Genomic DNA, 52049 nt, shown 5'->3' on the forward strand with positions numbered 1-52049 from the left:
GGGTAGCTATGTGCGGAAGGGATAAGCGCTGAAAGCATCTAAGCGTGAAGCCCCCTCCAAGATGAGACTTCCCACAGCGTTAAGCTGGTAAGACCCCTCATAGACGATGAGGTTGATAGGTTCGGTGTGGAAGCGCGGCAACGCGTGGAGCTGACGAATACTAATCGGTCGAGGACTTATCCACACAAATCCTTTAGCACAATATGCATATCCAGTTTTGAAGGCGCGAAACCTTTTAAAGTTTGTGACGTCTTTCGGTCAAGAGTGAAGATAGTAGCTGGAGACCTTTTTTCATGGAGCTGTGGTGAAGTTGGAGTTCACGCCGGTCTGTCACACCGGAGGTCGCGGGTTCGAGTCCCGTCAGCTCCGCCATTTCAATGAAGCAGCGGGTCTCTCACCCGTAAACGGGTTCACCCTTGCAGCGTGTACAGGAAGCATTGCTCGGGTACTTCAGATCTGGCTCACAGGAAGCCTTTCGAGGTCGAGTCGCCAGTGGAAGCGAGTCCCGTCAGCTCCGCCATTTCAAGAAACGGATTCATCCGCCATGTAATATTTTCATGTTCTCTGTGATGTTGATACGGCTCGGTAGCTCAGTCGGTAGAGCAGAGGACTGAAAATCCTCGTGTCGGCGGTTCGATTCCGTCCCGAGCCACCATTTTTGCGAGCCATTAGCTCAGTTGGTAGAGCATCTGACTTTTAATCAGAGGGTCGAAGGTTCGAGTCCTTCATGGCTCACCAGTATATATGCGGACGTAGCTCAATTGGTAGAGCGTCGCCTTGCCAAGGCGAAGGTCGCGGGTTCGAGCCCCGTCGTCCGCTCCATTCATGAATATAGAAGTTCGATAAATGACACCACTCGCTGTACAGCCAGTGGTGTTTCCTGCTTTTATCCCGAAATGAAACCGCTTATTTGAAAAAATGAGAGCGGATCTGCTCTAGCAAAACGAAGCAGATCCGGTGAAAGAAAACTTTAAAAGGGTGCATCAGCTTGTGGCGTAAGGGCGCTTCTGGTACGATACATGGAGGTACTGCCCTGTGATGCTGGAGGTTCTATGAAACAAAACAAGAGAATCGAGAAGTCGACAGTCGTTCATTTTCATCAAGACGCCCGCTTTTTTGTCGAGCGCGGCTTGCGTTTTTTAAATCGCTATGACTACGATAAAGCTATTCGCAGCTTCCGCCGTGCCATCGAGCTGGAGCCGAAAAATGCCGAATACCAATGCCATTTGGCGAGTGTTCTGGCCGAAGTCGGCAATTTTGAAGCGTCCAACGACATCTTGTATGATGTGCTGGAAAAGTGCGAACCGAAAATAGTAGAAGTCTATTTTTATATGGCGAACAATTACGCCAACCTGGAAGATTACGAGATGGCAGAAGAGATGGCGATCCGCTACTTGCAACAACAAAGCGATGGGGCGTACCGAGAGGATGCCGAAGAGCTGCTGGACTATATCTACTTTGAGCTGGACATGCCTCCTCGCCATTTTCTCACAGGTGAACGCGAGGACGTGTACAGCAAGCATGAACGGGCACGGCGCAGTTTAGAAGAAGGCCGTTTTTTAGAAGCATTGGACATTTTAAAAGAAATCGTCGAAGCGGACCCTTCCTTTATGCCGGCTTGGAACAACCTGTCGCTGGCCTACTACTATGTAGGGGATTTTCAACAGGCAATGGCAACGATTGAGGAGACGCTGGAGAGAGAGCATGGAAATTTGCATGCTCTCTGCAACCTGGCAGTGCTGTTGTCACACCACAATCGGGCCAAGGAGCTGGTGGCACTCATCGACATGCTGAAAAAAGTCGTCCCCTACCATCCGGAGCATGCGTATAAGCTGGCGACGACAATGGGCGTCCTTGGCCAACACGAGGAGGCCTATCGCCTCTACGCCAAGATGCTTAAATCGGGTCGAACTCATGAAGCATGCACGTACCACTACGCAGCGATATCCGCCTATATGAGTGGTCATAAGGAACAAGCCATCCGCTGGTGGCAAAAGGTAAAGCAGCTGGACCCGGAATCGGGGGTAGCCGAGCACTACATGGAGATGGTAAAAGAGGCGAAGGACGGGCAAACTAAGCAGGTCATCCCTTACCATTACTATCAGCCGCAGCAGGAAGTGTCCTGGGAGAAGGCACCGGCATCCGGTGTTGAAGAGCTGAAAAACGATCCGATGATTCGCGCTTCCTTGTTGTGGGCCCTGCAGCACGGGCGCGATGAAGTTAAGTTTGCGGTTCTGCAAACCCTTGCTTTGATCGGCGATGACGAAGCGGAAGCAGCGGTTCGCCAGTGTTACCACCAAACGGACGATCCGCAGCTGCAAAAGCTCGCCCTGCTTGCACTGGCAGACATGGGAGCAGAGATGCCGGAAGCAAGGCCCAAGCGAAAAGCAAAGACGAAAGCGGCAACTGAGCATAAATTAGAGTTTCCGGGGAGCGAAACGGACAGTCAAAAAACGGAAGGCGTAGAAGACTGCATCAACCGGTTTTTTTCCGGTAGCGGACAGGAGGACATGAAGAACTGGTGTCTATCTGTTTGGAAACGGTTCTCGCAGCTAGAGAAGCCGCCTGTACAAGTGCGCAAGATTGTAGCGTGGGTGGCTGCACTCGAATATCTATACGGTGCGATAAAAAACCAGAAACATGCGCAATCACAGGCAAAGGTAGCAGAAAAATACGAGCTTTCCCCCTCAACTGTGGCAAAGTGCGTAAAAGCACTGCAAACCCTTGATTTGAAATAGATTCTCATTTTATAATAAGTATAAATAAGAAGTGATTGCAGATTGAGGAGGCAGTGGATATGAGCGACCAAAAAATATACGATGTGATCATCGCCGGTGCAGGCCCCGCGGGGATGACTGCCGCTGTATATACCTCCCGCGCAAACATGAGCACGCTCATGCTGGAACGCGGAATTCCAGGCGGCCAAATGGCCAATACGGAGGAGATTGAAAACTATCCGGGCTTCGGCTCCATTTTGGGACCGGACTTGTCCACAAAAATGTTCGAGCATGCTCAAAAGTTCGGCGCTGAGTATGCATATGGCGAAATCAAGGAAGTAAAAGACGAGGAGCCGTATAAACGAGTCATTACTTCCGACAAGGAGTACCTGGCCAAATCGGTGATCATTGCCACCGGTGCGGAGCATCGCCTGCTGGGCGTTCCGGGAGAAAAAGAACTCTCCGGCCGCGGCGTTTCCTATTGCGCAGTATGTGACGGAGCATTTTTCCGCGGCAAAGAGCTGGTCGTAGTCGGCGGCGGAGACTCTGCTGTCGAGGAAGCCGTATTCTTGACCCGCTTTGCATCCAAGGTGACGATCATTCACCGTCGCGATCAGTTCCGCGCCCAAAAAATCCTGCAAAAACGGGCATTTGACAATGAAAAGATCGAGGTCATCTGGGATACGGTGGTCAAGGAAATTCGCGGCGACGGAAAAGTCCAAAGCGTACTCCTGGAGAACCTGAAAACCGGCGAAGAGCGCGAGTTCCCGACAGATGGCGCATTCATCTACGTAGGGATGGACCCGCTGACGGAGAGCGTTCGCAATCTGGGAATTACCAATGAAGCCGGGTATGTGCTGACAGATGAACGCATGCACACCAAAGTGAAAGGTGTCTTTGCCGCCGGGGATGTGCGCGAGAAGATGCTGCGTCAAGTAGTGACAGCTACTGGTGACGGCTCGATCGCCGCCCAATCGGCCCAGCACTACGTCGAAGAGCTGAACGAACGTCTGGCTGAGCAAAATGTCACAATCTCTTAACCTGCTTGTAACATGAGTGAAATAATTGGGCGGTAAGATGAAGACAATGAATTGACCCCCTTATCTATACGAACCATTTTGCGTGGCTGCCATAGCCACGCCATTTTTTTTCTGCAAGGCATGCACGAACGGCCGGATATCAGCTTCCTGTCTCCACGGGAGCGTTACGAGTCCTAAAGGGTGCGAAAATGCCAACCGTTATGGTATGCTAAAGTCAGAATCGTAGGAGGCGAGTGGAGTGACAGAAGTGGAAAATGAGAGAGCCGTTAATCTGTTGATCATTACAGGGATGTCTGGCGCGGGGAAAACCGTTGCCGTACAGAGCTTGGAAGATCTGGGGTTCTTTTGTGTCGATAACCTGCCGCCGGTTTTGATCCCCAAGTTTGCGGAGCTGATCAAGCAGTCGGGAGGCAATATTGAGCGTGTCGCCTTGGTAGTTGACCTGCGCGGCCGCGAATTTTTTGTAAACTTGTCGGGAGCCATCGACAGTCTAAATCAAATGGAGGGAATCTCTTTCCATATTCTCTATCTGGATGCAAATGATCAAACATTGGTTTCCAGGTACAAAGAGACGCGTCGACGCCATCCGCTTTCACCCAACGGTTCACCATTGGAAGGAATCCATGCCGAGCGTCGGCTGCTTCAGGAAATGAAGGGGCGAGCCCATCAGATTATTGATACCAGCCAAATGAAGCCGGCACAGTTGCGAGAAAAAATAATTAGCCAGTATACACAGCAAGGTTCTTCCTTGACGATTAACGTCCTGTCTTTCGGATTCAAATACGGCACTCCGATTGATGCCGATCTTATGTTTGACGTACGTTTCCTGCCCAATCCGCATTACGTGGAAGAATTGCGGCCCAAAACCGGGTGTGACCCGGAGGTGGCCGAGTACGTCATGAATCATAAGGAAACGAAAGAGTTTGTCGATAAACTGATTGACTTTTTGGCCTATACGATGCCCCATTACCAACGGGAAGGGAAAAGCCAGCTGGTGATCGGGATCGGCTGCACGGGAGGCAAGCATCGTTCGGTGGCGATCGCGGAGCATTTGGGCGAGGTTTTTGGAAAGGACTACGCGATTCGGGTCAGTCATCGTGACATGGAAAAAAGCAAGTAAGCATAGGATGGCAGGAAAGAAAGAAACGCCATCCGTACTTGAACAGGGCCTTTGTATGTGTATCAGCATATAATGAGGTGACATATGCCGACGAGGAGAATGGGATCGCAGCAGGGCAACCGGCTGCGGGTTGTCGTGATCGGCGGAGGAACGGGACTGTCCGTGTTATTAAGGGGGTTAAAGCACGCACCGGTTCACATTACCGCGATCGTAACCGTCGCTGACGACGGCGGAAGCTCCGGGAGGCTGCGGGAGGAGTTGGATATGCCCCCTCCCGGAGATATCCGTAACGTTTTGACGGCCCTGGCCGATACCGAACCGCTGATGGAAAAGGTCATGCAGTATCGTTTTTCCACAGGTACCGGATTAGCCGGGCATAATTTGGGAAATCTACTTCTGGCAGCGATGAACGAAATTACCGGAGATTTTGTCACAGCGGTTAAGAAGCTGAGCGATGTATTGGCTGTCCGGGGAGAGGTGCTTCCGGCATCGACACAGTCGCTTCGGCTCATGGCGGAAATGGAAGACGGTTCAATCATTGCGGGAGAATCGCAAATTCCATTGACCGGCAAGCAGATCAAGCGGGTCTTTCTGGACCCCGAGGATGCTGTGCCATTGAGTGAAGCGCTGCTGGCCATCGAAGAGGCAGATGCGATCTTGATCGGCCCTGGAAGCCTGTATACGAGCATTTTGCCGAATCTATTGGTGAGAGGCTTGTTCGCCGCTGTAAAGAATTCGACAGCTCCGAAAATGTATATTTGCAATGTCATGACTCAGCCGGGCGAAACAGACGGGTTTTCCGCATCCAAACATGTCGAAGTGCTGTACGATCATGTAGGCGGACCGTTTTTGGATACAGTGATAGTGAACTCTGCTGCCATTCCCGATAAAACCTTGGAAAAATATGCGGAGAAGGGAGCAGCCCCTGTTGCTTGTGATGTAAAGCGCTTACGCCAGTTGGGACTGCATATCGTAGCCAAACCGCTGGTGGCGTTTGAAGAGGGGTATCTGCGTCATGATGCGACCGCCGTCAGCAAGCAGGTCGTCTCGCTGATCAAGCGGAGGCGCCGGACGCAGAAGATTGAGAAGGAGTGAAGGACGATGTCATCATTCGCCGCACAGACGAAAAAGGAACTGACGATGCTGGAGGGACCTGATTGTTGCAGCCGAGCAGAGCTGGCGGCGCTGATTCGGATGAACGGCAGCCTGCAATTCGGTGCAGGGCGTCTGGTACTGGATGTGACCACGGAAAATGCGGCGATTGCCAGACGGATATACACGTTGACGAAAAAAATCTTCAATATTCATGCCGAACTGCTTGTGCGCAAGAAAATGCGGCTGAAAAAGAACAACGTATACATCGTAAGAATCCCCAACAGAGCCAATGATATACTGCAAGAGCTGAGAATTATGGACGAGAGCCTTTCCTTCGTGCGCGGGATATCGCAGGACATTGTGAAGAAGTCTTGCTGCCGCGCTGCGTATTTGCGAGGGGCGTTTTTGGCGGGCGGGTCGGTAAACCACCCGGAGGCATCCAGCTACCATCTGGAGATCTTTACTTCGTACCAGGATTTTTGCGAGGCTTTGACCAAAATGGCCAATCGCTACAAGCTGAACGCGAAGTGCATTGAACGAAAAAAAGGCTACGTCCTCTACATCAAAGAAGGGGAGAAGATCACGGAGTTTCTCAGCCTGATCGGTGCGCATCAGGCACTGTTCTACTTCGAGGACGTGCGGATCGTCAAAGATATGCGCAACTCTGTAAACCGTCTGCACAATTGTGAAATCGCCAACATCAACAAGACGGTAAATGCAGCGGCCAGGCAGATGGAGAACATCCAGCTGATCCAGGAGGAAATGGGGCTGGAAAATCTGCCGAAGCGTTTGCGCGAGGTGGCAGAGCTTCGGTTGATTCATCCGGACATCAACCTGAAAGAGCTGGGAGAAATGATTCCCAGCGGAGTAGTCAGCAAGTCGGGGATCAATCACCGGCTACGAAAAATTAACGAAATCGCTGACAAATTACGAGAAAAACGAAATATTTCCGTGTAGAGACATGGTATACTAGACGGTAATAAGAGATACTGAGCGAGGAGGTTCCACCCATGGTTCAACAGCAGGTTGTGGTCAAGCTGAAAACCGGTTTGCAGGCCCGCCCTGCGGCATTTTTCGTGCAGGAGGCCAACCGGTTTGCATCAGAAGTATTTGTGGAAAAAGAAAACAAGAAGGTAAACGCGAAGAGCATCATGGGGATAATGAGCCTCGCTATCAGTTCGGGTACGGAGATCACGATATCAGCGGAGGGCCCTGATGCGTCTCAAGCGGTTACCAGCCTGACCAATCTGGTAAGCAAGGAAGAATAGCAAAAGAACAAGAGGGAAAGACACTTTCTACGGGAAGGTGTCTTTTTTTGTCCGGATCAGCTGCATGTTTCGACAACGAACAGGGCATTGCTAACTTATATAAAAATGGCTGACAAGGGGGGAGTTTAAGTGAGCACCGAACGCGATACATATACCGAGGGTCGAGACGATTACGACATGGATATTGACCGGATGGTAAACGAGGGGCTTGGCGGAGGACAGGTCACCGATCAGAATGGCCTGATCGAAGAGACCACGACCGAAACCATGACAGGAGCCAGCACAGCTCGCGATGATCGATAAACGGTAAAGGAGCGAAGAGCATGGATGTAAATCGCGCACAGGAAATTATCCGTTCCGAGAGCAAGATCGAGGTACAGTATCAAGGACAATCGGTATGGATCGACGGAGTTGACGAGAAAACGGCGCAGGCCCGCGTCCATACAGAGGGCAACCCGGCGGACAGCAAAACGGTGGACGTCGGTCAATTGGTAGAGAAATAGGCGGACAAGGCAAAAAACCGAGCAGCGCCGGAGAATCTCCTGGCAATTGCTCGGTTTCTTTTTCAAATCCGCTGTTCGAGGTTCAACCGTTTGTTCAGAACATACATGATCGGAGCTCCGACCAGCATGACGACAAATTCGCCAAGCGCAGTGGTGAGCCATGTAAAGTAGAAGGGCAGACCGAACGCCAGGTTCAGTTCAATCGCGATCAGAAACATCGTAATCGTAAAAACAATGGTATTGAATATCATGCGAGCCCAGACGCCTTTGATGAAGCGCATGGAAACAATCGTGACAAGCAGCGCCAGCACAGACTGACCCACTCCAAATACCAGGTCATAGGCGACCATGGGCGAGAAAAACAGATTCGTAAAAAAGACGCCGAGGACAATTCCGTACATGTACTTTTTGTTGAAAACGACGAGATGATTAAACATTTCTGAAACGCGGAATTGTACATTGGTAAAACCAAATGGCTGAATAAGCATCGAGACGGCAATGTACAAAGCCGCCAGGATACCGTTTGCGACAAGCGTTTTTACTTTCATATTCAATTAGCTCCTTAGTTTTTTATCGTGGGATGGTTTCGAACCACGTGGGTATAAAGACACCCAAGTTACTATACTAGCGCTTTACCCCGAGCCCAGTCAACCGTGAAATCTGCCCAGGGTGCAGCGGGTAAATCGCAGCCATAAAAAAAGCCGGAGACAAAAAAAGAAACCGAGGCCAAAAGAGAACCCCGGTAAAAAGACCCCTGGCATAGAGAACTCTGGTATAGAGAACCCCCGGTTAAAAAAGAACCCCGCCATCTCTGGCAGGGTCCTACGTAAATCAGCCGAAGCCGGTTATTTTTTTGCGGATGCCTCTGTCGAAATGACCTTGTCAATCAGGCCGTATTCCATCGCATCCTGGGCAGAAAGGAAATTATCGCGATCCGTATCCTTCTGGATGCGCTCCAGAGGTTGGCCAGTGCGCTCGGACAGGATTTGGTTCAGGTGCTCGCGCATTCTGATAATCCGTTTTGCCGCGATCTCGATGTCGCTGGCTTGACCTTGAGCCCCGCCGAGCGGTTGGTGAATCATGACCTCGCTGTTCGGCAAGGCGTAGCGCTTGCCTTTTGTACCAGCGGCCAGCAAGAAGGCGCCCATGGATGCGGCCATCCCGATGCAAATCGTCGATACATCCGGCTTGATAAATTGCATGGTATCGTAAATTGCCATACCGGCGGTGATGGAACCGCCCGGGCTGTTGATGTACAGGGAAATGTCTTTATCCGGGTCTTCCGCTTGCAGGAACAGCATTTGCGCTACGACAATATTAGCTACCGTATCGTTGATAGGAGTACCGAGAAAGATAATGCGATCCTTCAGAAGACGGGAATAAATATCGTAAGCACGCTCTCCGCGGTTGGTCTGTTCAATGACTGTTGGAATCAAATTCATGTGCATTCAGTCTTCCTCCTCTCTTTGTAAGAATATCATACACAAAAGGTCAATAAAGGTCAAACAGATAACTGCACGCCTCTTTCACCATAATTTCCAAAAAACGTGCGGCTAAACATGTCAGGCGAGGAAAGTTTTATTGGCCTGGGCGACAGAGCCGACCAATGCCCCGAAAAACGCGATCCAGACAGGCAGTGCAAACAGCCAGCCTACCAGCGGAATGATCAGCAGGCACTGCAGAGCGACGACACCAAGCAGCTCGGCCAAGAGCGGAGAAACCTTCCACGAAAAGCGCTCGGCTACTCGGATGCCGATCCATGAGCCGACGAATACTTTTGCCGACCAGGACAGGATCAGGAACGTCAGCAGCAGCGCAAGCGAGACAGGGATTCCTATGACCGTGATCAAAAGCAATAGCGACAAAAACGGCATACCCAGGACGAGGCACGCTCCCCAAACAAAGGTGGAGCCTTTTCGTTGATCCAATTGCCGGTAAACACGTGTCAATCCGGCCGGGAACAGGAAGCGGATGGCAAGCCAGAGCAACAGCGTACTCAAAAGGGAGGAAAGCCCGAGCAGAATCGGGAAATAGGAGAATCCTTCATCCGGTTCCTCTACCGGAGCAGGGGAGAAGCGTTCCTCTCCTTTGAGCGCCGCACCTTGGCTGATGACAGCCCGTTGGGGACTGGTATAGACCAAGTCACCGCCGATCACGGCCGGCCCGTCGATATGAATCGTACGACTGTACAGCATGGAGATGCCCTCTCCGATGCTCCCCGTAATCCTGACGTTTTCCATGCGGCCGTTTGCTTCCCGCGCGATTTTGCCGTTCAAATCAACACTTGTCGCAAGCGTAAGCAGGTTTTTGCCGATACTGCCGTTCCGGTCAAGAACCAGGGTATGCGACAGATTGGTAACGCTTCCAGCCACCTTCCCGTTTAGGAGCAGCGTGTCTGTCATTGAACGGATGTCGCCGTCGATTTCGCCGGTGACAAGTGTTACGGCTGCAAACGTAAGGAGATCCCCTGTAATTCGTCCATTGACTTGGACATTTTCGCCAAATGCGTACACATCGCCGTCGACAACGCCATCGATGATGATTTTGGTGGCACTGACAGCCAGATCGCCGCGGTGAGCGGTATCAGGGGGCAGGTAGTACCGATCAGAGATGACCCCGCTAAACGCATAAGCGGTAGAGGCCACAATCAGCAAACTTACAAAAAGAATCAGACTAAGCAGCTTTTTCAATTCAATCCACCTCCCGCTTGGACAGTCGCGAATGGGGGAGAGGCGAAAAACGGATATTCAGGATAAGCAGCAGCCCGACCAGTACGAAAAACGGCAAGGGAAGCGCCATGACATACGATGCGGGAGCATGAAAAAATTCGCGGGCGTTGTCGTTGAGCCATAGGGCCGAACTCCAGAAAAGATGGCTTTTCCATGAGGTCCATGCCGGCGCAACCCACTCAAGCCAGATTCGCTGCCAAAACACGAGGTAACAAACAGCGACGGCCAGAATGCTGCCGCCAAGCAGGAGCATGCGCCACAGAAAGCGGCGGCGAGTTCGCTTGTGCAGCATGGCGATTCCATGAATCTGTGCAGAGGTCATGTCGTAGAGCTGGAAAGACATAGGGGGGAGGTCGTCGGAGAAAAAGCGGTCGGCCACGAATTGCCTCTCCGCGACCAGCTGCTCAAGCGAGCTGCCGCAGTGGTGACAACTGTCAACGTGTTTTTGGACGGCTTCTGCTTCTTCGCTAGAGAGTTCACCGTCACTGTACATCATCAAGGTAAGCTCATCAATATGCGGCATCGGACATTCTCCTTTCCTCCCTGTATTTATCCAACTGCTCTTTCAATTGTTTGCGGGCCCGGAACAAGCGGGTCCCGACCGTATTTTTACTCATGCCGACGATGCTTCCTATCTCATCGTAACTCATTTCCTGCACAAATCGGAGAGTCAAAATCAGACGATCCGTTTCGGGCAAGCAATCCAGCAAGGCTGTCAATTCAGAATAGCTTTCTTTTTCCAGCAGAAACAGTTCCGGACTTTTTACGGGACCGGAGGGACGCTTGTGAACATGCTGATGCAGCTGCTCATCCTCAAGCGCAATTTCCCGTCTCTTTCGCAAAAAATCGATGCAGGCATTGGAGGCGATGCGATACAGCCAGGAATGAAAGGGCAGGGTGGGGTCGTATTTGTGTAAATTTTGCGCTACTTTTAACCAAATTTCGTTGTGCAGGTCCTCGGCATCATGATAACTGGAGACCAGTCTTCTGATGATGCTCATGACACGGGGGGTAAATAAATTGACGAGTGCGGGAAAGGCCCGTGACTGTCCTTTGAGAAACTGCTGCACGAGCCGGACCGCTTCTGCATTGGCCCGAGCCAACTCTTGTTCCATGGTTGTATCCCCTCCTCCCCATACTAAATACGAAGACCGGCAGGAAAAATTTCACTGCCGCCCCCCTATTTATTTGCGGTTTAATTATCCACAAGTTGTGGAAAAGCGGGGGAGGTGAGCGAAGCGGATCACCCGTTTTCTTTCGCTGCGGCTTTATCCCCATCTGCTTCCGCCTGTGTATCTTCGTCCTCCTGCAGCTCCACAGCCAGCCGCAACGCTGCTCTCATCTTTCTTCCTTTGATGATCGTGTACTCGTCCACTTGCAGGGATTGCAGGCGGTTGATCGCTTCCGCCAGGGCCTGTTGGTCGTCGTAAGGCTGGATGGTCAGCAGGCATTCTTCATCGCTCGCTTCCTGATATATGAGGTAAAACCGGTCGGCTGACATGCAAAATCCTCCTCATCCACATTATCCACAGATTTATCAACAGGTTGTGCACAAAAACATTTGTTCGCGGTATAGATCAAAGGTTATCCACTGTGAGCGGATGCTCCTGATAGTTTTGGCATGTTTTTGCTGATGTCCGTTAGGTAAATCATGCCAAGGGTTGACGTTTGGCAGGTAAGCAAAATTTCCCGTCCGGGCCCGGGTAGCCTTTTTTGATTATGAAGGCAGCCGCAAAACTGTACTGGGACTTGAGTCTTGTATCGAATATCAATATTTTCGATGAAGTGAACAATATCAATCGATTTTGCCAATCTCTTTATATGTTGCAAATTTTCATATTTATTTTACAATGAGAGAAGGTGACTCATTGTTTGTCCGTAAAGTAAAAGGGGGATTTTCGAATGAAAAAACAGAAAACTATGGCTTTTCTTGCAACTGTAGTAGCGCTTGGTACAGCTCTTGCGGGCTGCGGCGGAGGCAACGCTGGCGGGGGCGGCGGAAATGCCAGCGGAGGCGAGCAGCCGGCTCCGCAATCCGGCGGCAATACCGGCTCTTCCAGCGGCGGCGCTCTGCAAAAAATCGTTATCGCGGCAGTAGGACCAATGTCCGGGCAGTACTCCGACTACGGAAGCACGGCAAAGGCCGGTGCCGAGTACGCACTGAAGCAAAATCAGGAGAAGTTTAAAGCGCTGGGCTTCGACGTCCAGATGCTGACACAGGATGACCAGGCCGATCCGAAGCAAGGCGTGGCCGTAGCCCAAATGTTGATCTCCAATCCGGATGTCCTCGGTGTTGTCGGTCACGTGACGACTGGTGCATCGATTACGGCATCGGCGCAATACGAGCAAGAGAAGCTGGTCATGGTGTCTCCGTCCTCCACAGGTTCCAACCTGACTGACGAGGGCAAGAAGGTCGTTCACCGCATCTGTGCACGCGACGACCAGCAAGGCTCCAAGGCTGCAATTTACGCGAAAAACCAGTTGGGTGTGAAATCCGCTTATATCGTTCACGATAAACAAGCCTACGGCCAAGGCCTGGCTGATGAAGTGAAAAAGCAATTTGAGAAAGACGGCGTAACCATTGCGGGCTACGAGGGCATCACTGCCGGCGAGAAAGACTACAGCGCCGTGATCAACCAAATCCTCGCCGCGAACCCTGAAATGATCTACTTCGGCGGTTATTACTCCGATGCCGGCATCCTGATCAAGCAAGCTCGTGAAAAAGGCTACAAAGGCGTATTCATGGGCGGCGATGGCTACGACTCTGCTGACCTGGTGAAAATTGCGGGCGCAGACAACGCGAACAACGTAATCTTTACCTCCACTGTAGGCGATCTTTCCGCAACAGAAGAGGGCAAGAAGTGGATCAGCGAATTTGAATCGAGCACAGGCAATAAAGTAGGGATCTTCACTTCCTTTGGCTATGACTCCATGAACGTCATGCTGCATGGACTGGAAGAAGCGATTAAAGCGAACAACGGACAAAAGCCGACTCGCGAGCAAGTCCTGGATGCTGTCCATAAAACAAAAGACTTCCAAGGCCAGTTCGTAAAAGTAACATTCAACGAAAAAGGCGACAACGAATTCGCGTCTGTCTACGTGTACAAATACGAGAACGGTCAAAAGGTATTCGTAGGGGAAGCGAAGTAACGACTGATGGGGAAGGGCCGTACAGGACATACTACGGTTGATTGCGACTACCTTTGAAAGGGGTATCCACATGTCCAACAACCGCAGCACCCAATACGGCAACAATCAGGGACACAGCAGCAAATCGCAAACGTCCCAAAAGCAAAAGTCCGAAAAGGACAAAAACCTGAACAGGCAAGACCCGCAGTAGCAGGTCAGGCCTTGAGAGGGAGCATAAGGAAACGCCCTGGAGAGGAGCAATCTCCAGGGCGTTTTTTAGCGGATGCGCTGTTTGCTGGGGAGACGTTTTTCCGGGTGGCCGTAGCCATTGTGCTCCTTGTTCTCCTGAGCATGGGCCTGCGCTTCGTGAACTTTTCCGACGAACTCCTTTGTGCTCATCTTGGTAAAATCCATGCGGCACCTCCCAAAATTGGCATCACGCTTTCTTACTATGGCCCAATTGGTCAGGAAACATTTACGGCTCTCCAGTTAACGCCTATTATGAAAAGCCGACATCCTTGCAGAAAAAGGATGATCGGCTTTGTTTTGTTAGTCCCAAGCGAATGTTTACATAGGACCTACATTGAAGTTGAATGTATAAACAAGCATACCGCTATAGTAAACATCTACCTTGTAGTAGCCTGTAGAAGAGGCAATCACTCGACCCCGGGAGTCGATGCTGATCCCGCCCGGTTTTGACTCGTAGGAGATGTAGTGTGTGTAATTGGGGCCGCTGGGAAGACTATCGTAAATAGGATTTTGATAGAGATCCAGGTTCACATTGACTTCAGTAACGCTTGCCACGCCGACTGCAGCTTGCGATGGGGCGATCAAGGCTTCGGCATTAGCCGCAGCTTGTCCTGCCAAAAGCAAGGGAATGGCCAGCAAACCTGACCTGATAAGGTTCATTTTCTTCATCAAGACCCGCTCCTTTATTTCAAATGAACGAACAATACTGTAAATTCCATATACAAAACGCTTTCCGCTGCAAACGACGCCTATCGAAGTTATTCAGTATTAGTAAGATGACGATGCCCGTTGGAATGCTCAACAGGCGCCAAAATAGATTACGGAGTTTGGATGTACATGTAGTGTACGTCAGCTCCCCAATTCCAGTTTCCAGATTCGTCTTGGACACCTACTGATACACCAAGCGTTTCATTTCTAGGCAGTGAAACGGGAATTTCGAAGGACTGCGTATTGCTGCTTGTGTTTTGGGGCAGTACACCAGAGCTATAAATACTGCCGTTTTTATCATAGACAAGAACCCAGAATGTACTAAATACGGTGTTGTCATCTGGATCAGATTGGACCCACGTTATTTTTGGCTGCTCATTATAGTAAATGGTCGGGCTGTACTCTTTGTTTGAAGCAGGGGTGGTGATGCTCACGTAAGGCCGGTTATTGCCCTGGGCAGATGCGGTTGCCTCGGTTTTGGCAAAGGAAATGGAAGGTACAAGCGAAGTAATTGCCATTAAAGAGGCTAGCAGCAGAGTGGTTTTCTTCAATTTTTTAAGAACCATAATAAAACATACCTTCTAAATAATGTAAATTCAAAATGAATTGTAAACCTTTGTTTCTCAAAAGTAAATAGGTTTATGGTAAAAAATGTAAAGAAAAAGCCGCACACCCGCCTTCCTAGAGCGGCAATCTCTATGACGGCGCATTCGAGCGCAATAAAATTCGGAGGTCGATCGGTATATGGCGACTTTATTGAAGGATGAAACGGTGTGCAGCGCGGAGTATAACGAAGTCGAACGTGAGGTTAACAAAGTCGAACAAAGTCGAACGTGAGGCTAACGTTGGGGGAGCCCGTAAAAACGCAGCATCAATCGTAACTCTTTTAGGTGCTTCCGTAGCGGCACTATGTATTAGCGCTGTCCACGGTCGTTTTTGCATAATAAAAGCCTCCGTTTCTCGTAACGGAGGCTTGCACATATCAGGAACGAGTACATAACGGGTATGGGGTACACGGTGCAGCGGAACGGTTTTGCCGATTTGCTCGCCAGTCCGTCCGGTAAATCACCGCCAGAATCCCGTCATATCGTCGTTTAAAGTCAGTATGGTACGCCCGAGAGGAGTCGAACCTCCGCACGCGGTTCCGGAGACCGCTGCTCTATCCACTGAGCTACGGGCGCATAATAGGATAACTTAAATTATAAAAGATAAGGCGGACAGATGCAAATGAAAAAATTGCAACCCGGATATTGGGATGCACGAAGGGGAAATGGTTCCATGTACAAGCTTACAGAGCAGCAGGGGTGGGCCCATACTGCTCTGTCGAGTGTGTGTTATTTTACATCAAAGCGCTTCAAAATATCGTCCAGCAACAGTTCGGCTGACAAAATGCTGCCCCCGATGTTCCACACGACGTCGTTGACTTCAAACACTTTGTTGTTTTTCACGACATTGAGGTTTTTCCAGAGCGGGTCGTTCATCACTTCTTCTCTATATTTGGAGCCTTCTTTCTTTTCTCCATGATCCGATACCCAGTAAAACAGCACATCGCCGTCGGCATCAGCCAGTTGTTCCTTTGCGATCACTTGCATGAATTCATCCTTATCCTGAGAGGCCGGACGGGCAAAGCCCAGCTGGCTCAGCATGACGCCTGCAAAGGTATCCTTCATGTAAAGCCGGATTTTCCCTGGCTGAAAGCGGATCAATGATACTTTGGCTTTTGTTTTGTCGCCCAGCTTTGCTTTCGCCTCTTCTACCTTTTTGTCAAAGTCGGCCAGGAGCTTTTCACCGTCGGCTTTTTTGCCAAGGGCTTCGGCATACAGCATGAAGTTGGGCTTCCATTTGCCCGCCAGATCCTCGGAGAATACCGTCGGGGCAATGCCGGACAACTGCGAATATACTTTTTCATGGCGGACCTTGTTGCCCAGGATCAGATCTGGTTTGAGGCTCGCGATCAGTTCGATGTTTGGCTGCGCCTCATCGCCCAGTACGGTTACATCCTGCATTTTGTCTTTAATATGGTCATGCCACGGATTTCCGCGCGGGGACTGCACAGCGCCTACAGGTTTGACACCCAGACCGAGCAGGGCTTCTGTCCCTTCGCTGGTCAGGACAACGACGCGCTCCGGGGTACCTTTGATCTCGGCTTCTCCCATCGCGTGTTTTACTTTCCGGATGTCGCTCTTGGTGTCAGTGGCTGCAGCCTGGTCCTGGCCCTGAGATTGCGCCGGTTGGCTGCCCGTGTTGTTTTGGCCGCCGCTGCAGCCCGTGACCAAAAGCATGAGAGACAATGCTGCTGCGATCAAAAGCTGCCACGATGGCTTGTGAATTGCCGACATGATGAAAACCTCCTGATTGATAGTGATTATCATTGTAGACAACATACTGTATTTGGAAAATAGGTGTCAACAGTTTTTTGATAATAATTATCATTTTCATTGACTAGAAGGTGAAAGGGATACTAAAATGTTACCAATGCAATTGGGGAAAGTAGGGAATACGTGTGCCATTTCTCTTGTCCAGCCGAATCCAAAAATCTGTCGTACTGGTCGCAGCCGTTGCGGTGCTGATCGTGGCCGTCGTTGCGAGTATCTTGCTCGGCCTGCAAAATTTCCGTTTTTCGACGGCGGTGGAGGCCTATGTCAGTTTCAATGGAAGCAATGAGCATTTGATCATCAAAAATGCGCGAGTGCCCCGGGCGATCGTCGCCGCATTTGTCGGGGGGAGTCTGGCGGTAGCGGGGGCTCTTTTGCAGGCACTCACCCGCAATCCGCTTGCCTCCCCCTCTATATTTGGAATCAACTCCGGTGCAGCTTTCATGATCGTGTTGTCCCTGTTTCTCTTCGGTCCCGTGTTTTCGTTTACCGAGCTGATGTGGGTTGGCTTTATCGGAGCAAGCTTGACGGCTGTCATGGTCTACATGCTTGGATCAGCCGGACGGGGAGGGATGTCGCCGGTAAAAGTGACCCTTTCCGGCGCGGCAGTCGCTGCGTTTGCCTCGTCGCTGACATCGCTGCTCATGCTCATAGACAACATGGCGCTTGAAGAAGCCCTTAACTGGTTGATTGGATCTGTGTCGGGACGCGATTTGCGCCACGCCCTGCTGATCGTTCCCTATCTGGTATGCGGGTGGATCATTGCCTGGATGCTGGCAGGGTCCTTAAACCTGATGTCTTTGGGGGATGATGTGGCCAAAAGCCTGGGGCAAAAAATTGTCTGGGTCAAGGCAGGTATCGTGCTGGTAGTGGTTCTTCTCGCAGGAGGCGCAGTGGCTCTTGCCGGTCCGATCGGCTTTGTCGGTATCATCATCCCGCACATTTGCCGGTATCTGATCGGCTATGATTATCGTTGGATCATTCCGTACAGTATCGTATTTGGGGCCATCTTTCTGGTGGCAGCCGATCTTATATCCCGCTTTTTGCTAATGCCCAAGGAAGTGCCTGTCGGGGTGGCAACGGCTGTGATCGGAGTTCCGTTCATCATTGCCATCGTAAGGAGGAAGGCCCATGAATAGATATACCGTTGTTCGCAGCCACAAGCCTTCGTATTCGTTCCAGATAGACAAGCGAAACATCGGTATCGTGCTGCTGCTGAGCATCCTGCTGGCAGCGGTCGCCATCATCAGCATCGGCTTGGGCAGCATTCGCATCCCGGTCTCGGAAGTGTTGAGATCATTAGTAGGAGTGGCAGACAGTACGCATCAAATGATCGTCATAAACTTGCGAATGCCGAGAATTGTCGTTTCTCTCCTGGTCGGGGCGGCTTTGGCCGTATCGGGTGCCATCTTGCAAGCGCTGATCCGCAATCCGCTGGCCTCGCCGGATTTGACCGGGACAACTACTGGCGCAACAGCCGCGGCCGTGGCCTTTATCGCCTTTTCTGACGGAAAGTTCAGTATCCAGTGGCTGCCTTTGGTAGCCTTGGCAGGAGGTTTTTTCGCTTCCACTCTTACATACCTGGCCGCATGGAAACGGGGGGTATCTCCTTATCGGTTTGCTTTGATCGGGGTGTCCGTATCCACTGCGATGTCTGCATTGACTGTCTTTTTCATGGTCGCGGGTCCGCTGTACCTGGCATCCCAGGCGCTTGGGTGGCTGTCCGGCACGGTGTACGGCACTTCATGGGACCATGTCCTTGCTGTTTTTCCGTGGATCGCCGGATTTTTGCTGATCGCTGTCGTGCAGGCCCGCAATCTGAATGCCCAAGAGCTGGGGGAGGATGTGGCGAGAGGAGTGGGCGTACCGGTCGAGCGTAAGCGTCTGCTGCTGGTTGCCGTCAGCGTGGCATTGGCGGGCTCGGCTGTAGGGATCGCGGGAGGAATCGGGTTTGTCGGCCTGATGGCTCCTCATATGGCCCGCAAGCTGGTGGGCTCGTCTTATGGCACGCTGCTTCCCGTCTCGGCCTTGCTGGGCGCGTTGTTGGTGCTGCTCGCGGATCTTGGAGCCCGCACACTGTTTGTTCCGCTCGATATTCCAGCCGGAGTGTTTACAGCAGCGGTGGGAGCGCCTTTTTTCATGTACCTGCTTTACAAAAGCCGGCAAGGGTAGATTTTCATGAAGCGATTCCGATGGTTGGAGTCGCCTTTTTTCATGGTTCCTTTCTTTATTCAGATATTGGCAGGAAAATTGCATGAAAAAGCGAATATAATGAAAAAAAGTGAAACTGCACATGTCGAAAAAAACTGGATACTGAGAGGGGGCGGACGCAGATGAACATGGGGCTGGGGCTTTATCAAGAACAGACACTAAAGCTTGTGATGACACCGGAGCTCAGACAGGCCATTACGATTTTACAATATTCGGCCGTCGATCTCGTCTCGTATTTGCAGGAGCAAGCCAATGAAAATCCCGTGTTCGAGCTGCAGGAAGCGGTGGTGGAGCTGGCACCGGCAAAAATGGAGAAGCCGCTGCCGGAAATTGACTGGAAGGAAATTGTAGGCAATCGGGCGACGGGCGAATATACGGCGGGCAAAAATGAAAGCACTTACAATCCGCTGGACTTCGTCACGCAACGGTCGGTTACGCTGTATGAGCATTTGGAGCGCCAGCTCGGCTATTTCAAAAGCTTTACGCAGCCGCAGCGGAGAATCGCTCTGTTTTTGATCGGAAACCTGGACGAAAAAGGCTACCTGGAAATCACTCTGGAGGAGGCGTCCCAGCGATTGGGCGCCGATCTTGAAGAGCTGGAGGACGTCCTGACTGTTCTGCAGCATTTCGATCCTGCCGGCGTAGCCGCGAGAAGCCTGGAAGAATGTCTGCTATTGCAGCTCAGACACATGGGGAAGGACGATGATCATGTCGTTGAGATCGTCACCTCGCACCTCCAGGACCTGGCTGACTGCCGCTACCAGCGCATCGCCGACAAGGTGGGCTGTACGGTGCAGGAGGTTCAGGCGATAGCCGATCTCCTGCGGACGCTGAATCCCCGTCCAGGCGCAGCCTTTTCCCAAGTGGAGACGCGGTATGTGATTCCGGATGTAGCCGTTGAAAAGGTGGGCGACGAATACATCGTCCTGGTCAACGATGTGGCAACTCCCAGACTTAAAATCAACAGCTTTTACGAAAAAATGCTGAGCCAGCAAAAGAGCCAGGAAGAGGCGAAGCAGTTTATCCACGAAAAGCTGAACGCCGCCATGTGGCTGGCAAAAAGTCTGGAGCAGCGCCGTCTCACCCTGATGCGGGTGACGCAGGCCATCGTCGACATGCAGCGGGATTTCTTTGACCGCGGCATTCATTATTTGAAGCCGATGACGCAAAAGGAAATCGCCGAGCGGGTAGGGCTGCACGAATCGACGATCAGCCGGGCGACGAGCAACAAGTACGTACAGACGCCGCGAGGCATTTTCGAGCTGAAATACTTTTTTACCTCGGCGCTTTCTACAGCGAACGGAGAAGCGACTTCTTCGGAAAGCGTAAAACGCAGGATCAAGGCGCTGATCGAGCAGGAAGACCGGAAGCAGCCGCTGTCCGATCAGAAGCTGGCCGAAATGCTGCTGCAGGAGGGAATTGAAATTTCCCGCCGCACAGTAGCGAAGTATCGCGAGGAGATGCTGATCCCATCCTCAGCCAAACGAAAGAGGTTCTAAGAGGTCCGATGAGTTCAAAGCCATTTCAAATCGTCCTGTACGGCCGCCCCGGATGCCATCTTTGCGACCAGGTGGAGCAACTGATCCTTCTGTTGCGGGAGGAATTTCCGCTGGAGCTGCGGCTTGTCAATATTGAGAAAGACCCCGCGCTGCATGAGCGGTACATGTTTGTCATTCCCGTAGTAGAGATTGACGGCGAGGAAGTATTTCCGTCGGTAACGCATGTGGTCACTTGGGAGGAGCTGCATGCCGAGCTGGCGAAGCGCGCGGCCAGAAAAACCGGGGAGGAAAAGTAGGTAGACCGAGGCAGAAAGCCCGGAAACCTCTGATCCTTTGTCCGCTACCTGCAAGCGGTCTGCGTGCAGTCGAGAGCCGGGCATATTATCATGTAATGTCATGTCAGATCCCTCTGCAAATCAGCGGAGGGATCTTGCATGTTATTTACATTTGTGCTACATTCGAAATGAAGCTGAAGTTTTATTTTTTTTGCCTAAGCGGGACGTAAAATGTATGTACAGGGACAAAAAATGTCCCGATTAGAAAAACCTTGGCAAAAAGGACGTACAGACAATGCGGCGATTTATCGAAATGCAACAAAAACTGCTTCCTGACCTGATCGAGGTTATGCGGGGCCGCTACATGCTGCTGCGGTCTGTTTACCACCTGCAGCCCATCGGGAGAAGGGCTCTGGCCCAAGCGATGCAAAGCACGGAGCGGATCCTCCGGGCCGAGGTTGAGCTGTTGAAGGAAACCGGACTTTTACATGTGACAGCGGCAGGCATGAGCCTCAGCGAAGAGGGCCAGCGCATATTGGAGGAGATGGAGCCTCTGATGGGCGACCTGTTCGGGCTGACCGAGCTGGCTGAGCGTCTGCAGCATTTGCTCGGCATCCCGCACGTGATCGTAGTGCAGGGAAACGCGGACCACTCTCCCTGGGTAAAGGAAGAGCTGGGACGGGTCGGCGCCCGGATGCTGAAGCAGTACATCCGCGAAGGAGACATCGTGGCGGTGACGGGGGGAACCTCGATCGCGAGCGTTGCCCATCATCTGTCGCCGGCGCCATCCTTTCGGGGTGTGCAGTTTGTCCCGGCCCGCGGCGGTCTGGGCGAGCGCGTAGAGCTGCAGGCAAACACCCTCGCTTCCGCCATGGCAGCCAAGACAGGCAGTTCGTACCGGCTCCTCCACGTTCCTGACCGGCTTCACCCGGAAGCCCTGCAAACGCTGATGAAGGAGCCGCAGGTGCAGGATGTGCTCTCGCTTTTGCAGCATTCGCGGATTGTGATTCACGGCATCGGCGATGCGCTCGCGATGGCGAAGCGGCGGAACTACTCGGAAGCAGAGCTGGCAGAGCTGCAGGAGGCTGGCGCGGTATCGGAGGCGTTCGGCTACTACTTCAATGCCGCAGGAGAAACCGTACACCGGATGCCCACGATCGGGCTGCAGCTGGAGGATGTACAGCGGGCCGAGACGGTGCTGTCCATCGCCGGAGGAGAAAGCAAGGCAAAAGCGATTCTTTCCTTTGCCAGACAGTCGTGCCAAAATGTACTTATTACGGACGAAGGAGCAGCACTGGCGATTTTGTCCGAGCGACTGTAACGCAAAGGAAGTGCGCACGATGAAATTCCTGACGGTCCTTCCCATTGTCTCGCTGATTGTCGGCATAGCGCTCAGTTTGACATTCGGTTTTCCGCTGTTTTTGGGGATTGTTTTGGCAATCTTGGTCACACTGGTTAGTGTAAAAAGACTTGGGTATTCCTGGCGCAAGCAGTGGGAATTTGGCCGGGAAGGAATTAAACAGACGAAGCCGGTCCTGATCATCCTGTTTTTGGTCGGGCTGCTCATCCCGTTCCTGATGATGGGCGGCACCATCCCGGCGATCATTTACTACGGACTGTCTGTAGTCGACGTGCAGTACATGCTGAGTCTCTCCTTTTTACTGTCGGCCGGAACCAGCTATCTGCTGGGCACCTCGGTCGGCACCTTGAGCACGGTCGGGCTGGCGCTGATGGGCATCTCCCATACGGCCGGCATTTCTCCGGCTATGGTGGCTGGCGCTCTGATCAGCGGAGCGATGGTCGGAGAGCGGTTTTCTCCGATTTCCAGCAGCCGCCTGCTGATTCTCAGCACCATTGGCGTGCAAGAGGGAGAGGGGCGCAAAAGCAGTTGGCCTGCCTTGCTGGGGGTCGCGATCACGGCACTGATGTTTCTGGGGCTTGACCTCTTCCGGCAAGGGGCGAGCGAGACCGGGATGATCGGGCAATACCAAGGACTTCTGCGGCAATTCTTTTCCATCGGCTTGCTGCCGCTCGTGCCGCTGCTGGTGCTGGTCGGATCATTTGCCTGCCGGGTAAAGGCGATTCCGGCCCTCCTGTACGGCCTTGTCACGGCAGCGGTACTAGTCATCGCCACTGTACCGATGCAGTTCGCAGAGATGGGGCGCTCTATCCTCTATGGCTATGAGCTGCACACTGGCACAACGCTGGATCAGCTCGTGCACGGCGGAGGAATGCTCTCCATCCTGAGTGTCCTCGTGGTGATCACGCTGGCGGGCTTTCTGAACGGAATCCTGAACAAAGCAAACCTGCTGGCGCCACTCGTCGAGAAAATGATGGGGGATACGCAAAACACCGTCATCCTGGCCGGGAAGGCCGTGCTTTTGTCCCTGTTGGTCATCATGATCAGCTGCAACCAGACGATTCCGATCCTGGTGATGGGCCCGACATTGCTGCCGCGGTTTAGCCGCATGGAAAAAGGAAGCGTGTTTTTAGGGAGGACGATGCTTGATGCGACGCTGGTCATGCCTGTGCTGATTCCTTGGAACGGCCTCGCGATGGTCATGTCGGTGACGCTCGGCATTCCCACTTTAGATATATTGCCTTACTTATTCTTCTCATTTGTTTTGCCTGTACTGACGATAGCAACCGCCCGAACCTTTCAGGCCCCGGGCAGTCTTCTACCACACAAAAAAGCGATGTAGAGAGCAGGAGGTATTTTTTATGGTAAAAGTAGGGATTAACGGATTTGGACGTATCGGCCGCAATGTATTCCGTGCAGCACTGAACAACCCGAACGTGGAAATCGTGGCGGTCAACGACCTGACAGACGCCGCTACGCTGGCTCACCTGTTGAAATACGATTCGGTACATGGCGTGCTTCCGGTTGAAGTCGAAGCGCATGAAAATACACTGGTCGTAGACGGCAAGGAAATCAAGGTACTGGCTGAACGCGACCCGGCTGCTCTGAAATGGGCGGACTACGGCGTAGAGATCGTCGTCGAATCTACCGGCCGTTTCACCAAGCGCGAGGACGCTGCGAAACATCTGGAGGGCGGCGCGAAAAAAGTGATCATTTCCGCACCGGCTACAAACGAAGACATCACGATTGTTATGGGTGTAAACGAAGACAAATACGATGCAGAGAAGCACACTGTCATCTCCAACGCCTCCTGCACGACCAACTGTCTGGCTCCGTTTGCCAAAGTGCTGAATGAGAAGTTCGGAATCGTTCGCGGTCTGATGACGACTGTTCACTCCTACACCAACGACCAGCAAATCCTCGACCTGCCGCACAAAGACCTGCGTCGCGCCCGTGCAGCAGCCGAAAACATCATTCCGACGTCTACAGGAGCGGCAAAGGCGGTTGCGCTGGTGCTGCCTGAGCTGAAGGGCAAGCTGAACGGCTTCGCGATGCGTGTACCGACTCCAAACGTCTCTGTCGTGGACCTGGTAGTCGAGCTGAAGCAAGACGTAACGGTAGACGAAGTAAACGGCGTACTGAAGGAAGCCGCTGAAGGACCGCTGAAAGGCATTCTCGGCTATTCCGAAAAACCGCTCGTTTCTTCCGACTACAACGGCAACCCGGATTCCTCCACAATCGATGCGCTCTCTACGATGGTGCTCGAAGGCAACATGGTGAAGGTAGTCTCCTGGTACGACAACGAGTGGGGCTATTCCAACCGCGTCGTAGACCTCTGCCATTTTGTTGCACAGCGCGGCTTGTAACACGTAAAATAGAACTGTTGTGAAAAAGGGAGAGCAGCCTCTCCCTTTTCCCATATGGGGATGTTACTATTTTCGGGAAGCCATTCTACTGGGGAGGATCGTTCATGAACAAGAAGTCTATCCGCGATACAGATCTGGCAGGAAAACGGGTCTTTTGCCGCGTCGATTTCAACGTGCCGATGCAGGACGGCGTGATTACGGATGATACACGGATTCGCGCTGCCGTGCCGACGATTCGGTTTTTGCGGGACGCAGGGGCCAAGGTGATTCTGGCCAGCCACTTCGGCCGTCCAAAGGGACAAGTAGTCGAAGAGATGAGACTGACTCCGGTCGCGCAGCATTTGTCCGGGCTTTTGGGAACAGAAGTAAAGAAGCTGAATGATTCTGTCGGTCCGGAGGTGGAAGCAGCAGTTGCAGGAATGCAAAACGGCGACGTCATCCTGTTGGAAAACGTCCGCTTCCATGCCGGCGAGGAAAAGAACGACCCAGAGTTGGCGAAAAGCTTTGCGCAGTTGGCTGACCTGTTTGTCAATGACGCTTTTGGCGCCGCTCACCGGGCTCATGCGTCCACGGCAGGCATTGCAGATTACATACCGGCCGTAGCCGGGCTTTTAATGGAAAAGGAAATCCGCTTCCTCGGCGGCGCGCTGTCCCGTCCAGAGCGGCCATTTACAGCCATCGTCGGCGGGGCGAAGGTGAAGGATAAAATCGCCGTGATTGAAAATCTGCTTACGAAAGTAGACCATTTGATCATTGGCGGGGGAATGGCGAATACGTTCCTCAAAGCGCAGGGCTACGGAATCGGCGCATCCCTTTGCGAGGATGACAAGCTGGACTTGGCTCGCACGCTGATGGAGCAAGCGAGAGAACGCGGCGTACAGCTGCTGATGCCGGTCGACGTAGTGGTCGCGGATCGGTTTGCCGCAGACGCAGACAAGCAGACCGTTTCCATCGATGCCATTCCGGAAGGCTGGATGGCGCTGGACATCGGGCCGAAAACAGTCGAGCTGTATCGCAAGGTCATCGTCGACTCCAAGACCGTCGTCTGGAACGGACCGATGGGCGTATTCGAAATGGACGCGTTTGCCAGCGGTACGATTGGCGTAGCCAAAGCAATGGAAGCATGTCAGGGCACGACGATTATCGGCGGCGGCGATTCCGTGGCAGCTGTCGAGAAAGCGGGCGTAGCCGAGCACATGACGCATATTTCTACCGGCGGCGGCGCATCCCTGGAGTTCATGGAAGGCAAAGAGCTCCCGGGCGTGGCCGTTTTGCAGGATAACGAATAGGAGGGAGATTCCTCTTGAGAACCCCGATAGTTGCAGGAAACTGGAAAATGTTTAAAACGATTGCGGAGGCGAAGCAATTCGCCGAAGCTGTAAAACAGCGGGATGCTGTAGCAGGCGTGGAGCAAGTAGTCTGCGCGCCGTTTACGGCACTGGCGGCATTGGCCGAAGCGTTGAAAGGGACAGATGTGGCCCTTGGCGCACAAAACATGCATTTTGAGGAGCAGGGCGCATTTACGGGAGAAATCAGCCCGCTGATGCTGAAGGAAATCGGCGTCCGCTATGTGATCATCGGACACTCGGAGCGCCGCCAGTACTTTAACGAAACAGACGAGAGCGTGAACAAGAAGACGCTGGCAGCCCTGAAGCACGGCCTGCGTCCGATCGTCTGCGTCGGAGAGAGCCTGGAGGAGCGGGAAGCAGGCAAAACGGCCGAAGTCGTTCGCAAACAGACGGAAGCCGCTTTGACAGACGTTACCCCGGATCAGCTCGCAGACGTAGTCATCGCCTATGAGCCGATCTGGGCGATTGGAACGGGCAAGTCCTCGACGGCAGCGGATGCCAACGAAACCATTGCGATTATCCGCAGTATGATTGCCGAGCGCTTCGGGCAGCAGGAAGCCGATAAAGTCCGCATTCAGTACGGCGGAAGCGTAAAGCCGGAGAACATCGGCGGCTATATGGCCGAAAAGGACATCGACGGCGCGTTGGTAGGCGGCGCAAGCTTGACGGCAGACAGCTTTTTTGCGTTGGTCAAAGGCGCCAAATAAGGAGGGAACACCATGACACAACGTCCGAAACCGGTAGCCCTGATCATTTTGGACGGATTCGCCCTGCGGGAGGAGACGTACGGAAACGCCGTGGCTCAGTCCAAAAAGCCCAATTTTGACCGCTACTGGAATCAGTACCCGCATGCAACCCTTCAGGCGAGCGGACTGGCTGTCGGCCTGCCGGAAGGGCAGATGGGCAACTCCGAGGTCGGCCACCTGAACATCGGTGCCGGACGGGTTGTTTATCAGGATCTGACCCGGATCACGAAGTCCATCCAGGAAGGCGACTTTTTTGAGAACGAAACCTTGGTGGGCGCGTTCGAGCACGCCAGGCAAAACGGCAAGCAGGTGCACTTGTTCGGACTTTTGTCCGACGGCGGTGTGCACAGCCACATCAACCACCTGTTTGCGATTTTGGAGCTGGCGAAAAAGCAGGATGTGGACCGCGTCTTCATTCACGGCTTTTTGGACGGGCGCGACGTGGCCCCGGACAGTGCGGTTCGCTACATTGAAGAGCTGCAGCAAAAGATCGAGCAAATCGGCGTAGGCCGCATCGCGACGGTGCAGGGCCGCTATTACGCGATGGATCGGGACAAGCGCTGGGAGCGGATCGAAAAGGCGTACCGCGCCATGGTGTACGGAGATGCCCCAGCCTATACCGACCCGATCAAGGCCGTAAAAGAATCGTATGAGAAGTCGATCATGGATGAATTCGTCATGCCGACGGTGATCACGGACGATCAGGGCAAGCCTGTTTCCACGATCCAGAACGGCGATTCGATCATCTTCTTCAACTTCCGTCCAGACCGCGCGATCCAGATCTCGCAGGCGTTTACCAACGAGGACTTCCGCGGATTTGACCGCGGGGAAGGTCGGCCGCGCGACCTGTACTTTGTCTGCCTGACTCATTTTTCCGAGTCGGTCGACGGGTATGTGGCCTACAAGCCGGCCAATCTGGACAATACGCTGGGCGAGGTGCTTTCCCAGAACGGCTTGAAGCAGCTTCGCATCGCCGAGACGGAAAAGTACCCGCATGTCACGTTCTTTTTCAGCGGCGGCCGCGAGCAGGAATTCCCGGGCGAGACCCGCATCCTGATCCCGTCCCCGAAGGTAGCGACGTACGATCTCCAGCCGGAGATGAGCGCACCGGAAGTCACGGAGGCGGTCGTGAAAGAGATCGAGGCGGAGAATTTTGACGCCATCATTCTCAACTTTGCCAACTGCGACATGGTTGGCCACTCGGGCAAGATGGAGCCGACGATCAAGGCGGTCGAGACGGTAGATGCCTGCCTCGGAAAAGTGGTGGACGCTATCATCGCCAAAGGCGGTGTCGCCATCATCACAGCCGATCACGGCAACGCCGATCTGATGCTCGATGAGGCGGGACGTCCGATCACCTCGCACAGCACGTACCCGGTACCTGTCATTGTCACGCGCGAAGGCCTGACGCTGCGGGAAGACGGCATTTTGGCCGATTTGTCCCCGACGATGCTCCAGCTTCTGGGTGTAGAACAGCCTCCAGAGATGACAGGCAAGCCATTGACTGTGAAATAAACTTGCCGGGAAAAATATTTTGCAAAACGAAGAGCTTGACCGAATGATGTTCAAATAGGTATGAATGTATGTGTAACGGAATTGGTTATACATGAAAAGCGATCATAAGGAGATGGATGGCAAATGGCGATGATTACCGATGTTTATGCACGCGAAATCATGGACTCTCGCGGAAATCCGACAGTAGAAGTGGAAGTGTATCTGGAAGACGGCTCGATGGGCCGTGCTGCAGTGCCATCCGGTGCTTCTACGGGTGCATACGAGGCTGTTGAGCTGCGCGATGGAGACAAATCCCGCTACCTCGGCAAAGGCGTTTTGAAAGCCGTCGAAAACGTAAACGAGATTATCGCTCCTGAGCTGATCGGCATGGATGCCATGGATCAAGTCGGCATCGACATGGCAATGATCCAGCTAGACGGAACTCCGAACAAAGCGAAGCTGGGCGCAAACGCAATCCTCGGCGTATCGATGGCTGTCGCTCGCGCGGCTGCTGAATCTCTCGGCGTTTCCCTGTACAACTATCTGGGCGGCTTCAACGCAAAGACACTGCCCGTGCCGATGATGAACATCCTCAACGGCGGCAAGCACGCGGACAACACCGTCGACATTCAGGAATTCATGGTGATGCCGGTAGGCGCTCCGTCCTTCAAGGAAGCGCTGCGCACCGGAGCAGAGATTTTCCACTCCCTGAAAAAGGTATTGAATGAAAAAGGCCTGAGCACCGCTGTGGGCGACGAGGGCGGCTTCGCGCCAAACCTGAAATCCAACGAAGAAGCGATTACCACGATCCTGGAAGCGATCAAAAATGCAGGCTACGAGCCGGGCAAGGACGTCTTCCTCGCACTGGACGTGGCCGCTACCGAAATGTACAAGGACGGCAGCTACCACTTTGAAGGCGAAGGCGTCGTGAAGAGCACAGACGAAATGATCGCTTTCTACGAGGATCTGGTAAGCAAATACCCGATCATCTCCATCGAGGACGGCCTGTCCGAGGACGACTGGGATGGCTGGAAAAAGCTGACTGACCGTCTGGGCGGAAAAGTGCAGCTCGTCGGCGACGACCTGTTCGTGACCAACACCGAGCGTCTGGCGCGCGGCATCGAGTCTTCCACAGGAAACTCCATCCTGGTGAAAGTAAACCAGATCGGTACCCTGACCGAAACCTTCGACGCCATCGAAATGGCGAAACGCGCAGGCTACACAGCCGTCATCTCGCACCGTTCCGGCGAAACCGAGGATTCCACCATCTCCGATATCGCTGTGGCGACCAACGCGGGTCAAATCAAAACCGGCGCTCCGTCCCGTACCGACCGTGTGGCGAAGTACAACCAATTGCTGCGCATCGAAGACGAGCTGGGCGATACCGCTCGCTTTGGCGGCCGTGCTGCTTTTTACAACTTGAAGAAGTAAGGGCTGCGAGCTTTGTTGCAACTCGAAAGAAGTAAGGGTTGCTTTCCTGCAGTCTTTTGAAAAGAGCTTTCTCCTTGAACAGGAGGAAGCTCTTTTTATGTGATGGGGGAGGCCCGTTATTTCTCAAAGAAGGGGGAATTGGCTTTCATTCGAGACTATTGGCAACAGGCGATGGACGATTCGGAAACGAATGAACGGTTGTGCGGAGAAATAGTCAAAAGGGGTTTGGAGTATGAAGACTTCAGGAATGGTTGATCTCTTGAGATTTAAAAAATCCGGTGCTCCCGTATAGTGACGGCAGAAACATCGGATTTTCTTTTCGGATGCGAACATGAAAAATAATTTTACGCAGGCAGCAGCAGTCGCCAGCGGGAATCATTTGTTCTGATCGCGGTCTTCCTTGCGCTCCTGGAGTTCGATCAGCCGATCGAGCTTCTCTTCGATTTGTTTCAGCCCGTCGCTGCGCGTGCTCGAATTTTGGAGAAGCTTGCGGATAAAGGCTGCAAGGGAGATGACAAAGAGTATGAGCAGTATGACGACAACCGACATAAGAATGAGACCGGGGATGCCGATACTGTGCAAGGGTAGCAGCTCCTTTCAGTGGGTATATAGGAAGGATTCTCCATTTTACATAGATTTCCTTGTACTTTCAGAAAGTTTACCCAGACTAAATCAAGCAAGCATAAAAAAGGCTCCGCCGTAATACAGCGAAGCCTTACTTATTTTGACAGTCATTGTCGTTCGTTACTCAGGTGATTCACTGATTAGGCGTGTACCGCGATTTTTTGCTCTTCCTTTTCTGCATTGGCACCTGATGAACCCGCAGTTGCACCAGCACCCAGACGGCTTTTGCTGAAAGGAATGCACATCGGCGTGTCGTAGATCGGATCCCGGGTGATCTGGCACTCCATCTGGAAGACGTGCCGGACGAGCTCCTCGTTCATGACGTCATGAGGATTTCCCTCGGCAAATACGCTCTGGTTGTGCACGGCCACGATGTGATGAGCGTAGCGGCAGGCGAGGTTCAAATCGTGCAGCACCATGACAATCGTCCGCTGCTCGGTCTGGTTGAGATCGTAGAGCAAATCAAGAATTTCAATCTGATGGGACATGTCCAGATAGGTGGTTGGTTCGTCCAGCAGGATCGTTTCTGTTCCCTGCGCCAGTGTCATGGCGATCCATGCGCGCTGGCGCTGGCCGCCGGAGAGCGAATCAACGGCACGGTCGGCCAAAGCGGTAAGCTGCGTCGCCTCCAATGCTTTGACGACCATCTTCTCGTCCTCTTCGGACCATTGCTGCAGCCAGCTTTGATGGGGATAGCGGCCTTGTTTGACCAGCTGCAGGACCGTCAGTCCCTCAGGAGCGACCGGGCCTTGGGGCAGGATGGCGAGCCGTTTGGCCACTTCCTTGGTAGGCCGTTTGGCGATCGCTTCGCCGTCCAGCAGGATCGCGCCTTCCTTTGGCTTCAGCAGCCGAGCGAGCGAACGCAGAAGCGTGGACTTCCCGCAGCCGTTGCTGCCGATAAAGACAGTAATCTTTCCCCGCGGAATGGTCAAATCAAGCGACTCGATAATATTCCGTTCCCCATACGACAAAGTGAGTTGACGGGTCTCCAGAGCATGCACGCTGATCCGTCTCCTTTCATTTAGCGATTTCGGTTTCTGTACAGCAGGTAAATGAAAAACGGTGCACCGACGGCGGAAGTGAACACGCCGACCGGAACGTCGATAGGTGTAAACGCCATGCGGGCGATTAAATCAGCAATCAAGACGATCAGTGCCCCGATAAAGGCGGAAAGGGGCAGTGCGCTGCCAAATGACGGCCCGATCAGCTGCTTGGCAATATGCGGAGCCAGGAGAGCGACGAAGCCGATCTCACCGCCTACGGAGACCGCTGTACCGGTCAAAGCTGCGCAGATCAGAAGCAGGAAAAAGCGGTCCCGCTGCACCGTGCTTCCGACGCTCATGGAAATATCGTCGCCCAGCTGTTGGATGTTGACCCGTCTGGCCATCAGCGCCGCGAGAAGCAGCAGCCCGATTGTCCAGGGGAGAATCATCCGCGCGTCTGCCCAGGACACCCCGTAAATACTGCCGGTCAGCCAAAGAATGGCTTTGTTTTGCAACAGGAACGGGCTGAACATGATCAGCATGGTGACGACGGCACTTGCGGCGATTTTGATCCCCACGCCAATCAGGACGAGGCGGAGCGGTGTCACCCCCTTTTTCCAGGCGAGAGCGTACAGCAGGAACATGATCAGTGTTGCCCCGAGAAACGCTACCGGCGGAAGCCACTTGATGCTCACCGTCTCAAAAAAGAGCAGGAATGCAACTGCGGCCACAGAAGCGCCGCCGGAAACACCGAGAATATCAGGGGCGGCCAGGGGATTGCGAACGACCCCCTGCATAATCGCACCGGCTCCGGCAAGGGAAGCGCCGACCAGCATGCCGACGACAACCCTCGGCATGCGAAACTGCTGAACGAGCAGGGTGTTTTGCTCGTCGCCCATGCCGATCAGCACCTTGAGGACGTCCAGCGGAGAGACCTTCATCTCTCCCATCCCCAGGCTGATCACCGCGACAGCCAACGTGGCGATGGCGGCGGCCACGGTCACCCATATCGATTTTCTGTGCAAATGAAAAGAAGACAAGCGCTTGCCGGGGCGCAGAGTCAGGTAGCCTTTCATCCTTTGTCCAGCCCCTTTCGTGCCACGTAGATGAAGAACGGAATGCCGATCAGGGCGGTCATCACGCCGATAGGCACTTCTGCGGGCTTGGCGACGAAACGCGCGCCGATATCGGCAGCAAGCAAGAGAGCCGCTCCCAACAGGCCGCTGTACAGCATCACCCAGCGCGTCTCAATCCCGACGAGAAAGCGGGCAAGATGTGGCGTGACCAATCCGACAAAGCCGATCGGACCGGCTACAGCGACAGAGCTGCCTGACAGCAGGACGATCGTAGCGCCTGCGGCCAGCTTCACCATCATCGTGCGTTGACCGAGGCCTTTTGCGACGTCGTCCCCCATCAGCAAGGTCTGGATGGGACGGGCCAGCAGGAAGGCGATGATCCAGGCGACAATCATATAAGGAAAGACTGCGGTCAAAAATTCCAGCTTTCGTCCGCCCACTGACCCGGAGAGCCAGAACAGCACCTCATCCACAGATTTTTCATTTAATACCATCATGCCGTGACGTGCGGAAGCAGCCAATGCGGTAATGGCGGCTCCGGCCAAGGTAAGCTTGACAGGCGTCATTCCGTCACGCCCGAGAGAACCGAGCAGGTAGACTACGACGCCGCTGACCGCAGACCCGAGAAAGGCGATCCATGTAAACTGCGTCAAAGAGCTGATGCCAAAGAAGGTGATGGCCACGACCACAAAGAAAGCGGCCCCTGCGTTTAGCCCGAACAGTTCGACATCGGCGATCGGATTGCGGGTCAGCGCTTGCAGCAGCGTACCTGCGATCCCCAGGCACATCCCTACGGCCAAGGCGTTGAGGACGCGGGGGACGCGCACCTCCTTGATGACGATATGTTCATTGGTACCGTTAAACTGCGTAAAGGCATCGATCGCTGTGTGCCAGCTTGTTTCCACGATGCCAAAAACAAGACTGGCGTAACTCAAGTACGCCAGAAGCAAGAGGAAGAATCCCACTCCCAAAATCTTTAAATAAGTATTGGATAGCAAAGCTTTCATAACAGGTTTTCATCCTTAGGTTGAGTTGTCTCGATCAATTGCGAACAGCGTATCCAATGATAAGTTTAGATGTAGGGATTTTTCTTGTCAATGATTTTGAGAGTCATTATCAATTTGTTGTTGACTTCCTCCCAGGCTTGGTTGTAGGATATTCAGTGTCAGTGATACACATTCTCATTCTCATTGATTCGAATACAACCCGAAGGGAGTCATCATCATGTTTCAACGTACATACAAGGGGACCAAAGGAAAGATGTTCTTTTCCGTTCTCATGGCTCTTCTGCTGATCGTCACCGGTTGCGGTGGCCAACAGGCGGAGCAAAAACCGGCAGACCAAACGCAGCCGGCTGGACAAACTACCGGCAATGCAAGCGGCGGCTCCGACAAGGAATATGTAGTGAAGCACGCTATGGGTGAAACGCCAATTAAAGGTACACCGCAACGCGTCGTCGTTTTGACTGCTCAAGGCGTCGAGACACTGGTGAAGCTTGGTGTGAAGCCGGTGGGCGCAGTTGGCTCCTTTACCGATCCGACTCAGTTTTATGAGCCGGTGAAGCCGCACCTGGAAGGCACTAAGGTTGTCGGTTCCGAATCCCAGCCAAACCTGGAAGCGATCATGGCGCTCAAACCTGATCTGATTCTCGGTATGAAATTCCGTCACGAAAAAATTTACGAGCAATTGAAAGCAATCGCTCCGACTGTATTCGTGGAAGAGCCGCGCGGCGACTGGAAAGAGAACTTCATGCTGTACGCGGAAGCATTGAACAAGAAAGCCGAGGGCGAGCAAGTCATTGCCGATTGGAACAAGCGTGTTGAAGACTTCAAGGTAAAAGCCGGGGACAAGCTGAATACAAAAGTATCGATCGTTCGCTTCATGCCTGGACGGGTACGCATTTACTACAAAGACACGTTCCTGGGAACCATTTTGAAAGACCTGGGCGTAGCCCGTCCTGCAAGCCAGGATCAAGACAAGTTTGCTGATGAGGTAACGAAAGAGCGCATTCCGGAAATGGACGGCGACATCATGTTCTACTTCTCCTACGAAACCGGTGATGGCCAGGCGAGCAAGCTGGAACAAGAGTGGACAAATGATTCGCTTTGGAAAAACCTGAATGTCGTGAAAAACAACAAAGCTTTCAAAGTGGATGACGTTGTCTGGAATACCTCCGGCGGTGTAATCTGCGCGAACATGGTTCTGGATGAGCTGGAGAAATACATTATCGGTCAGTAAACGTTTTATGAACAAAGAGATGGCACGGTGCATGCTGTGCCGTCTTTTTTGTTATCAAAGAGGAAGACAGCAGCTATACGGATATGTTTTCTGGCAGCTTATTTCTCGTTCACACCGGCGGACATGGGGAACGGAAGGATGAGTTTACAGAATATGCTAAAATATACGTTGAAAGCACGATTTACACCGTGATCGGAAGAAAACCCAAATTGGGCGAGGGAGTAAAGATGTCGCAGACGCGTTCCATATTCATCATCTGTATGGCTGGCATCATGATGATATTTGCATTCCTGGGATTATGGGAGTCGTATCAGCCTCATGTCGGTCCTGTCGGAAATGGTCCGAGCCATCAACGGATTTGGTCCTGGTTTATTTTGCAGTTCCTCATCGCCGGATGTTTTCTTGCTACGGGCATACTCGGTTTGCGTGCGAGCAGAAAAGAGAGGGAGAAAGAGTAAGGAAACAGAGTTAGAGCAGATTGAGCTAAAGCAAACGATACCTTTGGGGAAGACGGTTTGCTAGAAAAACACAGTGCTAGGCTGTCTTGCTGTTTTACAGAACACTCTGAAACATCTTGCAAAGAAGCCGCTCCCCGTAAACCCGGGAAGCGGCTTTTTTGCAAAGAGTCTCTCGTTATTGCGCCATCATGTTGACAGCACCTTTCGGATAAACGATATTCACATGATCGACAAGCAATGTTTTTGCGTTTTGACCGTTCGCCGTTCCGGAGAACACGAATTTCAATTCGTACTTGCTATTTACCTTGTAAGTGTAAATCGTTTGGCCAGACACATCGGCGGAAACGTCAGGCTTGCCGAGGGCAGATGTTACATCGGAGAGCGACAGCTCCTGCAAGCGGGTGTCATAGCTGCGAATATCGACAAGCTGCATTCCCTTGTTAAAGCCGAATACGACACCTTGCGTCCGGTAGCTGGCATACGTAACACCGTTAACCCCGCCCAGCCTGTCGGCCTTGCCCCAGTCCTTTTCCACGGTGTCCAAGACGCTGGTTTCTACAGGGTATTCCACGCCGTACAGTCGGCCTTCTTTGGCGAGATCGCGGATGCTTTGCACCAGCTCTGGCGTGGTAACGGCCTGCATCAGATTGACGGTTCCGCGAGGGTAAAACACATCGGTGCGGACTGCACGAAGTTCGTTTTTGCCGTTATCTTCTCCTTGGTAGACAATCTTTAGCTGGTATTTGTCTGTGACGTTGTAGATATGAATCGTCTGGCCAGCGAACAGGATGGCGCGGTCCGGCTCCCCGAGCACACGAGTCACGTCTGCCATGGACAGGTAGTGAGGCTGGGAGCCCTTGCTGCCTATATTGCCGATCTCCCAGTTGCCGTATACCCGGCGGATATCGACGATTTGCATGCCCTTGTTGTACCCAAGGATGACCCCTTTGTTCTTGTAGGTCGCGTACGTAATGCCATTGGCGTAATCAGTACGGTCTGGCTTGCCCCAAGACTGCTCGACCTCGTCAAACATGGATGTTTCCAACGTTAGTTTTTGGTCGTATGATTGTCCGCGGACGGCTTTCTCCTTCATGGAAAGAATCACGTCTTTAATGGTGCGGTTCAGGTCTGCTTCCTTGTCGCTGGATGCGATCGGAGCACCTTCGCCTGAGCCAATCTCTCCTCCCGTGCCGTTCGGTCCTCCTGTTCCCTGGGACACGCCCTCCTGATGGGAACTTCCGGCGGGCTGCTGATTGGGGGGCTGGACAGTCGGATCAAGTGTCGCTGATTGATTCCACGTTATCAATTGACTCCCGAGCCACACTGTGGCAGCCAGCAAAGAAAAGGCGGCTGCTGTTCTGCCCAGCGTCGCCAGGCGGTACGAGCTTTTTTGTCCGTGGCGTGAGCTTCTTTTTCCGATAGGGGTATCTGTTTCGCGAATGGCGGTCATAATCTTCTCCTTTTGTTGCTCAGTGAGTGTGATGTCGGGCAGATTTCGCAAATCGTCCAACCAATGTTCATCGTGCTTTGACGGCATCTCCGAATCCTCCCTTTTCCCTGAATTGCCATATGCCTTTCATCGCCTTTAAGGCCCGGTGGTAGGTGACATTTACTTTGCTTTCGCTCCATTGCAAAATGTCGGCCGTTTCCCTGGCAGACAGCTCTTTGATGCCGCGGAGGATCAACACCTCGCGGAAAGCGGGCTTCAACTGCTGGAGGGACCGATAGAGCTCGTGCTGTTCCTCGTGAAGGTCCAGCCATTCCTCCGGTGTTTTTCGCTCGTCGCGGACGTCTTGCAGCCAACTGTCGAGCAGCCATTTGCGCAAACGCTGTTTTCGCCGGTGGTCGATGGCGGTGTTGCGGGCGATCGACAGCAGCCAGGTTTTGGGTTGGGCTCTGCCTTCAAACAGGTCCAGTGCTTGCAGGGCCTTGATAAAGACCTCCTGGACCAAATCCTCCACATCAGCGGTGCCTGTGTAGTACACGAGAAACTTGTATATCTCGTCACCGTAGCGCAGGAACCATTGTTCGATGAGTGCTTTCTTGTCCACGTGTTCCCCACCTTTTACGGTTGTTGTCTGTGTAATTGGACGGTGCAGCTTTTTAAATCTTACAGTTTTTTTTGAAGAAAATTTTGGGGCATCTGCAGATTTTGCCTCTTAGCCTTGCCGCAGCTTCCTCTGATTTGGCATAGATCGGGCTTTGGCGGAGGAGATGAAAAAGGAGAAAATGCTCAGGGGACGGTGGGACACTTTGCTGGGGTCGGCCTGTCCGGCTCACTTTCAAAAGGGGAACCGCGTCCAAAAGCAGCATGTTCAGGAAGGGTTTCAGGGTTGGACGATAAAAGCGAGTACCCCTTTTAAAAGGGACCTGAGCGGGTGTCCCAAAGACCTTCGCATTTTCTCCTTTTTCATCGCTACAGCTATTCGTGTTTGTCGGCAAGGCAAAGAAGAAAGGGCTAGGAAGAGGGGGAGAGGAATATTTAAATCTTGCTTTCTTAGGATTGGTGATTATTTGGGAATGTATCAAGAGACTTTCTTTGGATGATTTATAAGGAACGTTTGAATAAAAAAATCTGGATGCTGTGTTCGTTTGTATCGACAATTTCTCTTTGTTCATTATAGGTCGTACTCGGTGAAGGGAGGTGTTTGTGGAAGGATTGCGACCGTATTCGTCTTGAAGGATGGCAACTGGGAGAAAACGAGAATAGAGGCAAAAGGATAAGCAGTACCGCTTTTCGTACATGAGTAAAATAGAAAGAGCAAATGGGCTCGTAGCAGGGGCCCCGATATTCAGCCTTGTAAAGGCAAAAGACTCGTAATCTCCCCGTGGTACGTTAAAGTAAGCTTATGCATAGCCCTTGTACACGCGATATAGAGCAAGCTTCTGTCAAAATCCGTCTGGTATCTTTCAGCGTTTGCTGAAGGAATAATCACCTCATCGAACTCGAGGCCTTTAGACATGTGAATCGTCGTAATGGTGATCCCGTCGATGAACTTTTCACTGTTGAAATCCAGTACATGCACGTCATGCTTTTCATGCAAGGCATCATATAGCTCTTTTGCTTGGCGATTTGTTTTGCAGATAATCCCGAGTGATGAATAGCTGCTGTTTCTAAAATCCGTCAAAAGTTTTTCTATCGACGCCAATTCGCTTTGCGAGCTATCGCACGGTATGATCCGAGGCTCCTCCCCATGCCGCTCAATCGGAGCTATGTTGGATTGCTGGATACGCTGCGCAAATGAAATGATTTCGTAGGTGGAACGGTAGCTTTTGTTCAGCTCCATAAATTCGACGTTTTCAAAAAGCTTCTTGAGGGATTGGAGAGAGTTGGAATTGTACGGGTTAACGATTTGTCCAAAATCGCCCAAAATAGTTTTTTTGCATTTGTAAAGCTTCTTGATAACGGCGTATTGCACAGGCGTATAATCCTGCATTTCATCGATGACCACATGCTGAATGCCATCCAGCCCTTCGATGCCTTCAAAAAATATTTTTACGTAAATGTAAGGAAATACATCGGCATGCTCTAATGTGTTTTTGCTTTTGAAAACAAACATTTCGGGTCGGTCAATAAACGTGAAGAAATGGGTGTAGAGCGCTAACGTGCTGGTAAACTTGAACATGGAAAGGAGCTTCTTCATAACCGCTTTTTTTGTCGGGACCGGAATCTTGCGCTCCATCACGCTTTCTTTTTTGATCAGCAGAATGATATCTTCTGTTATCTCGGCAAATCTCTGGGAAATGGGCTGGTTTTTATAGGCTTGATATCGCTTTTGGATAAAGTCTTTCGAGACGGTCACGCTGCCAAACGTACAATCCTGAGGTTCAAAGTATTGCTCGCTCGCAAACTCAAGGTACTCATCTAATTGCGTCAAAAACTCCAGAGACGACTTAAACCTTGTGCGCTCAGCCAACTGTTGGTCATGTCCATCCAGAAGGCGGTCGATTTCCACTGCATACCTCTCGAACTCCAATACATTGTGTAATTGCTCGGCCGCGATATCCTCAAAGCCGACTTCCACGATTGGTTCTTCGCCCAATTCCGGCAAGACATTTGAGATATAGTCGGCAAATACCTTGTTTGGGGAGATAATGACGACATTTTGAGCTGACAAACGTTCTTTGTACTTATACAGAAAGTAGGCAATCCGGTGCAAGGCGATGGAGGTCTTGCCTGAACCAGCCACCCCCTGAATGACCAACACGTCTGCATTTTCATTCCGAATGATTTTGTTCTGTTCCTTCTGTATCGTCGCAACGATGTTCTTCATTTTTTGGTCCGAATTACTGCTTAATTCTCTTTGCAGCACCTCGTCAATGATGCTAATCGAACTTTCAAGCGCATATTCCATCTGGCCGTTTTTAATCTTGAATTGCCTTTTTCGCGTAAGCTCGCCCTCTATTATCCCGGCGGGAGCTTCATAAAATGCATGTCCCAGTTCAAAATCGTAATACATGCTTGATATCGGGGCCCGCCAGTCATAAATGAGCATATTGTTATCGTCGTCAGAAAACGAGAACCTCCCAATATACACGGGGTCCGCCTCATTCTCGTCAACAAGCTTGAAATCAATTCTGGCAAAGTACGGGGAATCGATTAGTTTCGCGATTTTTGTCCTTCTTTCAACCGTATGGGTTCCCGAGCGAATCATTTGCGAGATCGAAGTTTGGTTCGAAAAGATTTCCATGCCGTCCATGCCGCTTCTGTTCTCGGCCAGGTACTTCATGGATTCCTTAAACTCATCTGCATATGCTTTGACCCGCTCATCCAATTCATTTAACGCATCCTGCAGCCTCCCGATTATTCGATCAAGATGTTTTGTCTCTTCTGGAAAATTTACCGACATTGCTTTTACCTCCCTATTTTTCCCAAAAAGCGAAACGGAGAAATAATCTTCTCATAAGGTTTTTGCCCCGTCAAGGTAAAATCCTCAAAAAATTAATAGGAGGGGAAAAGTGCTTTGAAAGGTTGATAATGGCAGGAGCTTTGGTGCTCGAATTCTTTTTTCAGAAAGGAAAAAGGCTGCACGTAGCGGCAGCCTTTGTTTAGAAAAGAAGCGGCGGTAAAGAAGCGGTAGTAAAGAAGAGCTTCGACTTTTTGTGGGCGGAGCTACAGACTCACGGCCGCAGCATAGACTCGCGGGTAAACCACGAGGAATAGGCGAGAGCACTGATCAGGGCGGCAGAGATGGCCGCGGACGAGGAAAAGGCGAACATGATCAGGATTTGGTAGCGAACGGCTTCCAATGGGTTGGCTCCGGCGATGATCATCCCGGTCATCGTACCGGGCAGTTGGACCAGGCCGATGGTTTTCATTGTGTCAAAGGTGGGGATCATGCTTGCTTTTACCGCTCGTTTCAACACGCCGTGAATGGCCTGCTTTTTGTTTGCGCCCAGGCAGAGCAAGGCTTCGATTTCCCCGCGGGCGGTCTCTGTCTCCCGCTTCATATGGCTGAGAAACAGGCCGGCGACGATCATTGAATTTCCGATAATCATGCCTGTGATCGGGATCAAATACTGGGGCGTCGGTTTGATCAGACCGAGCACAAGCAGCAGACTCATCGTCAGCGTTGCGGTCACGGTCAAGGAAGCGGTGACCCGCCACAAAATTCCCGGAAGGCCATCGCCGCGCCGGGATGCGTTCCAGGAGGCTACGCCAATCATCATGGCGATTACCAGCGCCTGGTAGATTGGATGGTCGGTGTGAAAGACGAATTGCAAAACGTAGCCGATCGCCAGCAGCTGTACGGCACAGCGTACCGTCCCGATGGCAATTTCCTTTTCCAGACCGAGCTTTTGCCACATGGAGAGGAGCAGGGCGATGACGACAAAGGTAAAGGAAAACCACAGACTCATGGAAGACATGGGGCATCCTCCTTTTGAACAAGATGGGCGGATAAAAATTCTTGAGCCTCCTGTGTCTGCGGTCCTTCAAAGAAGCGATCGGCCGGGGAGTCTTCGAGCAGACGGCCACCCGCCAAAAACCAGATCCGCTGGCCGACCGCTCGCGCTTGCTCCCAGTCGTGCGTGATCCACAGCAGGGTAGTGCCTTCGCGGCGATGCAGGTCTACGAGAAGTTCTTCTGTAGCCCGCTTGCTGATGGTGTCCAGAGAAGCTGTCACCTCGTCCAGCAAGAGTACCGTTGGATGCAGGAGAAGAGAACGGACCAGTGCGACACGCTGCCGTTCGCCTCCGGAGAGCTGCGCCGCCTGCTTGCTCCAGTCCATCTCGCCGAGACCTACGGCTTCCATCCAGGTCCGGGCCAGCTCAGTCTCGAAAGGCCGCTTGTGCAAACGGCTGACCGCTCTCAGATTGTCTTCGACGCTGCCAGGCAGCATGACCGGCTGCTGAGCGACGTAGCTTACGGACATTCTCCATTTTTCCGGGCCCCACTCCGTTGGGGTTTTGCCCAAATGCCGAATCGTCCCGTCATCTGCCGTGTCCAAAAGTCCGAGCAGGCGGAGAAGTGTGCTTTTGCCTTGCCCCGATTTCCCCATGATCAGCGTAATCTCAGGCGAAGCAATGTCGACAGTGATATCAGAAAATAGCCAAGTATGCTGCTGTGTCGGGAGCTGTTTGCCCAGATGTTCCAGGCTCAGAACGCTGGCCATGATGATTCCTCCTCAAAGAGGTCTTCCAATGAATAGTCGGCAAAAACGAGAAAAACACCGAAGACATGCTTGCTTCGGTGTTTTGTCAGGTGGCAGGATGACTTATGTACTATTTATGTTCGGACAGCCACTGTGCAACCGCTTGAATCTCCGGTTGTTTCTTCAGAAGGCCAGGAGGCATGCCGCCTTTACCTTCTTTAATGATCTTTGCGATTTCGTCGGCACTGTACTTGCTGCCAACCTGTGTCAGAGCCGGTGCTGCGATACCTTCAAGGTTTTGGCCGTGACAGGAGGAGCAGTTTTGTTTGAACACGGTTGGCGCGTCGATGGTAGCAGTCGGTGCCTCTCCACCATTTGCCTGTTCTCCGTGTTGTGGTGGGAAAATAGCAGAACCTACAAGTGCGATGAGGAATACAAGAAACAAGATGCCAAACGAAGCAAAAAAGGCCTTCGCGGAATCAATTACGTCGTTTTGATTCATGTCTTTTTTGTTCGAACCAGCCATCTGACAAAGACCTCCTAAGGCGAGTATAGCAGTACACATGCAATTTTACGGCAAAATCGTGACACATGCAAGGAAACGAGAAAACAGACAAAGAAAGTACACAATTATTAATAGAAACAATCAAATCAGGAAAGCATGTTGATGATCATTCCTGTTTGTGATAAAGTAGTGATGCTGGTCTTTATTTAGTTGTCGCTGCTGCGGCATATAAATGAGAAAAACCGGACACGCTTACCCAAAAGGCTTAGCAACATTCTCCTATAGAATGTTCATCTATTGCAATTCTTACGCCTTGGAAATATGTCTTGAGGTGAATAAACATGGCATTGGCAGCAAAAATTTTGCTTATAATCGCAAGTATCGGCTTGATTATTGTCGTCCTGCTTCAATCTGGCAAAAGTGCCGGCCTTTCTGGCGCGATTGGCGGCGGCGCGGAACAACTGATGGGCAAACAAAAAGCCCGCGGGATTGACGCATTGCTCGGAAAGCTGACTGTTATCTTTGCAGTGGCATTCATGGTGTTTGCCATCCTGCTCGGGTACTTCTTGAAAAGCGGAGCATAAAGTACGATTTGTCGAAGACAGCAAGGCTACCTTGCTGTCTTTTTCTCTATTTGGTTTGCCGTGAGCGCGAGCGGCGAATACTACATAGTAAGAGAGCTGGCGAGACACGTATTCGCGGCAGAGGAGGGTAAATATGAAAGAACAAGATATACTCGCGTTCATGAGGGAGCAGGCGTACCACCCGATGACGGTGGCAGAGCTGGAGGCCGCTTTCGGGATCACGGATTCCGACGACTTCAAAGAACTGGTCAAAACACTGAACCAGTTGGAGGATAGCGGGGAGATCATCCGGACGAGGACCAATCGTTACGGCGTGCCTGAAAAAATGAATCTGATCCGGGGGAAACTGCAAAATCATCCCAAAGGTTTTGGGTTTGTCATAACCGAAACGCCAGATCAGGACGATATTTATGTCCACGCCAACGACATGAATGGCGCCCTGCACGGGGACACCGTCCTGGTGCGAATGGAAAAAATAAGCGGGGGCAACCGCGCGGAGGGCAGGATTATCCGCGTGGTGGAGCGGGGCATCACCGAAGTAGTGGGGACGTTTCAGGATGAGAACCATTACGCCTTTGTCATCCCGGACGAAAAGCGGATCGGGAAGGATATTTTTATTCCGAAAGAGGCGTACAACGGAGCAGTGGACGGCCACAAGGTTGTGGTGAAAATCGTCCGTTACCCGGAGGGGCGCGTCAATCCCGAGGGTGAAGTAGTCGAGATTCTGGGCCATAAAAACGATCCGGGCGTAGACATTCTGTCCATCATTCGCAAGTTTGGACTGCCAGAGGCTTTCCCGGCGGATGTCATCGCCGAAGCGGAAGCGGCTCCGGACCAAATTTCCGAAGAGGAGATCAAGGGAAGACGCGATCTGCGCGACCGCATGATGGTCACCATCGACGGAGCGGATGCCAAGGACCTGGACGACGCTGTTTCCGTAGAGGTTTTGCCCAATGGCAACTACCGGCTCGGCGTCCATATCGCCGACGTCAGCTACTACGTCCGGGAAAATTCGGCGCTCGATCAGGAAGCGTATCGCCGCGGCACGAGCGTCTACCTCGTAGACCGGGTCATTCCCATGCTGCCCCATCGCTTGTCCAACGGCATTTGCAGCCTGAATCCAAAGGTCGACCGCTTGACGATCAGCTGCGACATGGAGATGGACGCCGGGGCCAACGTCGTCAAATACGACATTTTCCTGAGCGTGATCCGCACCAACGAACGGATGACCTACTCGGATATCCGCAAAATTCTCGAGGACAATGATGAGGAGCTCATCGCCAAATACGAGGAGCTCGTCCCGATGTTCCGCAAGATGGAAGAGCTCGCCCGCAAGCTCCGGGCGAAGCGAATGGCTCGTGGCGCGATCGACTTCGATTTCCGCGAGGCCAAAATTTACGTCAACGAAGAGGGCACCCCGACAGACATCGGGTTCCGGGTGCGCTCCATCGCGGAGAGCATCATCGAGGAATTCATGCTGGCAGCCAACGAAACGGTAGCCGAGCATTTTCACTGGCTGAAGCAGCCGTTTATTTACCGGGTTCACGAAGATCCGAAAGAAGAGAAGCTGCAGGCCTTTATGGAGTTCATCACCAACTTTGGCTACTCCGTTCGCGGAAAGGGCAATACGGTCCATCCGCGTGCGCTGCAGCAGCTTTTGGAGGAAGTGAAAGGGACGCCGGAAGAGGTCATCATCAGTACGGTTATGCTGCGCTCGATGAAGCAAGCGCGCTACGACGCGGAAAGCTTGGGCCACTACGGCCTTGCGACGGACTTTTACACGCACTTCACGTCCCCGATCCGCCGCTATCCGGACCTCATCGTCCACCGCAGAATCCGCGAGTCGCTGGAAGGAGATCTGTCCGAGAAGCGGCTGGCGCATTGGCAGGAGCAAATGCCGCTCATCGCCGAGCATTCGTCGCAGCGCGAGCGTCTGGCTGTGGATGCCGAGCGCGAGACGGACGACCTGAAAAAGGCGGAATACATGCTGGAACGTGTCGGCGAGGAGTTCGAGGGCGTCATTTCGGGCGTCACTTCGTTCGGGATATTCGTCGAGCTGCCCAATACCATCGAGGGCTTGGTCCACGTCAGCTTTTTGACCGACGACTACTACCATTACCACGAAAAAGCGTACGCGCTCATCGGTGAGCGGACAGGCAAGCAGTTCCGCATCGGCGACGTGGTGCAGGTACGGGTCTCCAACGTCAACGTCGACGAGCGCGCCATCGACTTTGAAATCGTCGGGATGAAAAAGTCGGGCGGCTTCCGCGGCCGCGAGCGCGGACCCAAGGTCATCGACGGCAGAGGCGGACAGCGTGCGGGCAGAAAATCAAAGCAGGAGCGCTCTGCAAAGCAAAAGACGGAAACGAAGCGAGAGCTGCACCCGGCTGCTTTCCGCAAGAAGCTCAAGGAACGGGGGCAAAAGACATATCGGCAAAACGCAAATCCGCAGGCAGACCTGGAAGGGGCTGGCGAGGTTGTCCCGCTGGGAGGTGCCGAAGGAGAGCAAGGCGCTCCGCGTGAAAAAGCATTCTGGGAGGACTTTGTCCGTTCCAAGAAAAAGAAGCGTAAAAATATAGCAGGCCAGGCGAAGAGGAAACGGCGGTAAAGCACCGCTGTTTCTTTGTTTGCTGGGCTGTAGAAGTAACTCGAAATACTTGAAAGCAGTTAGCAGCAGTTTAAAGAAGTTAAAAGCAATTAAAAGCAGTTAAAAGCAGTTAAAAGCACTCAAAGGCTCAAAACTGCTCAATGGCTGAAAATCGCTCAAAACCGCTCGAATCTCTTAAAGCCACTCAAAGCAGCAGTCAGAAGGAATGGGTATTGCTGTATTAAGTGTTTTTTGCTATACTAACAGATACCATATTTTTTCATCCGGTACCAAGCGAGGTGATCTCCATGTCAAAACCGAAAACAGGTGTTAAAACGCTGGCTCAAAACCGCAAAGCGCGCCACGACTACCATATCGAGGAAGTCTACGAAGCAGGCATCGCCCTGACGGGGACGGAGATCAAATCCGTGAGGGCCGGACGCATACAGCTCAAGGACAGCTTTGCCCGCATCCAAAATGGCGAGCTGCTGTTGTACAACGTGCACATCAGCCCGTACGACCAGGGCAACCGCTTCAACCACGAGCCGGAGCGGACGCGCAAGCTGCTGCTGCACCGTCTGGAAATCCTCAAGCTGAACAGCCTCACCCGGGAACGCGGCTATTCGCTCGTGCCGCTCAGCATTTACCTCAAGGGCGGCTGGGCCAAGGTAGAGCTGGCGCTGGTCAAAGGGAAGAAGAACTACGACAAGCGCGAGGATTTGAAGAAGAAGGATGCTGCGCGTGAAGTGGAGCGTGCGCTGCGGGAGCGGCAGAAGGTGTAGGAAGCTGGTAAGGCAGGCAGTATTGCGGGGCAGCGGGAGGACCGTCTGGGTTTATACTGCAGCGGGTCGGGCCATAGGAACGCGGCTCTTGCCTGAAAGGCCGATGCAACACTGGCTGTGTCTCATGTAAGCCAGCCAAGCTGGCGCACACTGCCAAGGCTGCCACCAATATGGCGTTGAGAACGGTATCGATCATATGCTATAGTAAGAGAGCAATGAGTGATGCCAAATCAAACGTCTGGGTGTGGAACCGTTACCGTTTTCGCCTGGGCTTTTTTTATCTCGGCAAAGCTTGGCAAAGCGAGGCTCTTGCTGTTAGACAATGAGCTTCTGACGGTAAAACGAATCGTTTCCAAGCTGTAAAGTAATTCGTAACAGAAGGCTCTCATTGCCTTTTTGACAACCATCGTCGCTTGCCTAATCGGCGGCGCGATCTTTTCCATCCTGGGGGCGTTCTGGATTCGACGGGGATGGTAGAGCATAAGAAGCGAGCCGGGGGGTTGCGGACCTCGTCATCAACGCAAACGCCATTAACTGGCAACAAACAACTTTCTCTCGCTGCTTAATAACCAGTGAGGCGCTACCATTCCATCGCCCATGTGGCATGACTAGCGCTCAACTTTAGTGGGATACGCCGGAGGTCTCCGCCTGGGGCCAAAGGAAGAAGATCAATCAGGCTAGGTTACGGGTCAGCGCGTCACTCCGCGAATCCGTCGCCGAAATGTAAATGAGTGACTGCGCTCGGAGATGCTTATGTATCGCTGTTTTCGGACGGGGGTTCGAATCCCCCCGCCTCCACCATACATATCAGTGATGTCACCTGTAGAGGTGACTTTTTTGCGTTTATGGGGAAGGTTCGCTATTTATTGCGGTTAGAAAAGCCCGTTATATCAAGCTTTTAAGGTGATCACTCAATGTATAGCGGGAGAAATCTGATGTTATTCGAGTCGGTAGGCGCTTCGTAATGAGAATTTTTAGCAGTTTTAAGTTGAGCAAATGAAGAGGAACGACGAAAATATAGAGGTTGCACAGGGGGCTCTTAGCGAGACACACCCTGTGCAAAGATGACTTGTGGTCGTTATTTCTGGACTGTAAAATCTGCAACCAATGTCTTTTCGTACAAAGTGATATCGCCTGTCTTGAATTGTAAGATCATATGCATGACCTTCGTCTCTCTCTGAATCACCACTCTCGACAAATATTTGCTTGCCACTTGGTAAATCATCTGAGGACTGGAATCTTCATTATCAAGTAGGCTGATCAGAGTCTTCATGTCGTATTTAACAGAATCGATGTAGTAGTCAGGTATGGTGACCGAGTTTAGGGTAGCCGAGAGGGTGGAGTACTCCGTATCTTTTTCAAGAAGCTCCTGCCGCATTTCGTTTAACATGTCGAGGTAATAAGGCTTAGCTTTACCTGATGCTATATCTTTCTCGATGACTTCGATCCGCTTTTTCAGAAACGTTATTTCCGTTTCTAAATCCGATAACTGCATGTAGACATGCTTATTTTGTTCTGCGTGATAACGATGGATCTCTTCTTCAAAGTGATTATCCAGTGAGAGGCGGAGTAAAGCATTTCTGAGCTTCATAGATACGATCTCTTCCACACGTTCTTTTCTCCATCCGACGTAACTGCAAAAGTCCTTACCATGCCGCTGGTAACCTCCGCAAATGTAGTATTTCTGGCCGCCATTCTTTTTGTGCGTTGACGATGAATTGCCGACCATCTTGTTTCCGCATCTGTCGCAGTACATGATGCCGCGCAACCAGAAAGGGGAGTGGGGGGGGATTTTGAATGGATTGTGTGCCTGCCCGCCGCCATTGTGGCGTTTCTTCGCTAACTCTTGGCATCTGTCGAACAGTTCTTTGGTGATGATCGACGGATGGGCATTCTCAGTGATAATCCATTCGGAGCGATCTTTTCACTTTTTGCCCTTTGTCTGGTAGTCCTGCTTGTTCCATACTCTGCGTCCGATGTAGGATTCATTGAAGATGATTGCGCGGATCGTACTTGCAGACCATTTGCCACCTTTCAGCGTAGGTACGCCTTTCTGATTGAGAAGGGTGGCGATTGCTTTGTAACCCAGCCCATCCTGAGCGTACTGGTTGAAAATCCATTTGATAGTATCTACTTCTTCACGTGGGCCGAGTACCCATACTGTTTTTGTTTTGTTAGCACTGAGCGCAATATGTTCTGTACGATAGCCATAGGGGGCATTGCCGCCATTGCTATAGCCTTGCTTGGCGTTCTGAGACATGCCTTTTTTCACTTCAGCGGCGAGGTTGACATTGTAAAACTCTGAGATGACTTCTAACATCCCTTTAAGCAACATGCCGTGTGGCGTTTCTGGATCGGTTTGTTCCGTCGAGGATATGACCTTTACGCCGTGCTTTTGCAGTAATGCTTTGTAGATAATGTGATCTTCGCGTTTGCGCGAGAATCGATCAAACTTATGGACGACGATGGCATCGAAATGACGATTCGGACGTTTCGCCATCGCAATCATCTTCTGGAACTCAGGGCGCTGATCTGTCTTCGCTGATTTGCCTTTTTCGAGGTATTCGCCGACGACCATCCATCCTTTCTCCTGGCAGAACTTGTGGATCGCCTTCAGTTGAGCGGGGATGGACAATTCTTTTTCCGCTTGATGATCGGAGGATACGCGAGCGTAGATGACAACTTTCATGTGGATACATCTCCTTTGTGGTATGGTGTATGACTTGAAAATGAAAAAGGCAGGTACGCCCGATGTGAGCGATACCTGCCTCTTGAAAACGATTTGATGATGGTCTATTTATTTTTCTTGCGCTGTTGCAATTCTGAATGCGCGGCGTCCCATTGTTGTTGGCTGACGATGGGAGGATGGCTGTTGGGTACGACGATCCATTCATCTGCATCCTTAAACTGCGTCATGCCTTTCGTGCGTTTGTTCCAGATGCGATGCCCCAGATACACCTGATTGTCGAGGATGGAGAGGACGGTCGATGGACTCCAGCGACGATCAATTGCATGTTGCAGATTGTATTCATTGAGTATGCGTGCGATCTTTTTGCCGCCCATTCCTTCCGCCGCTAACTTGAAGATGAGTTGCACAGCTTCCACTTCATGTCGTTCGCCGGGGACTAGCGTTACATGTCCATCGACGACGATGGTGCGATAGCCGTATGGAATGCGTCCTCCGCAGTGAAATCCCCGGGATGCGTTTTCTTTCATTCCCTTCAATGTCTCGTTCCTCAGATTCAGGTTGTAAAATTCAGATATAACCTCCAGCATCCCTTCCAGCAAAACGCCGTGCGGGGTGTCTGGTTCTGTTTGTTCTGTTACTAAGTACACAAAAATACCCTGCTTTTTGAGCAGGGCTTTGTAGATGATATGATCTTCACGACTGCGGCTAAAGCGGTCGAACTTATGAACCAATATGGCTTGGAAGTTCTTCTGTGGTTGCTTTGCTTTGGCGATCATACGCTGGAAAGCGGGGCGATCTGCTGTCTTTGCAGATTTGCTTTCATCGACGAACTCTTCGACGATGCTCCATCCTTTCTGATCTGCGTATCGTTGGATGGCTTCTCTTTGAGCGGGGATGGATAGCTCACGCTCGGTTTGCTGTTTGGATGATACGCGCAGATAGGCGACGACATTCATTGTGGATGCTCCTTTCAATAAAAATAACCGTACTGCGAAGAATATCAGTACGGTGGATGATGATTCTAGCATTAGCGAAGATAAACTAAGAGTCTATGAACCCTTGATAGAACGGTCTCTCTATTATGTTAGCTTCTTGTAACACGTATAAGCGGTGTAAACATTGATTTGCCAAGGTATTGCGCAATTACGGAGTCTTGCATTTTATCTGTGTCTCTATACTCGGAGAAGTTGTGCTCTTGCGTTTCTCAAGATGGAGATAATGAACCTGTGCTTCATTGATACCAAGGTGTCCGAGTATCGGGTAGTAGATAAGGGCCATGTTGTCGATATCCTTGTCGTCGGTATCGCCTGTAAAGCACATCTCGATTGAGTAGCTCTTACATGGTGCTATCTTCATCTTACGTTTGAGGGGCCGCGCGAGATAACGATGGCGGTCGGCATCATCGGTTAAGAGCCTGTCGCCGCCATCCCTCAGAATCGGTGATTGCTTTGGAACGATATAAATGTCGCCGCTCACTTCAATAATCGGCCCCCCGGATGATCCCAAGTCAAAGAGTGCAATCTTCAACGATTCATTTGATCTGTATTGGGAGGCGTTTGCATACCGTTTCTTGTAATGGTATCTGATGTTACATTCATAGATTTGTCGGTCGTTCTCAACGATCTCCTTGTTGATGCCGTCCAGCACCGACTTCATTACGAGTAAGGGAGGTACATCATCTGCTTGCCGTTGGGTAGTAACGGTGATGTCTACTCGGTATTCTCCTTTGGGCAATGGAAGAGGGATTCCTACTGATTTTGACTTGGCTCTAAGTAGCATCGACACTTTTTCCTGAAAGGCCATCATAACAACGCTTTGTTGTCGTTCAATTTTAGTGCCATCGTTAAGCTCATAATATGTGTCATGAGATAGCTCTCTCGGCTCCTCATGGACGCAAAAGTAAGAACTTGAATCAAAGGACAAGAGTACCTTCTCATCTTTCCGAAAAGCGTTAACCACTTTTGCTTTGTCCGTATAGAGACTACCATGCATTTTCATAAGATGACGCTTCCTTTGCCGAGTAATTTAACAAGCTCATCAACGTGACGCTTAATTAGAACATGAGGGCGGAGGACAATGATTTCATACTCATTTTTCTGTAGTGAAACCCCGACTCTAGCGTCTCTAACAAAGACTTTCTCTCCATCTTTTTGTTGAAAGATACATCTTACAGGTCTGAATAGGTCAGCATTGATGAACGATTGAATTGTCTGGAATGTATTGTAGGGTGTGCTTTTTACGTCGTAGCAGAAACGTGTATCAAGCTCTAACTCCCCGTTCTGTGTGATATGCATAATGTCTGGATCGATGCCGCCATAATACCGAAGCCAGTTATATTGATACATTAGGAGGAAGATTTTAAGTTTTCTCTCATCCCATCCTGTTCTTGTTACAGATTGATCTAACATCTTCTCTGTGATAGCTAATTTAGGAACCATGATATAGCCATAATTGTGCTGTTTCAAAGGAGAGGGATTTCGTTTAATTTCTTTACAACTGTAAAATGTATCAAGCTCTGGCAGATAGTCTGGTGCAGACAATACATGTGCTTGGAAACGCAATTTATCATCTTCTCTAATGTCTCGGATAAAGTGATGAGTTTCTAACCAATCAAGAGACCATTCGATATATGATGAGTATGGAGGCAGTTTTAATGTCTCGGCGATCTTTTGTTTGCTGGAAAAATATACTTTTCCAGAAAGACCATCGCAGTACATGCATAGGTATAGATAGACCTTGAATGTAGTGTTCGCAAGTTGGGGATGGTCGGGGAAATCAGGGTAAATATCGCTTATGACTTTCCTCGGGAAAGAGAAGTTTTGCGCTGAAAGCTCAAAGTGGTTCTTACCTGGCGTGAGGTTCATCTGTACGATAGTTTTATTCAGATTAGATAGTTTTCTGGTATATTTCATAGGGCCTCCAGATGACGAAAAAAATTGTCTAAGACTATGTTAATTTCGGTCACTTCGATTACGTCTAATATGGATATCCCAACTATGTTTCCTGCTTCGAGTCTGTAAAATATTTTGTGTAAACTCTCAACCTCTAAACTACAATTAGGAGTAGAAAGGTTGGGAGATTTTTATGATGTCAAAAGAGCAGATCAAGCAGTGGATCAAAGAGAAAAACATGAAGTCAGTGGACGACGTACAGTCAGCGTTAAAGGATCTATTCGCAGACACAATCCAAGAAATGCTGGAAGCTGAAATCGAGTCCTCTCTTGGATACGCCAAGCATGACATGAAAAACAAGCGGACAACCAACAG

The 52049-nt window shown here is 51.7% G+C and carries 50 protein-coding genes, 5 tRNA genes, 1 rRNA gene, 1 other RNA gene, 2 pseudogenes and 1 riboswitch; of the genes and pseudogenes, 32 read left to right on the forward strand and 27 right to left on the reverse strand.

The window, feature by feature from the left end; translation table 11 throughout:
• From EDM54_RS20585 to EDM54_RS20640, 13 genes are all read left to right on the forward strand, one after another.
• A 23S ribosomal RNA gene (locus EDM54_RS20585) occupies positions 1 to 184 on the forward strand; the annotation flags it as partial.
• 111 nt (positions 185 to 295) lie between these two features.
• Positions 296 to 372: transfer RNA gene (locus tag EDM54_RS20590), tRNA-Asp, on the forward strand.
• 207 nt (positions 373 to 579) lie between these two features.
• Positions 580 to 655, forward strand: a tRNA-Phe gene (locus EDM54_RS20595).
• Between the two features lie 7 nt (positions 656 to 662).
• A tRNA-Lys gene (locus tag EDM54_RS20600) sits at positions 663 to 738 on the forward strand.
• 8 nt (positions 739 to 746) lie between these two features.
• Positions 747 to 822 (forward strand) — tRNA-Gly (locus tag EDM54_RS20605).
• A 230-nt stretch (positions 823 to 1052) separates the two neighbouring features.
• Positions 1053 to 2738, forward strand: a complete 1686-nt coding sequence (locus EDM54_RS20610; protein ID WP_122958721.1) for a tetratricopeptide repeat protein — start codon at positions 1053 to 1055, stop codon at positions 2736 to 2738.
• A gap of 59 nt (positions 2739 to 2797) precedes the next feature.
• The gene (gene trxB, locus EDM54_RS20615; RefSeq protein ID WP_003392512.1) at positions 2798 to 3757 is read left to right on the forward strand and encodes a thioredoxin-disulfide reductase; all 960 of its coding nucleotides are present in this window, start codon (positions 2798 to 2800) and stop codon (positions 3755 to 3757) included.
• A gap of 238 nt (positions 3758 to 3995) precedes the next feature.
• A complete protein-coding gene (gene rapZ, locus EDM54_RS20620; protein WP_003392515.1) occupies positions 3996 to 4877 on the forward strand; it encodes an RNase adapter RapZ in 882 nt (293 codons plus the stop codon).
• A gap of 84 nt (positions 4878 to 4961) precedes the next feature.
• Positions 4962 to 5972 (forward strand): gluconeogenesis morphogenetic factor MgfK, encoded by a 1011-nt coding sequence (mgfK, locus tag EDM54_RS20625; protein ID WP_024985590.1) that lies wholly within the window; start codon positions 4962 to 4964, stop codon positions 5970 to 5972.
• A 6-nt stretch (positions 5973 to 5978) separates the two neighbouring features.
• Positions 5979 to 6929 (forward strand): DNA-binding protein WhiA, encoded by a 951-nt coding sequence (whiA, locus tag EDM54_RS20630; protein WP_003392518.1) that lies wholly within the window; start codon positions 5979 to 5981, stop codon positions 6927 to 6929.
• A 53-nt stretch (positions 6930 to 6982) separates the two neighbouring features.
• Positions 6983 to 7240: an HPr family phosphocarrier protein gene (locus tag EDM54_RS20635; RefSeq protein WP_003392520.1), complete on the forward strand. Its 258-nt coding sequence runs from the start codon at positions 6983 to 6985 to the stop codon at positions 7238 to 7240.
• A 129-nt stretch (positions 7241 to 7369) separates the two neighbouring features.
• On the forward strand, positions 7370 to 7543 hold the full coding sequence (locus tag EDM54_RS26585) for a hypothetical protein (RefSeq protein ID WP_003392522.1): 174 nt from the start codon (positions 7370 to 7372) through the stop codon (positions 7541 to 7543).
• A 20-nt stretch (positions 7544 to 7563) separates the two neighbouring features.
• Positions 7564 to 7743, forward strand: a complete 180-nt coding sequence (locus tag EDM54_RS20640) for an H-type small acid-soluble spore protein (RefSeq protein WP_003392523.1) — start codon at positions 7564 to 7566, stop codon at positions 7741 to 7743.
• Positions 7744 to 7805: 62 nt separating this feature from the next.
• Here EDM54_RS20640 and EDM54_RS20645 read toward each other — a convergent pair whose 3' ends face one another.
• The 6 genes from EDM54_RS20645 to EDM54_RS20670 all read right to left on the reverse strand — a co-directional run bounded on the left by EDM54_RS20645 (position 7806) and on the right by EDM54_RS20670 (position 11973).
• Complete coding sequence (locus tag EDM54_RS20645; RefSeq protein WP_003392526.1) at positions 7806 to 8291, reverse strand: QueT transporter family protein; 486 nt, start codon at positions 8289 to 8291, stop codon at positions 7806 to 7808.
• Positions 8292 to 8299: 8 nt separating this feature from the next.
• Positions 8300 to 8344: riboswitch (PreQ1 riboswitch) on the reverse strand.
• 244 nt (positions 8345 to 8588) lie between these two features.
• Positions 8589 to 9185, reverse strand: a complete 597-nt coding sequence (clpP, locus tag EDM54_RS20650; RefSeq protein WP_003392529.1) for an ATP-dependent Clp endopeptidase proteolytic subunit ClpP — start codon at positions 9183 to 9185, stop codon at positions 8589 to 8591.
• Positions 9186 to 9305: 120 nt separating this feature from the next.
• Positions 9306 to 10433: a bactofilin family protein gene (locus EDM54_RS20655; RefSeq protein ID WP_122958722.1), complete on the reverse strand. Its 1128-nt coding sequence runs from the start codon at positions 10431 to 10433 to the stop codon at positions 9306 to 9308.
• A 1-nt stretch (position 10434) separates the two neighbouring features.
• On the reverse strand, positions 10435 to 10995 hold the full coding sequence (locus EDM54_RS20660; protein WP_003392535.1) for an anti-sigma factor family protein: 561 nt from the start codon (positions 10993 to 10995) through the stop codon (positions 10435 to 10437).
• Positions 10982 to 11587: an RNA polymerase sigma factor gene (locus tag EDM54_RS20665; RefSeq protein WP_003392537.1), complete on the reverse strand. Its 606-nt coding sequence runs from the start codon at positions 11585 to 11587 to the stop codon at positions 10982 to 10984. The genes EDM54_RS20660 and EDM54_RS20665 overlap by 14 nt, the downstream gene beginning before the upstream one ends.
• A gap of 128 nt (positions 11588 to 11715) precedes the next feature.
• The gene (locus EDM54_RS20670) at positions 11716 to 11973 is read right to left on the reverse strand and encodes a hypothetical protein (protein ID WP_003392539.1); all 258 of its coding nucleotides are present in this window, start codon (positions 11971 to 11973) and stop codon (positions 11716 to 11718) included.
• A gap of 401 nt (positions 11974 to 12374) precedes the next feature.
• Here EDM54_RS20670 and EDM54_RS20675 point away from each other — a divergent pair, with 401 nt between their 5' ends.
• On the forward strand, positions 12375 to 13622 hold the full coding sequence (locus tag EDM54_RS20675) for a branched-chain amino acid ABC transporter substrate-binding protein (protein WP_003392541.1): 1248 nt from the start codon (positions 12375 to 12377) through the stop codon (positions 13620 to 13622).
• 255 nt (positions 13623 to 13877) lie between these two features.
• Here the strand turns inward: EDM54_RS20675 and EDM54_RS20680 are convergent, their stop codons facing one another.
• The 5 genes from EDM54_RS20680 to EDM54_RS20705 form a co-directional block, all read right to left on the reverse strand.
• A complete protein-coding gene (locus EDM54_RS20680) occupies positions 13878 to 14015 on the reverse strand; it encodes a DUF4023 domain-containing protein (RefSeq protein ID WP_003392543.1) in 138 nt (45 codons plus the stop codon).
• A 153-nt stretch (positions 14016 to 14168) separates the two neighbouring features.
• On the reverse strand, positions 14169 to 14519 hold the full coding sequence (locus EDM54_RS20685; RefSeq protein WP_003392545.1) for a hypothetical protein: 351 nt from the start codon (positions 14517 to 14519) through the stop codon (positions 14169 to 14171).
• A 149-nt stretch (positions 14520 to 14668) separates the two neighbouring features.
• Positions 14669 to 15124 carry a hypothetical protein gene (locus EDM54_RS20690; RefSeq protein ID WP_024984827.1) on the reverse strand — a complete coding sequence of 152 codons (456 nt, stop codon included), beginning with the start codon at positions 15122 to 15124 and terminating at the stop codon, positions 14669 to 14671.
• 540 nt (positions 15125 to 15664) lie between these two features.
• Positions 15665 to 15739: transfer RNA gene (locus EDM54_RS20700), tRNA-Arg, on the reverse strand.
• A 153-nt stretch (positions 15740 to 15892) separates the two neighbouring features.
• Positions 15893 to 16897, reverse strand: coding sequence for an ABC transporter substrate-binding protein (locus EDM54_RS20705; protein WP_003392548.1), 1005 nt, complete (start codon positions 16895 to 16897; stop codon positions 15893 to 15895).
• 164 nt (positions 16898 to 17061) lie between these two features.
• Between EDM54_RS20705 and EDM54_RS20710 the strand changes: the two genes are divergently transcribed.
• The 11 genes from EDM54_RS20710 to eno all read left to right on the forward strand — a co-directional run bounded on the left by EDM54_RS20710 (position 17062) and on the right by eno (position 29664).
• Positions 17062 to 18072: a FecCD family ABC transporter permease gene (locus EDM54_RS20710; RefSeq protein WP_003392552.1), complete on the forward strand. Its 1011-nt coding sequence runs from the start codon at positions 17062 to 17064 to the stop codon at positions 18070 to 18072.
• On the forward strand, positions 18065 to 19105 hold the full coding sequence (locus EDM54_RS20715) for a FecCD family ABC transporter permease (RefSeq protein WP_122958724.1): 1041 nt from the start codon (positions 18065 to 18067) through the stop codon (positions 19103 to 19105). Before EDM54_RS20710 ends, EDM54_RS20715 begins: the two co-directional genes overlap by 8 nt.
• Before the next feature lie 161 nt (positions 19106 to 19266).
• Entirely contained in the window at positions 19267 to 20643 is a 1377-nt protein-coding gene (rpoN, locus tag EDM54_RS20720) for an RNA polymerase factor sigma-54 (protein WP_031933208.1), read from the forward strand.
• Positions 20644 to 20651: 8 nt separating this feature from the next.
• The gene (locus EDM54_RS20725) at positions 20652 to 20939 is read left to right on the forward strand and encodes a glutaredoxin family protein (protein ID WP_003392559.1); all 288 of its coding nucleotides are present in this window, start codon (positions 20652 to 20654) and stop codon (positions 20937 to 20939) included.
• A gap of 274 nt (positions 20940 to 21213) precedes the next feature.
• On the forward strand, positions 21214 to 22239 hold the full coding sequence (locus EDM54_RS20730; protein WP_003392561.1) for a sugar-binding transcriptional regulator: 1026 nt from the start codon (positions 21214 to 21216) through the stop codon (positions 22237 to 22239).
• A gap of 19 nt (positions 22240 to 22258) precedes the next feature.
• Positions 22259 to 23620, forward strand: a complete 1362-nt coding sequence (locus tag EDM54_RS20735; RefSeq protein ID WP_122958725.1) for a Na+/H+ antiporter NhaC family protein — start codon at positions 22259 to 22261, stop codon at positions 23618 to 23620.
• A 19-nt stretch (positions 23621 to 23639) separates the two neighbouring features.
• Complete coding sequence (gene gap / locus EDM54_RS20740) at positions 23640 to 24644, forward strand: type I glyceraldehyde-3-phosphate dehydrogenase (protein ID WP_003392565.1); 1005 nt, start codon at positions 23640 to 23642, stop codon at positions 24642 to 24644.
• Between the two features lie 104 nt (positions 24645 to 24748).
• The gene (locus EDM54_RS20745; protein ID WP_024984610.1) at positions 24749 to 25933 is read left to right on the forward strand and encodes a phosphoglycerate kinase; all 1185 of its coding nucleotides are present in this window, start codon (positions 24749 to 24751) and stop codon (positions 25931 to 25933) included.
• A 14-nt stretch (positions 25934 to 25947) separates the two neighbouring features.
• Entirely contained in the window at positions 25948 to 26700 is a 753-nt protein-coding gene (gene tpiA, locus EDM54_RS20750) for a triose-phosphate isomerase (protein WP_122958726.1), read from the forward strand.
• A 12-nt stretch (positions 26701 to 26712) separates the two neighbouring features.
• Positions 26713 to 28254 carry a 2,3-bisphosphoglycerate-independent phosphoglycerate mutase gene (gene gpmI, locus EDM54_RS20755; protein WP_122958727.1) on the forward strand — a complete coding sequence of 514 codons (1542 nt, stop codon included), beginning with the start codon at positions 26713 to 26715 and terminating at the stop codon, positions 28252 to 28254.
• A 123-nt stretch (positions 28255 to 28377) separates the two neighbouring features.
• Positions 28378 to 29664, forward strand: coding sequence for a phosphopyruvate hydratase (gene eno / locus EDM54_RS20760; protein ID WP_003392575.1), 1287 nt, complete (start codon positions 28378 to 28380; stop codon positions 29662 to 29664).
• A 375-nt stretch (positions 29665 to 30039) separates the two neighbouring features.
• On the opposite strand, the gene EDM54_RS20765 is transcribed toward eno, so the two are convergent.
• The 4 genes from EDM54_RS20765 to EDM54_RS20780 all read right to left on the reverse strand — a co-directional run bounded on the left by EDM54_RS20765 (position 30040) and on the right by EDM54_RS20780 (position 33354).
• Positions 30040 to 30246 (reverse strand): DUF4083 family protein, encoded by a 207-nt coding sequence (locus EDM54_RS20765; protein ID WP_122958728.1) that lies wholly within the window; start codon positions 30244 to 30246, stop codon positions 30040 to 30042.
• A gap of 182 nt (positions 30247 to 30428) precedes the next feature.
• Positions 30429 to 31289 (reverse strand): ABC transporter ATP-binding protein, encoded by an 861-nt coding sequence (locus EDM54_RS20770; protein WP_122958729.1) that lies wholly within the window; start codon positions 31287 to 31289, stop codon positions 30429 to 30431.
• Positions 31290 to 31309: 20 nt separating this feature from the next.
• Positions 31310 to 32347 (reverse strand): FecCD family ABC transporter permease, encoded by a 1038-nt coding sequence (locus tag EDM54_RS20775; protein ID WP_024984607.1) that lies wholly within the window; start codon positions 32345 to 32347, stop codon positions 31310 to 31312.
• Positions 32344 to 33354: a FecCD family ABC transporter permease gene (locus tag EDM54_RS20780; RefSeq protein ID WP_003392585.1), complete on the reverse strand. Its 1011-nt coding sequence runs from the start codon at positions 33352 to 33354 to the stop codon at positions 32344 to 32346. Before EDM54_RS20780 ends, EDM54_RS20775 begins: the two co-directional genes overlap by 4 nt.
• A 217-nt stretch (positions 33355 to 33571) precedes the next feature.
• Between EDM54_RS20780 and EDM54_RS20785 the strand changes: the two genes are divergently transcribed.
• Positions 33572 to 34585, forward strand: a complete 1014-nt coding sequence (locus EDM54_RS20785; protein WP_024984605.1) for an ABC transporter substrate-binding protein — start codon at positions 33572 to 33574, stop codon at positions 34583 to 34585.
• A gap of 227 nt (positions 34586 to 34812) precedes the next feature.
• Positions 34813 to 35043: a hypothetical protein gene (locus EDM54_RS26250; RefSeq protein WP_141334244.1), complete on the forward strand. Its 231-nt coding sequence runs from the start codon at positions 34813 to 34815 to the stop codon at positions 35041 to 35043.
• Between the two features lie 175 nt (positions 35044 to 35218).
• Here the strand turns inward: EDM54_RS26250 and EDM54_RS20795 are convergent, their stop codons facing one another.
• The 6 genes from EDM54_RS20795 to EDM54_RS20825 form a co-directional block, all read right to left on the reverse strand.
• Positions 35219 to 36580 carry a YjgB family protein gene (locus tag EDM54_RS20795; protein WP_039070202.1) on the reverse strand — a complete coding sequence of 454 codons (1362 nt, stop codon included), beginning with the start codon at positions 36578 to 36580 and terminating at the stop codon, positions 35219 to 35221.
• On the reverse strand, positions 36561 to 37094 hold the full coding sequence (locus EDM54_RS20800; protein ID WP_031933204.1) for an RNA polymerase sigma factor: 534 nt from the start codon (positions 37092 to 37094) through the stop codon (positions 36561 to 36563). The genes EDM54_RS20795 and EDM54_RS20800 overlap by 20 nt, the downstream gene beginning before the upstream one ends.
• A gap of 741 nt (positions 37095 to 37835) precedes the next feature.
• Complete coding sequence (locus tag EDM54_RS20810) at positions 37836 to 39893, reverse strand: HelD family protein (protein WP_122958731.1); 2058 nt, start codon at positions 39891 to 39893, stop codon at positions 37836 to 37838.
• A 271-nt stretch (positions 39894 to 40164) separates the two neighbouring features.
• Positions 40165 to 40911, reverse strand: a complete 747-nt coding sequence (locus EDM54_RS20815) for an ABC transporter permease (protein ID WP_122958732.1) — start codon at positions 40909 to 40911, stop codon at positions 40165 to 40167.
• Positions 40899 to 41657: an ABC transporter ATP-binding protein gene (locus EDM54_RS20820; protein ID WP_003392600.1), complete on the reverse strand. Its 759-nt coding sequence runs from the start codon at positions 41655 to 41657 to the stop codon at positions 40899 to 40901. Before EDM54_RS20820 ends, EDM54_RS20815 begins: the two co-directional genes overlap by 13 nt.
• 109 nt (positions 41658 to 41766) lie before the next feature.
• Positions 41767 to 42162 carry a YqzM family protein gene (locus tag EDM54_RS20825; RefSeq protein WP_003392602.1) on the reverse strand — a complete coding sequence of 132 codons (396 nt, stop codon included), beginning with the start codon at positions 42160 to 42162 and terminating at the stop codon, positions 41767 to 41769.
• A 320-nt stretch (positions 42163 to 42482) separates the two neighbouring features.
• Between EDM54_RS20825 and secG the strand changes: the two genes are divergently transcribed.
• The 3 genes from secG to smpB all read left to right on the forward strand — a co-directional run bounded on the left by secG (position 42483) and on the right by smpB (position 46094).
• Positions 42483 to 42725 (forward strand): preprotein translocase subunit SecG, encoded by a 243-nt coding sequence (secG, locus tag EDM54_RS20830; protein WP_003392604.1) that lies wholly within the window; start codon positions 42483 to 42485, stop codon positions 42723 to 42725.
• A gap of 133 nt (positions 42726 to 42858) precedes the next feature.
• Positions 42859 to 45333, forward strand: a complete 2475-nt coding sequence (gene rnr, locus EDM54_RS20835) for a ribonuclease R (protein WP_024984600.1) — start codon at positions 42859 to 42861, stop codon at positions 45331 to 45333.
• Positions 45334 to 45620: 287 nt separating this feature from the next.
• The gene (gene smpB, locus EDM54_RS20840) at positions 45621 to 46094 is read left to right on the forward strand and encodes an SsrA-binding protein SmpB (protein WP_003392607.1); all 474 of its coding nucleotides are present in this window, start codon (positions 45621 to 45623) and stop codon (positions 46092 to 46094) included.
• A 230-nt stretch (positions 46095 to 46324) separates the two neighbouring features.
• Here smpB and EDM54_RS20845 read toward each other — a convergent pair whose 3' ends face one another.
• On the reverse strand, positions 46325 to 46537 hold the full coding sequence (locus EDM54_RS20845; protein WP_081787845.1) for a hypothetical protein: 213 nt from the start codon (positions 46535 to 46537) through the stop codon (positions 46325 to 46327).
• A gap of 3 nt (positions 46538 to 46540) precedes the next feature.
• Here EDM54_RS20845 and ssrA point away from each other — a divergent pair.
• Positions 46541 to 46895, forward strand: a transfer-messenger RNA (tmRNA) gene (gene ssrA, locus EDM54_RS20850).
• 277 nt (positions 46896 to 47172) lie between these two features.
• On the opposite strand, the gene EDM54_RS27090 is transcribed toward ssrA, so the two are convergent.
• The 5 genes and pseudogenes from EDM54_RS27090 to EDM54_RS20870 form a co-directional block, all read right to left on the reverse strand.
• The gene (locus EDM54_RS27090; RefSeq protein ID WP_255320349.1) at positions 47173 to 47862 is read right to left on the reverse strand and encodes a recombinase zinc ribbon domain-containing protein; all 690 of its coding nucleotides are present in this window, start codon (positions 47860 to 47862) and stop codon (positions 47173 to 47175) included.
• A gap of 72 nt (positions 47863 to 47934) precedes the next feature.
• Positions 47935 to 48783 (reverse strand): annotated as a pseudogene (locus EDM54_RS27095) (recombinase family protein); the annotation flags it as partial.
• Positions 48784 to 48887: 104 nt separating this feature from the next.
• Positions 48888 to 49739, reverse strand: coding sequence for a recombinase family protein (locus EDM54_RS20860; RefSeq protein ID WP_122958733.1), 852 nt, complete (start codon positions 49737 to 49739; stop codon positions 48888 to 48890).
• A 187-nt stretch (positions 49740 to 49926) separates the two neighbouring features.
• Positions 49927 to 50781, reverse strand: coding sequence for a hypothetical protein (locus EDM54_RS20865; protein ID WP_122958734.1), 855 nt, complete (start codon positions 50779 to 50781; stop codon positions 49927 to 49929).
• Entirely contained in the window at positions 50778 to 51695 is a 918-nt protein-coding gene (locus EDM54_RS20870; RefSeq protein WP_122958735.1) for a hypothetical protein, read from the reverse strand. Before EDM54_RS20870 ends, EDM54_RS20865 begins: the two co-directional genes overlap by 4 nt.
• 166 nt (positions 51696 to 51861) lie before the next feature.
• Between EDM54_RS20870 and EDM54_RS27465 the strand changes: the two are divergent.
• Positions 51862 to 52049, forward strand: a pseudogene (locus EDM54_RS27465) (IS256 family transposase); the annotation flags it as partial.

The sequence above is a fragment of the Brevibacillus borstelensis genome, from assembly GCF_003710865.1.
GTDB lineage: Bacteria > Bacillota > Bacilli > Brevibacillales > Brevibacillaceae > Brevibacillus > Brevibacillus borstelensis.

Bases quoted from the DNA above. Each gene is read 5' to 3' on its own strand.
- clpP (WP_003392529.1), bottom strand. From the start codon at position 9,185: ATGAATTTGATTCCAACAGTCATTGAACAGACCAACCGCGGAGAGCGT.
- EDM54_RS20610 (WP_122958721.1), top strand. From the start codon at position 1,053: ATGAAACAAAACAAGAGAATCGAGAAGTCGACAGTCGTTCATTTTCAT.
- EDM54_RS20705 (WP_003392548.1), bottom strand. From the start codon at position 16,897: ATGTCGGCAATTCACAAGCCATCGTGGCAGCTTTTGATCGCAGCAGCA.
- EDM54_RS26250 (WP_141334244.1), top strand. From the start codon at position 34,813: ATGTCGCAGACGCGTTCCATATTCATCATCTGTATGGCTGGCATCATG.
- EDM54_RS20810 (WP_122958731.1), bottom strand. From the start codon at position 39,893: ATGTCGGTAAATTTTCCAGAAGAGACAAAACATCTTGATCGAATAATC.
- EDM54_RS20785 (WP_024984605.1), top strand. From the start codon at position 33,572: ATGTTTCAACGTACATACAAGGGGACCAAAGGAAAGATGTTCTTTTCC.
- EDM54_RS20685 (WP_003392545.1), bottom strand. From the start codon at position 14,519: ATGAAGAAAATGAACCTTATCAGGTCAGGTTTGCTGGCCATTCCCTTG.
- EDM54_RS20730 (WP_003392561.1), top strand. From the start codon at position 21,214: ATGCGGCGATTTATCGAAATGCAACAAAAACTGCTTCCTGACCTGATC.
- EDM54_RS20675 (WP_003392541.1), top strand. From the start codon at position 12,375: ATGAAAAAACAGAAAACTATGGCTTTTCTTGCAACTGTAGTAGCGCTT.
- EDM54_RS20775 (WP_024984607.1), bottom strand. From the start codon at position 32,347: ATGAAAGGCTACCTGACTCTGCGCCCCGGCAAGCGCTTGTCTTCTTTT.
- EDM54_RS20670 (WP_003392539.1), bottom strand. From the start codon at position 11,973: ATGTCAGCCGACCGGTTTTACCTCATATATCAGGAAGCGAGCGATGAA.
- EDM54_RS20690 (WP_024984827.1), bottom strand. From the start codon at position 15,124: ATGGTTCTTAAAAAATTGAAGAAAACCACTCTGCTGCTAGCCTCTTTA.
- mgfK (WP_024985590.1), top strand. From the start codon at position 4,962: ATGCCGACGAGGAGAATGGGATCGCAGCAGGGCAACCGGCTGCGGGTT.
- EDM54_RS20825 (WP_003392602.1), bottom strand. From the start codon at position 42,162: ATGGCTGGTTCGAACAAAAAAGACATGAATCAAAACGACGTAATTGAT.
- EDM54_RS20845 (WP_081787845.1), bottom strand. From the start codon at position 46,537: ATGGAAAAGATCGCGCCGCCGATTAGGCAAGCGACGATGGTTGTCAAA.
- EDM54_RS20680 (WP_003392543.1), bottom strand. From the start codon at position 14,015: ATGGATTTTACCAAGATGAGCACAAAGGAGTTCGTCGGAAAAGTTCAC.
- gpmI (WP_122958727.1), top strand. From the start codon at position 26,713: ATGACACAACGTCCGAAACCGGTAGCCCTGATCATTTTGGACGGATTC.
- EDM54_RS20865 (WP_122958734.1), bottom strand. From the start codon at position 50,781: ATGAAAATGCATGGTAGTCTCTATACGGACAAAGCAAAAGTGGTTAAC.
- rpoN (WP_031933208.1), top strand. From the start codon at position 19,267: ATGAACATGGGGCTGGGGCTTTATCAAGAACAGACACTAAAGCTTGTG.
- EDM54_RS20640 (WP_003392523.1), top strand. From the start codon at position 7,564: ATGGATGTAAATCGCGCACAGGAAATTATCCGTTCCGAGAGCAAGATC.
- eno (WP_003392575.1), top strand. From the start codon at position 28,378: ATGGCGATGATTACCGATGTTTATGCACGCGAAATCATGGACTCTCGC.
- whiA (WP_003392518.1), top strand. From the start codon at position 5,979: ATGTCATCATTCGCCGCACAGACGAAAAAGGAACTGACGATGCTGGAG.
- EDM54_RS20870 (WP_122958735.1), bottom strand. From the start codon at position 51,695: ATGAAATATACCAGAAAACTATCTAATCTGAATAAAACTATCGTACAG.
- EDM54_RS20795 (WP_039070202.1), bottom strand. From the start codon at position 36,580: ATGCCGTCAAAGCACGATGAACATTGGTTGGACGATTTGCGAAATCTG.
- EDM54_RS20820 (WP_003392600.1), bottom strand. From the start codon at position 41,657: ATGGCCAGCGTTCTGAGCCTGGAACATCTGGGCAAACAGCTCCCGACA.
- EDM54_RS20780 (WP_003392585.1), bottom strand. From the start codon at position 33,354: ATGAAAGCTTTGCTATCCAATACTTATTTAAAGATTTTGGGAGTGGGA.
- EDM54_RS20715 (WP_122958724.1), top strand. From the start codon at position 18,065: ATGAATAGATATACCGTTGTTCGCAGCCACAAGCCTTCGTATTCGTTC.
- EDM54_RS20665 (WP_003392537.1), bottom strand. From the start codon at position 11,587: ATGGAACAAGAGTTGGCTCGGGCCAATGCAGAAGCGGTCCGGCTCGTG.
- trxB (WP_003392512.1), top strand. From the start codon at position 2,798: ATGAGCGACCAAAAAATATACGATGTGATCATCGCCGGTGCAGGCCCC.
- secG (WP_003392604.1), top strand. From the start codon at position 42,483: ATGGCATTGGCAGCAAAAATTTTGCTTATAATCGCAAGTATCGGCTTG.
- EDM54_RS20725 (WP_003392559.1), top strand. From the start codon at position 20,652: ATGAGTTCAAAGCCATTTCAAATCGTCCTGTACGGCCGCCCCGGATGC.
- rnr (WP_024984600.1), top strand. From the start codon at position 42,859: ATGAAAGAACAAGATATACTCGCGTTCATGAGGGAGCAGGCGTACCAC.
- EDM54_RS20815 (WP_122958732.1), bottom strand. From the start codon at position 40,911: ATGTCTTCCATGAGTCTGTGGTTTTCCTTTACCTTTGTCGTCATCGCC.
- gap (WP_003392565.1), top strand. From the start codon at position 23,640: ATGGTAAAAGTAGGGATTAACGGATTTGGACGTATCGGCCGCAATGTA.
- EDM54_RS20745 (WP_024984610.1), top strand. From the start codon at position 24,749: ATGAACAAGAAGTCTATCCGCGATACAGATCTGGCAGGAAAACGGGTC.
- EDM54_RS20660 (WP_003392535.1), bottom strand. From the start codon at position 10,995: ATGCCGCATATTGATGAGCTTACCTTGATGATGTACAGTGACGGTGAA.
- EDM54_RS20635 (WP_003392520.1), top strand. From the start codon at position 6,983: ATGGTTCAACAGCAGGTTGTGGTCAAGCTGAAAACCGGTTTGCAGGCC.
- smpB (WP_003392607.1), top strand. From the start codon at position 45,621: ATGTCAAAACCGAAAACAGGTGTTAAAACGCTGGCTCAAAACCGCAAA.
- EDM54_RS20735 (WP_122958725.1), top strand. From the start codon at position 22,259: ATGAAATTCCTGACGGTCCTTCCCATTGTCTCGCTGATTGTCGGCATA.
- EDM54_RS20860 (WP_122958733.1), bottom strand. From the start codon at position 49,739: ATGAATGTCGTCGCCTATCTGCGCGTATCATCCAAACAGCAAACCGAG.
- EDM54_RS20645 (WP_003392526.1), bottom strand. From the start codon at position 8,291: ATGAAAGTAAAAACGCTTGTCGCAAACGGTATCCTGGCGGCTTTGTAC.